This is a genomic window from Bacteroides sp. L008, assembly GCF_040812255.1.
Taxonomy (GTDB): domain Bacteria; phylum Bacteroidota; class Bacteroidia; order Bacteroidales; family Bacteroidaceae; genus Bacteroides; species Bacteroides vicugnae.
The window spans coordinates 1730147-1787817 of the sequence record NZ_JBFNXO010000001.1 but is presented as its reverse complement, the minus strand read 5'-3'; the positions used below and the strand labels follow the sequence as shown (position 1 = coordinate 1787817).

Here is a 57671-nt window from a genome sequence, read left to right as displayed (position 1 = left end):
AATCAGTGTGAAACTGAATGATAACCGTGAATTTAAAGGACGCGTGATTGGTACTGACCCTAGCACCGACCTTGCGCTGGTGAAAATTGAGGGTGATGATTTCCCGACTATTCCGGTGGGAGACTCCGAAGCGTTGAAAGTAGGAGAGTGGGTATTGGCAGTAGGTAACCCGTTCAATTTGAACTCTACTGTAACTGCCGGTATCGTAAGTGCAAAAGCCCGTTCTCTGGGAGTATATAATGGTGGTATAGAATCATTCATCCAGACGGATGCTGCCATCAACCAGGGTAACAGTGGTGGTGCACTGGTAAATGCCAAAGGTGAATTGGTTGGTATCAATTCAGTGCTTTCTTCTCCGACAGGTGCTTATGCAGGATACGGTTTTGCTATCCCGACCAGCATTATGACGAAAGTAATTGCCGACCTGAAACAATACGGAACAGTACAACGTGCATTGCTCGGTATTCGTGGTGGCTCTATCGGTAGCAGTTTGATGGACGACCGTCAACCGATTGACAAATCCGGTAAGACTCTGGCAGATAAAGCTAAAGAACTGGGTGTTGTAGAAGGAGTATGGGTCTCTGAAATCGTAGAGAATGGTTCTGCTGCAGGAGCTGATATCAAAGTCGATGACGTAATTATCGGTGTGGATAATAAGAAAGTGTCCAATATGGCTGACTTGCAGGAAGCACTTGCTAAACATCGTCCGGGTGATAAGGTGAAAGTGAAACTGATGCGCGATAAGAAGGAAAAGACCGTTGAAGTAACGTTGAAGAACGAGCAAGGTACTACCAAGATTGTGAAGGATGCAGGTATGGAAATCCTGGGAGCTGCTTTCAAAGAGTTGCCGGATGACTTGAAGAAGCAATTGAATCTGGGCTACGGTCTGCAAGTGACAGGAGTTTCCTCCGGTAAGATGTCGGATGCGGGAGTTCGTAAAGGCTTCATTATCCTGAAAGCTAATGACCAGCCGATGCGCAAAGTCAGCGATCTGGAAGAAGTGATGAAAGCTGCTGTTAAGTCTCCGAATCAGGTATTGTTCCTGACTGGTGTGTTCCCATCTGGTAAACGTGGATATTTCGCTGTCGATCTGACTCAAGAGTAATATATAAAATAAGGTAAGAAGATCACAGGATAAGCTAATGAAATAGAAAAAGGATGCCGCCAATCAACTTGTCGGCATCTCTTTTTGTTTTATTAGATGAAAAATATAGTGTAAAAGTTACTTAATTTTGTATGTTAACAAATTATTTGTCGTAACTTTGCACTCCAAATCTGTTTTTAAAGAATGAGACAACTAAAGATTACCAAAAGTATCACTAACAGAGAGAGCGCTTCTCTTGATAAGTATTTGCAGGAAATCGGCCGTGAAGACCTGATTACTGTCGAGGAAGAAGTGGAACTCGCTCAACGCATTCGTAAGGGTGACCGTGTAGCATTGGAAAAATTGACACGTGCCAATCTTCGTTTCGTCGTATCTGTGGCTAAACAGTACCAAAACCAAGGTTTGAGTTTGCCTGACTTGATTAATGAAGGCAATTTAGGACTGATTAAGGCTGCCGAGAAATTTGATGAAACACGTGGATTTAAGTTCATTAGCTACGCTGTATGGTGGATTCGCCAGTCTATTCTGCAAGCATTGGCAGAGCAGTCGCGTATTGTTCGTCTCCCGTTGAATCAGGTAGGTTCGCTGAATAAGATCAGCAAAGCCTTCTCGAAGTTTGAACAGGAAAACGAGCGGCGCCCGTCTCCCGAGGAGTTGGCAGACGAACTGGAAATTCCGGTTGATAAAATCTCTGATACGCTGAAGGTATCCGGCCGTCATATTTCGGTGGATGCGCCTTTTGTGGAAGGGGAGGACAACAGCCTGTTGGATGTGTTGGTTAACGATGATTCGCCAATGGCGGACCGCTCTCTGGTTAATGAGTCTCTTGCGAGGGAAATTGATAGAGCTCTTTCTACGTTAACCGATAGAGAAAAAGAAATCATTCAGATGTTTTTCGGTATCGGACAGCAAGAAATGACATTGGAAGAAATCGGCGATAAATTTGGCCTCACACGTGAGCGCGTTCGTCAGATTAAAGAAAAAGCAATTAGAAGACTTAGACAAAGTAATCGTAGTAAATTGCTCAAATCTTACTTGGGATAAGTAAGGAATATCAGTTTCTGAAAGAAAAAAGAATTTGAGTCGCATAAGTCGCACTTTTCATATAGAAGAATGTACTTATGCGACTTTTTACATAAGCCCCATTCTATGATTCAATCTTATACTATGCGAGTTTTATGAAAAGGTCAGTTTTAATATCATTGGTTCTTATTGCTTTGGGAGCTGGGATGGTGGCATATGCAAAATGTGCGGCATCCTCTTCTGATTCGGTGCCTGCTAAAGTAGAGCAGCGTTTGCGGGAGAAAGCACAGGCGGGAAAGGCTTATTGTGATAAGAACGGATATAATACGAATTATTGCTTTCTGGTAGATTTCAGTATTCATTCTGGTAAGAGGCGTTTCTTTGTATGGGACTTCAAGGGAGATTCCGTGAAATATGCCAGTCTCTGTGCTCATGGATATGGGAAAAATAGCACTGTGTCCAAGCCTGTATTCAGCAATGTGGAAGGTAGCTATTGCTCTTCGTTGGGGAAATACAAGGTGGGTATCCGGTCGTATAGCAAGTGGGGAATCAATATTCATTATAAATTACATGGATTGGAAGCGACGAATAATAATGCTTTCAAGCGGTATATCGTGTTGCATTCTTATACTCCATTGCCGGAAACAGAGGTATATCCTTTGCATCTTCCGTTAGGAATCAGTCAGGGGTGTCCTGTAATATCTGATGAAGTGATGAGGAAAGTTGACGGGTTGCTCAAAGCGGAGAAGAAACCACTCCTGTTATGGGTCTATGACTAAGAAATGCTATTTATTTGAGATAAATAGAGGTAATCTCCTCTTTTTTGTTACCTTTGCAAGGTTAAAAATTATATGATATGAAATACGTAAAAATACTATTTGCAATTGCACTTGTGTTTACCATGTGCTCCGCTTTTTCCTTGAAAAAAGACCACTCTAAACCAGTTTATGCTTTTGGAATTTCTGCTTCATTTACGGATACAGTAGTCTATTTCACGGACATTCAGATATTAGATAGTGCGAAGGTCAGCAAGGAAGGTTTCTTGTCTCACCGTGAGTTATATAGTTATCAGTTGAAGAATTATCTGGAGGATAATCAGTTGCAGCAGAATAGTACATGTATGATTTACTTCTCGGAAAACAAGAAGAAATTAGAAAAAGAAGCAACGAAGATTCTGAATAAATACAAGAAGAATAATAGAATGACGGTGTCGCGGATTGATTCCGATAAATTCCATTTTACGAAACCGGAAGAGTAATAAGCAATAGTTGAATTGTTAATATAATAAGAGATGCAGTTTTGCATCTCTTATTTTTTTATCTTTGCCTCGTCATTAATAAAAAATATTATGAGAAAGATTAAAATATTATCCCTTTTGTTCTGTGTTGCAATGTTGGTGGCAGCTTGTCACGATGATGAAGAAGGTCCTATTACACCTCAACCACGTGAACAGGTGGGGCGTACTGTGTTGATATATATTGTAGGTGATAATGGGAACAACGAACTGTCTACTCTCTTTAAAAATAATTTTAGAGACATGAAAAAGGGGATGGAAGAGGTTGACTATTCCAAATGCAACTTAGTGGTTTATAGCGAAATGGTTGATGATGTTCCCCATCTTATTTCATTAAAAAATCAGAATGGTGAAGTAGTGGCAGATACCCTTTTTACTTATGCTGAGCAAAATCCTTTAGATAAGAATGTGATGTCTGCTGTTATTTCTCAAACAGTTAGTTACTTCCCTGCAGATAGTTATGGCTTTGTTTTTCTATCTCATAGTTCTTCATGGGTGCCGGCTACTAAAGATGCAAACTCTCGCTCAATCGGATATTATCGTCTAACCCAAATGAATATCCCGGATTTTCATGAAGTGTTATTGTCTTCTTTTCCTAAACCTCTGAAATTTATTTTATTTGATTCGTGTTCTATGCAGGCTGTTGAAGTAGCTTATGAGTTACGCGATTGTGCAGAATATTTTATTGGTTCACCTACTGAAATACCAGGGCCTGGAGCACCTTATAGTGCGGTTGTTCCGGAAATGTTTACTGAAAATAATTTACCCATTAATATCGCAAATGCTTATTTTGATTATTATGAAAGATATTATACAGGTGAAATACCATGGAGTGATGCTAACTGGACAGGTGGAGTTGCTATTTCTGTGATTAATAGTACTGCTTTAGATAATTTCGCTATGGTTACTAAAACTATTATTCCTAAGTATATCAAAGATGAAAGCGTGGTAGATCGTAATGGTATATTGCTTTATGATTTTAATAATCATGCCAATTATGATTTTGATAATTTAATTCAGACTTTGACGGGAGGAAAAGATAATACAGATTATCAGTTATGGCGTCAATCCTTCGTTGAGACTGTTATATATTCTAAGACTACCTCAAAAAATTATTCGGGAATAACCAAGAATATGTTTTCTATGGAAAAAGCAGAAGGACTTTCTACATACATTCCTAATGGAACGCATAGTTCTGCAATGAATAATTTTTATCGAACATTACAATGGTATTCCGCTGCCGGATGGAATGAAACTGGTTGGTAAATGCGAGAGGGAGTTTTCCAAATACCAACGCACGCAGGAGCCACCCTTGCAAAAATAAAGTCATGAATAGTGGAGCAGGTACAAAGGGGACAGTGGGGACACTGCATAATATTCTCACACACACATGCGCGCATATAATAAGGTAGAAAATAATGAAACGATGGGGGAAGAAGGGGATGGCGATGAAGAATGAGTGTTACCGGGTAGTGAACCGCAATACCTCATTGTTTTTTTCTCCGAAGCTGACTGGCTGAACTGGTGAGCGTCTTATGAACCACGGAAGTCCTGTAAATGTCCGCAAATAGAGTGATCTTTATTTTGAGGAATAATATCCACAGGTGTTCTGCAAACATCGACGTTAACGGAATAGGGCTTATCTGTAAAGCCGGAGCGGACACTTCTACTGCCCATGTCACGCATATTCTGCCGTTCCTTCTTCCTGTAGACATTAGTTATCGTATGAATGTTGATGAGAATTTCTTCTTTGACAAGTAGAGAGCAGAATTGGTCTGTACATAGGTATGGTAGCTGGTGGCTGCCATGAGGTGAAGGAAGATATGTACCCCTCCTGACTTCTGACCCAATGCGGAATGTTTATCAATGTAGCTAGTCAGGGAGCATATATATGTACGCGTGTGTGTGATGGTGCCTCGAAAAAGTGTCCCTACTGTCCCCGCTTGTTATTAACAATGCGGTGATTTGGCAATGCTAAAGCGGCGCTTTACGAGTGCTAAAGCATAGCTTTAGCACTCGTAAAACATAGCTCTTCTAAGGCTTTCCTAATGCATCTGGTATTACTCTCATTTCCTCGTCTATTTCTACGCCCTTCTAATCCTATCAAAAAAAATATGTTCTACAACATCGTTATGCATCAGCACTTTAGCAAATGTATTCAAAAATAATTAGAAAAAATCGTTTGATATATTTGGATTGTATACCAAAAGGGGCTACTTTTGCACCCGCTTTCCAAGAGAAGAAAGCCTTGAAAAATTGACTTAGTGAAAAAGCGGAATCCCCCTTAAAGAAAAGAACAAAAAACTTCCGAAAAAGTTTGGATAATACTGAATAAAGTTCTTATCTTTGCAGTCCGATTCGCAAAGAAAACCGGCGAGTTCTTCTTTCATACATTCTTTCCCTTTCGCATAGAGAGCCAGAGAAATTGAGTAAAAAGAAAAACTGAAAAAAAACTTCCAAAAAAGTTTGGTAGTTAAAAATAAAGCCCTTACCTTTGCACCCGCTTTTAAAACGAAAGCAACAAGTTCTTTGAAATATTGATAAACAATACAAGTAGTACAAGTAAAAATAGAACCGTCAATACTTGTCTTATGAAGTAGCGATACAATTAAGGCTAACAGGTATTTGAATAAGGTCAATAAAATTACGGCGTCCTGAACAGAGCAAAAAGGTCATCTTAACTGATGATAAAAAATACTTTTACAATGAAGAGTTTGATCCTGGCTCAGGATGAACGCTAGCTACAGGCTTAACACATGCAAGTCGAGGGGCAGCATTTCATTTTGCTTGCAAAGTGAAGATGGCGACCGGCGCACGGGTGAGTAACACGTATCCAACCTGCCGATAACTCGGGGATAGCCTTTCGAAAGAAAGATTAATATCCGATAGCATATCAATCCCGCATGAGATTGATATTAAAGAATTTCGGTTATCGATGGGGATGCGTTCCATTAGTTTGTTGGCGGGGTAACGGCCCACCAAGACTACGATGGATAGGGGTTCTGAGAGGAAGGTCCCCCACATTGGAACTGAGACACGGTCCAAACTCCTACGGGAGGCAGCAGTGAGGAATATTGGTCAATGGACGTAAGTCTGAACCAGCCAAGTAGCGTGAAGGATGACTGCCCTATGGGTTGTAAACTTCTTTTATATGGGAATAAAGTATTCCACGTGTGGGATTTTGTATGTACCATATGAATAAGGATCGGCTAACTCCGTGCCAGCAGCCGCGGTAATACGGAGGATCCGAGCGTTATCCGGATTTATTGGGTTTAAAGGGAGCGTAGGTGGATTGTTAAGTCAGTTGTGAAAGTTTGCGGCTCAACCGTAAAATTGCAGTTGAAACTGGCAGTCTTGAGTACAGTAGAGGTGGGCGGAATTCGTGGTGTAGCGGTGAAATGCTTAGATATCACGAAGAACTCCGATTGCGAAGGCAGCTCACTAGACTGTCACTGACACTGATGCTCGAAAGTGTGGGTATCAAACAGGATTAGATACCCTGGTAGTCCACACAGTAAACGATGAATACTCGCTGTTTGCGATATACAGTAAGCGGCCAAGCGAAAGCATTAAGTATTCCACCTGGGGAGTACGCCGGCAACGGTGAAACTCAAAGGAATTGACGGGGGCCCGCACAAGCGGAGGAACATGTGGTTTAATTCGATGATACGCGAGGAACCTTACCCGGGCTTAAATTGCATTTGAATATGTAGGAAACTATATAGCCGCAAGGCAAATGTGAAGGTGCTGCATGGTTGTCGTCAGCTCGTGCCGTGAGGTGTCGGCTTAAGTGCCATAACGAGCGCAACCCTTATCTTCAGTTACTAACAGGTCATGCTGAGGACTCTGGAGAGACTGCCGTCGTAAGATGTGAGGAAGGTGGGGATGACGTCAAATCAGCACGGCCCTTACGTCCGGGGCTACACACGTGTTACAATGGGGGGTACAGAAGGCAGCTACCTGGTGACAGGATGCTAATCCCAAAAACCTCTCTCAGTTCGGATCGAAGTCTGCAACCCGACTTCGTGAAGCTGGATTCGCTAGTAATCGCGCATCAGCCATGGCGCGGTGAATACGTTCCCGGGCCTTGTACACACCGCCCGTCAAGCCATGAAAGCCGGGGGTACCTGAAGTACGTAACCGCAAGGAGCGTCCTAGGGTAAAACTGGTAATTGGGGCTAAGTCGTAACAAGGTAGCCGTACCGGAAGGTGCGGCTGGAACACCTCCTTTCTGGAGTGATGCCGTAAACGATGTAATTCTGCATGAATAATGTAAAATACGACATCGTAAAAAAAGTGACTTTAAAGGTTCTGTTTTTGTACTACTGGTACTTGTTTATTTATAATATATAGATCAACCATCTATAGAAGTATAGATAGAGATAAACAAGAGAAAAAAGAAGCCGAGTCTAACATACAGGTAGACAAGGTTGAATTATCGAGCAAGAGAGAGCAGAAGCGATGCTTGCATCGATTATGCCGAAAGCAGCCGATAATGCGTAGAACATAGTCCTATAGCTCAGTTGGTTAGAGCGCTACACTGATAATGTAGAGGTCGGCAGTTCAACTCTGCCTGGGACTACCAAGCTCAAGAACGAGGAAATGCCGCGTAAGCGGAATACAGTAATTCTTGATAACCTCTTGGGGGATTAGCTCAGCTGGCTAGAGCATCTGCCTTGCACGCAGAGGGTCAACGGTTCGAATCCGTTATTCTCCACGATCTCTGAAAAGAGAAACGATCTTTGACATGATGTACAAAAAGTAAAATTTTAGTAAGAGCTAAAAGTATATATCAAACCGTACGTGATTGATATTGTCATTGAGTATTATTTTTTAATTCTCAATTCTCAATTTTCAATTTAAGAAGTTTGAAAGAAAGTAAGCAAGGGCGCATGGCGGATGCCTTGGCTCTCGGAGGCGATGAAGGACGTGATAAGCTGCGATAAGCTTCGGGCAGGTGCAAATAACCTTTGATCCGAAGATTTCCGAATGGGACAACCCGGCATTCTGAAGGAATGTCATCCATCCTAGATGGAAGCTAACGCAGGGAACTGAAACATCTTAGTACCTGTAGGAAAAGAAAATAATAATGATTCCCCTAGTAGTGGCGAGCGAACGGGGATTAGCCCAAACCAATGTTGTTACGGCAATATTGGGGTTGTAGGACCACGACATCGCAAGACATTTCATGAGTAGAACCCTTTGGAAAATGGGACCATAGACGGTGATAGTCCGGTATACGAAGTGAAACGAAGCGTAGTGGTATCCTGAGTAGCGCGGGACACGAGAAATCTTGCGTGAATCTGCCGGGACCATCCGGTAAGGCTAAATACTCCCGAGAGACCGATAGCGAACCAGTACTGTGAAGGAAAGGTGAAAAGCACTTCGAATAGAAGAGTGAAATAGTCCCTGAAACCGTGCGCCTACAAGCGGTCGGAGCTGCGTAAGCAGTGACGGCGTGCCTTTTGCATAATGAACCTACGAGTTACTTTTTCCGGCAAGGTTAAGTGTCTCAAGACATGAAGCCGAAGCGAAAGCGAGTCTGAACAGGGCGATTAGTCGGAAGGAGTAGACGCGAAACCAAGTGATCTACCCTTGGTCAGGTTGAAGGTTAGGTAACACTAACTGGAGGACCGAACCGATAAGCGTTGAAAAGCTTCCGGATGAACTGAGGGTGGGGGTGAAAGGCTAATCAAACTTGGAGATAGCTCGTACTCCCCGAAATGCATTTAGGTGCAGCCTTGGGAATTACTACTGTGAGGTAGAGCGACTGATAAGATGCGAGGGCTTCACCGCCTATCAAGTCTTGATAAACTCCGAATGCGCAGTAGTTCGATCCCAGGAGTGAGGGCATGGGTGCTAAGGTCCATGTCCTAAAGGAGAAGAATCCAGACCATCAGCTAAGGTCCCGAAATAATTGCTAAGTTGAACTAACGAAGTCAGATTGCTAAGACAGCTAGGATGTTGGCTTGGAAGCAGCCATTCATTTAAAGAGTGCGTAACAGCTCACTAGTCGAGGAGTTTGGCGTGGATAATAATCGGGCATTAAGCAATTTACCGAAGCTATGGGATCAGTAATGATCGGTAGGGGAGCATTCCACTCTGCGTCGAAGGTGAAGCGTGAGCTTTGCTGGAGCGTGTGGAAAAGCAAATGTAGGTATAAGTAACGATAAAGGGGGTGAGAAACCCCCTCGCCGAAAGACTAAGGTTTCCTGATCAACGCTAATCGGATCAGGGTTAGTCGGGTCCTAAGGCTCAGCCGAACGGTGAGGCCGATGGCAGAACAGGTTAATATTCCTGTACTACCTTAAAGAGTGACGTGGAGACGGAGGAGTGACAGCGCCGCGGACTGACGGAATAGTCCGTTGAAGGGTGTAGATGTTGATTGCGGCAGGCAAATCCACCGCAAGAGTCGAACCTGATAGTATACCGAATTCTTCGGAATGAGGTAATAGTGCGTGTAAACATACTCCCAAGAAAATCCGCTAAACTTAATCTTTAAGGTACCCGTACCGCAAACGGACACACGTAGTCGGGTTGAATATACTAAGGCGCTTGAGTGATTCACGGTTAAGGAACTAGGCAAATTGACCCTGTAACTTCGGGATAAAGGGTCCCAACGAGAGTTGGGCGCAGAGAATAGGTCCAGGCAACTGTTTAACAAAAACACAGGGCTGTGCCAAATTGAAAGATAACGTATACAGCCTGACACCTGCCCGGTGCTGGAAGGTTAAGAGGAGATGTCATCGCAAGAGAAGCATTGAATTGAAGCCCCAGTAAACGGCGGCCGTAACTATAACGGTCCTAAGGTAGCGAAATTCCTTGTCGGGTAAGTTCCGACCTGCACGAATGGTGTAATGATCTGGACACTGTCTCAACCGTGAGCTCAGTGAAATTGTAGTATCGGTGAAGATGCCGATTACCCGCGATGGGACGAAAAGACCCCGTGAACCTTTACTATAGCTTAACATTGAATTTGGGTAATTGATGTGTAGGATAGGCCGGAGACTTTGAAGCAGGTACGCCAGTATTTGTGGAGTCGCTGTTGAAATACGGCCCTTTGATTATTTGAGTTCTAACTCGTAGATACGAGGACACTGTTTGGTGGGTAGTTTGACTGGGGTGGTCGCCTCCAAAAGTGTAACGGAGGCTTCTAAAGGTGCCCTCAGGACGATTGGTAACCGTCCGTAGAGTGTAATGGCATAAGGGCGCTTGACTGGGAGACAGACAAGTCGATCAGGTAGGAAACTAGAGCATAGTGATCCGGTGTTTCCGTATGGAAGGGACATCGCTCAAAGGATAAAAGGTACTCCGGGGATAACAGGCTGATCCCTCCCAAGAGCTCATATCGACGGAGGGGTTTGGCACCTCGATGTCGGCTCGTCACATCCTGGGGCTGGAGAAGGTCCCAAGGGTTGGGCTGTTCGCCCATTAAAGTGGCACGCGAGCTGGGTTCAGAACGTCGTGAGACAGTTCGGTCTCTATCTATCGTGGGCGTATGAAATTTGCGTGGCTCTGACACTAGTACGAGAGGACCGTGTTGGACTGACCGCTGGTTTACCAGTTGTGCCGCCAGGTGCATTGCTGGGTATCTAAGTCGGGATTGGATAAGTGCTGAAAGCATCTAAGTACGAAGCCAGCCACAAGATTAGATTTCTTAGGGTCGTCAAAGACGATGACGTTGATAGGATGCAGGTGTAAAGGTGGTAACATCAAAGCCGAGCATTACTAATTGCCCGTTCACTTTCTTTCGAACATGTACCGGTTGGGTATATACGTTTAGCTTTCTAGACACTGAATTTTTACTTTTCATCATGTCATAACCTTATTCAGGTGGTTATAGCACGAGGGTTCCACCTCTTCCCATTCCGAACAGAGAAGTTAAGCCTCGTCACGCCGATGGTACTGCGTAACAGTGGGAGAGTAGGTAGCCGCCGTTTTAAAGAAGCCCCTTGATTCATTTTGAGTCAAGGGGCTTTCTGTGTTTTATTACTTCTGTTTTTATCAATATTCAACTTCCGTCAGCTTGGTTTTCTGTTTTTTAAGAATTTGGTGAAATACCGATAGCTTTTGTTATTTAATCTTGTATTAATATCCCATTTGCCGTTTTAAGTATCTACATGTTTCCAAATGTCTTTTGGATTTCTTATATTTGTTTTCCGGCTTGAAAAATCCGGTAAATGTGTCATTTAGTAATAAGAAAAGGGCTAAATCGGAACAAAATAGGTGTAGGACTGTAATTTTTTCGCAAATGGTTCTTTTTCTTTTCTTCTTTCTCTTTTTTATCAAATTGATTTTTGTAAATTTGGCGAGAATCTGATAAAGGACACACAGTTAAGTTAATATAGTAATAATACTAAATTCTCCTGTTAATATGGAAAACAAAATTCAAGAGTTGACCGATAAGATTTATCGTGAAGGCGTGGAAAAAGGAAACGAAGAAGCGCAGAGACTTATCGCGAATGCTCAGGAAGAAGCTAAGAAAATCATTGAGGATGCCCGCAAGGAGGCAGAATCAATTGTAAACTCCTCTCGTAAATCTGCTGATGAGTTAGCAGAGAATACTAAATCAGAGTTAAAACTATTTGCCGGTCAGGCTGTGAATGCACTCAAATCTGAGGTGGCTACAATGGTAACTGACAAGTTGATAACCGCTTCCGTGAAAGATTTCGCCCAGGATAAAGATTATCTGAATGCGTTTATCGTAGCATTGGCATCCAAATGGAGTGTAGACGAACCTATCGTTATCTCAACAGCCGATGCGGAATCACTGAAAAAGTATTTTGCAGCTCATGCAAAAGCCTTATTAGACAAGGGAGTGACTATCCAGCAAGTAAATGGTATCAAAACTCTGTTCACAGTTTCTCCGGCGGACGGTTCGTATAAGGTGAACTTCGGAGAAGAAGAATTCATGAATTACTTCAAAGCGTTCTTGCGTCCTCAATTAGTAGAAATGCTATTTTAAAAGAAGCGACTATGAGTAGTAAGTACTATTACTTGGTAGCAGGTTTGCCGGAACTTTCGCTGGAAGACAGCAAACTGAGCTATACAGTAGCCGATTTTAAAACTGAAATCTACAATGGATTGTCTGTTTCAGACCAGAAGTTGATTGACTTGTTTTATCTGAAGTTTGATAATGCAAATGTGCTGAAACTTCTCAAAGATAAAGAAGCGGAAATCGACAAACGGGGAAACTACTCTGCTGAAGAACTCTCTGAATATATTTCTATTCTGAGAGAAGGCGGAGAAATCAGTCCAAAAGAATTCCCAGTCTATCTATCCACTTTTATAACTGATTATTTGAATACTCCGGCTGAAAGTACGGTTTTGCACGAGGATCATCTGGCTGCTCTATATTATGAGTATGCGATGAACTGTGGGAATAAGTTTGTTGCTGCCTGGTTTGAATTCAACCTGAACATCAATAATATTCTTGTCGCATTTACTAGCCGTAAATTCAAATGGGATATTGCTTCCAACGTTGTGGGAAATACGGAAGTATGCGAAGCATTGCGTACATCGAGTGCCCGCGATTTCGGACTGTCCGGTGAAGTGGATGTGTTTGAATCGTTAGTGAAAATCAGTGAGATTACAGAATTGGTGGAGCGTGAGAAGAAGTTGGATGCCCTGCGGTGGAATTGGATGGAGGATGCTATTTTCTTCGACTATTTCACTATCGAACGTATTTTCGCTTTCCTGCTGAAGTTGGAAATGATTGAACGGTGGATTTCACTGGATAAGGAAAGAGGTAATCAGTTGTTCAGAAGCATTATCGAATCGCTGAAGAATGAAGTGCAGATTCCTGCAGAATTCAGATAATAAAATAAAAAAAATATATGGCAACAAAAGGAACTGTTAGTGGCGTTATTGCCAACATGGTGACCCTCGTCGTTGACGGACCGGTAGCTCAGAATGAGATTTGTTATATCTCGACCGGTGGCGATAAGTTGATGGCGGAGGTGATTAAGGTTGTAGGTTCACACGTATATGTCCAGGTGTTTGAAAGCACACGTGGACTGAAAGTGGGTGCTGAAGCCGAATTTACAGGACACATGCTTGAGGTGACATTAGGCCCGGGTATGTTATCGAAAAACTATGATGGTCTGCAAAATGACCTCGACAAGATGGATGGTGTCTTCCTGAAAAGAGGACAATATACATATCCGTTGGATAAAGAACGTGTATGGCACTTCATACCCTTGGCGAATGTAGGTGACAAAGTGCAGGCTTCTGCATGGTTGGGACAGGTGGATGAAAACTTCCAGCCACTTAAAATTATGGCTCCGTTCACTATGAAAGGAACGGCTACCGTAAAAACAATCATGCCGGAAGGTGATTATAAGATAGAAGATACAATTGCTATCCTGACAGACGAAGAAGGAAATGATATTCCTGTGACTATGATTCAGAGATGGCCTGTGAAACGTGCGATGACGAATTATAAGGAGAAACCGCGTCCTTTCAAATTGTTGGAAACTGGTGTACGTGTGATTGATACGCTGAATCCGATTGTGGAAGGTGGTACGGGATTTATCCCCGGTCCGTTCGGTACTGGTAAAACGGTGCTTCAGCACGCTATCTCTAAACAGGCGGAAGCGGATATCGTTATCATTGCGGCTTGTGGTGAACGTGCCAATGAGGTGGTGGAAATTTTTACCGAGTTCCCCGAACTGGTAGACCCGCATACGGGACGTAAGTTGATGGAACGTACTATCATCATTGCGAATACTTCCAACATGCCGGTAGCTGCCCGTGAAGCATCTGTATATACAGCAATGACACTGGCGGAATATTACCGTTCCATGGGATTGAAAGTCTTGTTGATGGCGGATTCTACTTCCCGTTGGGCACAGGCTTTGCGTGAGATGTCCAACCGTATGGAAGAATTGCCTGGGCCGGATGCTTTCCCGATGGATATTTCGGCTATTATCTCCAACTTTTACGGTCGTGCGGGATATGTAAAACTAAGTAATGACGAAACGGGGTCTATTACGTTTATCGGTACGGTATCCCCTGCGGGTGGTAACTTGAAGGAGCCGGTGACTGAAAATACGAAGAAAGTAGCCCGTTGTTTCTATGCTTTGGAGCAGGATCGTGCCGATAAGAAACGTTATCCGGCAGTGAATCCGATTGATTCTTACTCAAAATATATCGAATACCCGGAATTTGAGGAATATATCAAAAATCATATCAACAGTGAGTGGATTGGAAAGGTAAACGAACTGAAAACCCGTTTGCAGCGCGGTAAGGAAATTGCCGAACAGATCAATATCCTCGGTGATGATGGTGTACCGGTAGAATATCATGTGATCTTCTGGAAATCAGAATTAATTGACTTTGTTATTCTGCAACAGGATGCTTTTGATGAAATTGATGCGGTAACTCCGATGGAACGTCAGGAAGACATTCTGAATATGGTAATCGACATTTGTCATACGGAATTTGATTTTGATAATTTCAACGAAGTAATGGATTACTTCAAGAAGATGATTAATATCTGTAAGCAGATGAACTACTCGAAGTTCAAATCGGAACAGTATGAAGGATTCCAGCAGCAACTGAAGGAATTGATTGAAGAGAGGAAACTTCAATCGTAAATAGTAAATTGTTAAATCGTAAATAAGTAAGATGGCAACAAAAGCTTTTCAAAAGATATATACCAAGATTACTCAGATTACCAAGGCTACTTGTTCGCTGAAAGCGACAGGAGTAGGGTATGACGAGCTTGCCACCGTGGACGGTAAACTGGCACAGGTGGTTAAGATTGCCGGTGACGATGTCACTTTGCAGGTATTTGAAGGTACGGAGGGTATTCCGACTAATGCCGAAGTAGTATTCCTCGGCAAATCGCCTACATTGAAAGTGAGTGAGCAGCTGGCCGGACGTTTCTTCAACGCTTTCGGTGATCCGATTGATGGAGGTCCGGACATTGAAGGACAGGAAGTGGAAATTGGCGGTCCGTCTGTGAACCCGGTTCGACGTAAACAGCCGTCGGAACTGATTGCAACGGGTATTGCCGGTATCGACTTGAACAATACACTGGTATCGGGTCAGAAGATTCCGTTCTTTGCCGACCCCGACCAGCCTTTTAATCAGGTAATGGCAAACGTAGCTTTACGTGCTGAAACGGATAAGATTATCCTCGGAGGTATGGGTATGACGAATGATGACTACCTGTATTTTAAGAATGTGTTCTCTAATGCAGGTGCGCTCGACCGTATCGTGAGTTTCATGAATACAACCGAAAATCCTCCGGTAGAACGTTTGTTGATTCCGGACATGGCATTGACTGCTGCAGAGTATTTTGCAGTAAATAATAATGAGAAAGTGCTGGTACTATTGACGGATATGACGAGCTATGCGGATGCGCTGGCAATCGTATCTAACCGTATGGATCAGATTCCTTCGAAAGACTCTATGCCGGGATCGCTTTATTCGGATTTGGCAAAGATTTACGAAAAGGCGGTGCAGTTCCCTTCCGGCGGTTCAATCACTATTATTGCGGTGACTACTTTGTCTGGTGGAGATATTACGCACGCTGTACCTGATAATACGGGTTACATCACTGAAGGTCAGTTGTTCCTGCGTCGTGATAGTGATATCGGTAAGGTAATTGTTGACCCGTTCCGTTCATTGTCTCGTTTGAAACAGTTGGTAACCGGTAAGAAGACACGTAAGGACCATCCGCAAGTGATGAATGCCGCTGTACGTCTGTATGCCGATGCCGCTAACGCTAAGACGAAGATGGAAAATGGTTTCGACCTGACCAACTACGACGAACGTACGTTGGCTTTTGCGAAGGACTATTCCAATCAGTTATTGGCTATTGATGTCAATCTTGATACTACTGAAATGCTGGACGTTGCCTGGGGCTTGTTCGGTAAATATTTCCGTCCGGAAGAAGTGAATATCAAGAAAGACTTGGTGGATCAATACTGGCCAAAACAAAATAATTAGACGATTAGACGATTTACCATTTACGATTGAAGTTTGTTAATTGTAAATGGTCATAAAAGTAATTTCAGTCGTAAATCGTAAATAGTTAAATAGTAAATAGAACATCGTGGCTATAAAGTTTCAATATAACAAAACCTCTCTTCAGCAGCTCGAAAAGCAACTGAAAGTGCGGGTGCGTACGCTTCCTATTATTAAGAATAAGGAAAGCGCCCTCCGCATGGAAGTGAAACGCTGTAAAACGGAAGCTGCCGATCTGGAGGATAGGCTCGAACAACAAATTCAAGCCTATGAAGCCATGTTCGCCCTTTGGAATGAGTTTGACGCTTCATTAATAAAGGTGAATGATGTTCATCTTGGCGTGAAAAAGATTGCGGGTGTGCGCGTACCGTTGCTCGAAAATGTGGAATTCGAGATACGTCCGTACAGTATGTTTAATGCTCCCAAGTGGTATGCCGACGGTATCCATCTATTGGAAGAGCTGGCTCATACGGCAATTGAACGTGAATTTATGCTCGCCAAGCTGAACTTGTTAGAACATGCAAGGAAAAAGACCACTCAAAAGGTGAACCTTTTTGAGAAGGTACAGATACCGGGCTATCAGGATGCATTGCGAAAGATCAAACGATTCATGGAAGATGAAGAAAACCTGTCGAAATCTTCGCAAAAGATCATGAAGTCCCATCAAGAAAAAAGGAAGGAGGTAGAGGCATGATTACAAAAATGAAGAAACTCACATTCTTGGTTTATCACAAAGAGTATGAAGAATTCCTGAACAGTCTGCGTGAACTTGGGGTAGTCCATATTGTGGAGAAACAACAGGGGGCTGCTGATAACACGGAGTTGCAGGAGAATATTCGTCTTTCCAATCGCTTGGCGGCTACCTTGAAGTTGCTTCAGAATCAGAAGCATGAAAAGAATGCTGTGATTGCTACGGAAGGCGGAACGGCTGCCCGTGGTATGCAAGTGCTGGACGAAGTGGATGCCCTGCAAACAGAGCATGGAAAGCTGTCGCAGCAGTTGCAAAGCTATGCCAAAGAGAAAGAAGCGCTGGAAGCCTGGGGCAACTTTGAACCGGACAATGTTCAGAAGCTGAAAGATGCCGGTTATGTAATCGGTTTTTATAGCTGTTCGGAAGGAAATTACAAGGAAGAGTGGGAAACGGAATACGATGCAATGATTGTGAACCGCATCTCTTCTAAAGTATTCTTCGTGACTCTGACGAAAGGCGGGCAGGAAGTGGATTTGGATGTAGAACAGGCGAAATTACCTGCATACTCTTTGGCACACCTTGAAACGCTTTACAATACGACCGAACAGGCCGTTGAAGAGAATGAAAAGAAGCTGGTTGCACTTTCCGAAACGGAAATTCCTTCCTTGAAGGCTGCCCTGAAAGAGTTGCAAAGTCAGATTGAATTCTCTAAAGTCGTGTTAAGTACCGAGCAGACGGCCGGCGACAAACTGATGTTGATTGAAGGATGGGCACCTGCATTCAGTCAAGTGGAGATAGAGGCTTATCTGAATGACGCACATGTATATTATGAGATTACCGATCCGATGCCGGGTGATAATGTTCCTATTCGATTGAATAATAAGGGATTCTTTGCCTGGTTCGAACCGATCTGTAAGTTGTATATGCTTCCGAAGTATAATGAATTGGACTTGACACCGTTCTTTGCCCCGTTCTTCATGATCTTTTTCGGACTTTGTCTGGGAGATTCCGGATATGGTTTGTTCCTGTTCCTGGGAGCTACTGCCTATCGGTTGATGGCGAAGAAAGTGACCCCGTCGATGAAATCAATCATTTCATTGATACAGGTATTGGCGGTTTCAACATTCTTCTGCGGTTTGCTGACAGGTACGTTCTTCGGAGCGAACATCTACGATTTGAACTGGCCGATTGTTCAACGTCTGAAACATGCTGTCCTGATGGATAACAATGATATGTTCCAATTATCGTTGATATTGGGAGCTATCCAAATTCTATTCGGTATGGTATTGAAGGCGGTGAATCAGACCATTCAGTTTGGTTTCAAATATGCAGTGGCAACGATCGGATGGATCATCCTGCTGGTTTCCATGGCAGTTTCGGCTTTGTTGCCGGAGGTAATGCCGATGGGAAGCACTGTGCATTTGGTTATTCTGGGTGTTTCGGCTGCTATGATTTTCCTTTATAACAGTCCGGGAAAGAATGTTTTCCTGAATATCGGACTGGGATTGTGGGATTCATATAATATGGTTACCGGTTTGCTTGGCGATGTATTGTCTTACGTTCGTCTGTTTGCCCTCGGACTTTCCGGAGGTATTTTGGCGGGAGTATTCAACAGCCTGGCAGTAGGTATGAGTCCGGATAATGTAATAGCAGGTCCGATTGTTATGGTACTGATTTTCGTTATCGGTCATGCCATCAATATCTTTATGAATGTGCTGGGTGCAATGGTTCACCCGATGCGTCTGACGTTCGTTGAGTTCTTCAAGAACTCCGGATACGAAGGAGGCGGTAAAGAGTACAAACCGTTCAGAAATTGAAAATTTGAAGATTAAGAATTAGAAATTGAGAATTAATATTTTAAGAATTAAACAATAAAAAATAGAATAAGATTATGGAAATGAATTTGTTTATCGCCTACATTGGCATCGCGATTATGGTTGGTTTGTCGGGCATTGGTAGTGCTTACGGAGTAACTATTGCAGGTAATGCTGCTATCGGAGCATTGAAGAAGAATGATAGCGCATTCGGTAACTTCCTGGTATTGACAGCTCTTCCGGGTACACAAGGTCTTTATGGTTTTGCCGGTTATTTCATGTTTCAGACGATCTTCGGTATTTTGACTCCTGAAATTACAGCTATCCAAGCATCAGCAGTGCTTGGTGCAGGTATTGCTTTGGGATTGGTTGCTTTATTCTCTGCTATCCGTCAGGGACAAGTTTGTGCAAATGGTATCGCAGCAATCGGACAGGGACACAATGTATTTAGCAATACGTTGATTCTTGCCGTATTCCCAGAACTTTATGCAATCGTTGCTTTGGCTGCAACCTTCTTGATCGGTAGCGCACTCGTTGCATAATTTTTAGCAAGAATATTTCCTATAAAAGACTTTCAATCCCCTTGTACATGCAGCTTCGCATGTGCAAGGGGATATTCTTTTTTCATTGTAAGGCAACGTTTCTTTCTTCTTCTTAACTCATATTTTTTGTATAAAGTATTATTTTTCAAAGAATAATGTGTACTTTTGCACTCGCATACTAAAAAGAGTTTTAATATATTATATGGTAAAAGATTTATTAACCCCCGATTATATCTTCGAGTCCAGCTGGGAAGTATGTAATAAAGTGGGAGGTATATATACCGTCTTGTCGACACGGGCAAATACATTACAGGAAAAATTCCGCGACAGAATTTTTTTCATAGGTCCTGATGTGTGGCAAGGAAAGGAGAACCCTCTATTCATCGAGTCGGATAACCTATGTGCTGCCTGGAAAAAGCATGCGCTTGAGAAAGACGAACTTTGTGTCCGTGTGGGACGATGGAATATCCCCGGTGAGCCCATAGTCATTCTTGTTGATTTCCAACCTTTTTTTGAAAAGAGAGACGATATATACACAGAAATGTGGAATCGTTATCAAGTAGATTCGTTGCACGCCTATGGCGATTATGACGAGGCTTCTATGTTTTCCTATGCCGCAGGAAGAGTGGTGGAGAGTTTCTATCGCTACAACCTGACGGAAACGGATAAGGTGGTATATCAGGCACATGAATGGATGACTGGAATGGGAGCACTTTATGTACAGGAAGCTGTGCCGGAGGTTGCTACTATTTTTACGACCCATGCTACTTCTATCGGCCGTTCCATTGCCGGTAATCATAAGCCGTTATATGATTATCTGTTTGCTTACAATGGCGACCAGATGGCGCAGGAACTGAACATGCAATCGAAACACTCGATTGAGAAACAGACTGCACACTATGTAGACTGTTTTACTACGGTGAGTGAAATAACCAATAATGAATGCAAGGAATTACTGGATAAACCGGCAGATGTTGTTCTGATGAACGGTTTTGAAGATGATTTTGTGCCGAAAGGAAGCACATTTGCCGGCAAGCGTAAACGTGCACGTGCCTTGATGCTGAATGTAGCCAATAAGTTATTGGGAACAAATCTGGGTGATGATACGTTAATTGTCGGAACCAGTGGACGATACGAGTTCAAGAATAAAGGTATTGATGTTTTTCTGGAATCATTAAACCGTTTGAACAGAGATAAGAATTTGCATAAGAATGTTTTGGCATTCATTAATGTACCCGGTTGGGTGGGAGAGCCTCGCGAGGATTTGCAGGCACGTTTGAAGAGCAAAGAAAAGTTTGATACTCCGCTTGAGGTGCCGTTTATCACCCATTGGCTGCATAATATGACTCATGACCAGGTGCTGGATATGTTGAAATATCTGGGAATGGGCAATCGTCCTGAAGATAAGGTGAAGGTGATTTTTGTTCCTTGTTATCTGGATGGACGTGATGGTATCATGAATAAAGAATATTATGATATATTGCTGGGACAGGATTTGAGTGTCTATGCTTCTTATTACGAACCGTGGGGATATACTCCGCTGGAAAGTGTAGCATTCCATGTGCCGACAATCACTACGGATCTGGCTGGGTTCGGACTTTGGGTAAACAGCCTGAAGAACCAGCATGGCATTAATGATGGAGTAGAAGTGTTGCATCGTTCGGACTATAATGATTCGGAAGTGGCGGATGGTATCAAAGATACGATTACGTTATTTGCGGATAAGACAGAGAAAGAAGTGAAGGAAATCCGTAAGCGTGCTGCTGAAGTTGCAGAGCAGGCTTTATGGAAGCACTTTATACAATATTATTATGAAGCTTATGATATCGCTTTGCGTAAGGCAAGGATACGTCAGTTGAGTTAAGAAAGAAATTATTTATCAATAAGTAAACGAAAACATTATGAAAATCAAAGTTAGTAATGTGAATACTCCCAACTGGAAAGAGGTTACTGTGAAATCACGTATACCGGAAGAGTTGGAGAAGTTGTCTGAAATCGCACGCAACATTTGGTGGGCATGGAATTTTGAAGCGACTGAACTGTTTAGAGATCTAGATCCGGAACTTTGGAAAGAATGTGGACAGAATCCAGTACTGTTGTTGGAACGTATGAGCTATGAGAAGCTGGAAGCGCTGGCAAAAGACAAGGTGATTCTAAGAAGAATGAATGAAGTTTATACGAAATTCAGAGATTACATGGATGTGAAGCCGGATGAGCAACGCCCATCTATAGCTTATTTCAGCATGGAATATGGCTTGAGCAGCGTCCTGAAAATATATTCCGGTGGTCTGGGCGTATTGGCTGGTGACTATCTGAAAGAGGCTTCCGACAGCAATGTTGATTTGTGTGCGGTAGGTTTCTTGTATCGTTACGGCTACTTTACTCAAACGTTGTCTATGGATGGACAGCAGATTGCCAACTACGAGGCACAAAACTTCGGTCAACTTCCTATTGAACGCGTAATGGATGCCCACGGTCAGCCGTTGGTGGTAGATGTTCCTTATCTTGATTATTATGTTCATGCAAACGTGTGGCGTGTGAATGTTGGACGTATTTCTTTGTATCTGCTTGACACAGACAATGAAATGAACAGCGAATTCGACCGTCCTATCACTCACCAGCTTTATGGTGGCGACTGGGAAAACCGTTTGAAACAGGAAATCTTGTTGGGTATCGGTGGTATCCTGACTCTGAAAGCTCTGGGTATCAAGAAAGATGTTTATCACTGTAATGAAGGACATGCTGCATTGATTAATGTTCAGCGTATCTGCGACTATGTAGCTACTGGATTGACTTTCGATCAGGCTATTGAGTTGGTTCGCGCTTCTTCTCTTTATACTGTTCATACTCCGGTGCCCGCAGGTCACGATTATTTTGACGAAGGTTTGTTTGGCAAATATATGGGTGGTTATCCTTCCAAAATGGGTATCTCATGGGATGACTTGATGGACCTTGGACGTAACAATCCGGGCGACAAGGGCGAACGTTTCTGTATGTCTGTTTTTGCTTGCAACACTTCACAGGAAGTGAACGGTGTAAGCTGGTTGCACGGAAAAGTTTCTCAAGAAATGTTCTCTTCTATCTGGAAAGGTTATTTCCCGGAAGAAAGCCACGTAGGATATGTAACGAATGGTGTTCACTTCCCAACTTGGAGTGCAACAGAATGGAAAGAATTATACTTTAAATATTTCAACGAAAACTTCTGGTTCGATCAGTCTAATCCTAAGATTTGGGAAGCTATCTACAATGTGCCCGATGAAGAGATTTGGAAGACTCGTATGACTATGAAGAATAAGTTGGTTGACTATATCCGTAAGTCATTCCGCGATACATGGTTGAAGAACCAGGGAGATCCTTCTCGTATCGTTTCACTGATGGATAAGATCAATCCGAATGCATTGCTGATTGGTTTCGGTCGTCGTTTTGCTACTTACAAACGTGCACACTTGTTGTTCACCGACTTGGATCGTCTTTCTAAGATCGTGAACAATCCTGATTATCCGGTACAATTCCTGTTTACAGGGAAAGCTCACCCGCACGATGGAGCAGGTCAGGGCTTGATTAAGCGTATCATTGAAATCTCTCGCCGTCCGGAATTCCTGGGTAAGATTATCTTCCTCGAGAATTACGATATGCAACTGGCTCGTCGTCTGGTTTCCGGCGTTGATATCTGGTTGAATACTCCGACTCGTCCGTTGGAAGCATCCGGTACGTCTGGTGAAAAAGCTTTGATGAACGGTGTTGTCAACTTCTCTGTATTAGATGGATGGTGGCTGGAAGGTTATCGTGAAGGTGCAGGTTGGGCGTTGACCGAAAAACGTACTTACCAGAATCAGGAACATCAGGATCAGTTGGATGCTGCTACTATTTACAGTATTCTCGAAACTGAAATCATGCCTTTGTATTATGCACGTAATAAGAAAGGATATTCTGAAGGCTGGATCAAAGTGGTGAAGAATTCTATCGCACAGATTGCTCCTCATTATACCATGAAGCGTCAGCTGGATGATTACTATAGCAAGTTCTATTGCAAACTGGCAAAACGTTTCCAGACTTTGGCTGCTAACGATAATGCGAAAGCAAAAGAAATCGCAGCTTGGAAAGAAGAGGTTGTTGCTAAATGGGATTCTATTGAAATCGTGTCCTGCGATACTGTGGAAGAACTGAAGAATGGTGATATCGAGAGCGGAAAAGAATATACTATTACTTACGTTATCGATGAGAAAGGTTTGAATGATGCAGTGGGTCTTGAATTGGTTACTACCTATACAACGGCAGACGGAAAACAACATGTTTACTCTGTAGAACCGTTCAGTGTAATCAAGAAAGAAGGTGACTTGTATACATTCCAAGTTAAACACAGCTTGTCAAATGCAGGTAGTTTCAAGGTGGCTTACCGTATGTTCCCGAAAAATCCGGAACTTCCACACCGTCAGGACTTCTGCTACGTACGTTGGTTTATCTAATAGCTTAAATGGTGGAGGTAGGGAAGTGCTACTTCCTTACCTCTCTGTAGTATAATAAAGATAGCCCCTGCAATCGATCGAATTGCAGGGGCTATTTCATGATGTGCAGGATAAAATTAAGGAAGTTGTACTAGAAGCAGTTGGACTTATATCACAATCAACTACGTTAACGGAAATAGGATACGATTTTAAGAACTGTGCCACCTTATTGTCACAACTGTGCCATCAGTGTGGCACAACTGTGACAATGGAGTGTCACAACTATAACTACTCTGTCAAGTGCAGAACCTTCTCTTTAACCTTTGGGGCTTACTTTACAGCTTCTGCAATTTTAGCTTGAAGTTCTTCTCCGTGCAGACCGCGGGCAATAATCTTGCCGCTACCATCGATCAATACAGTGTGAGGAATGCTGTTTACAGCATAAAGCTGTGCACCTTCACTTTGCCAGAATTTCAGGTCGGACATTTGCGGCCAAGTCATGTCTAGCTTCTTGATTGCTTCTTTCCATGCAGCACCATCCTGATCGAGAGATACACCTACGATTTCGAAGTTTTTGCCTTTGTACTTAGCGTATGTTTCTACCAGGTTAGGCATTTCGCGACGGCAAGGACCGCACCAGCTAGCCCAGAAGTCAACCAATACCACTTTTCCCTTACCTACATAATCAGACAACTTCACGCTCTTTCCTTCCGGAGTCTGCATTTCGAAATCAACAAATTGAGTGCCTACAGCAGTCTTTTTCTGTTTGTCAGTCATCTCTTTGATTCTTACGATTGTTTCGTCATTCTGGAAATTTGCAGGAATTTGTTGCAACAAAGCTTCGTTTTCGTCCGTAGAGTTATTGTAGAAAGTTTGTTTAAACAAGAATACTCCAACCGGGTTGGTGATATTCTTCTGTACACCTTCTTTGATTGCTTTGTCGTATTGTTCTTCCAGCTGGGCACCTTCTTTTTGTTTGGCCTCTTTCTGCTCATCACTTAAAGATGTGTCGCCCATTGCTTCATAAATGGCATTCATTTTTTTGCTGATGTCATTGATTTGAGCTCTGATTTCCTGGTATGCATCGTTGTTGGGAGTACCGGTAACAGCATCATTGTCCTTGGTCAGGGCAACATTGATTTTTCCGTTTTCCAGGAAGAAGTCGATCATCAATGGCTCTCCGTTCACTTCACAAGTGACATAACGGCTAACCACAGAATCTTGTGTGCCTTCAAAGGTAAAAGTGCCTTTGGTGATAACAGCTGTATCTAGTTTGGTCAGATTTCTACCATTGGCTTCTTGAAGATAGACGGTGTCACCATCGCTTGCACCTTCTACTGTGCCTGTGATAGTATATCCGGCTTTGTTTCCGCCAGTACAAGCTATCATGCTTAACGCTGCCGTTGCGATAATTAAATAAGTAAACTTTTTCATGCTTTTGTAAAATTGGTGAATAAATATTTATGCAAAGATAGATTTTTTTTCTGTCGGGCATCGAAAAACACTGTTATATTAGATTAACACGTAGGTAGAAACCGCAGAAATGTGTACCTTTGCAGCCCAAACTTTAGTATGAATATGCAAGAAGATAAATCCATCATTGAGGTGAGCCATGTATCGAAGTACTTTGGCGATAAAACAGCATTGGATGATGTGACTCTGAACGTGAAAAAGGGCGAGTTTGTGACTATACTTGGTCCTTCCGGTTGCGGTAAAACCACGTTGTTGCGTCTCATTGCTGGTTTTCAGACAGCTTCGGAAGGCGAAATCCGAATTTCGGGGATGGAAATAACACAAACCCCTCCCCATAAGCGTCCGGTGAATACGGTATTCCAGAAATATGCCCTATTCCCGCATTTGAATGTGTATGATAACATCGCTTTCGGCCTGAAACTGAAGAAAACACCGAAACAGACCATTGAGAAGAAAGTGAAAGCTGCTTTGAAAATGGTAGGTATGACGGATTATGAATACCGTGATGTGGATTCTCTTTCCGGTGGTCAGCAACAACGTGTAGCCATTGCCCGCGCCATTGTGAATGAGCCGGAAGTATTGCTGTTGGATGAACCGCTGGCAGCACTCGACCTGAAAATGCGTAAGGATATGCAAATGGAGCTCAAAGAAATGCATAAATCTTTGGGAATTACGTTTGTTTATGTCACTCACGACCAGGAAGAGGCACTTACGCTAAGTGATACGATTGTCGTGATGAGTGAGGGAAAGATTCAGCAGATCGGTACGCCGATTGATATTTATAATGAACCTATCAATGCTTTTGTAGCAGACTTTATCGGAGAAAGTAATATCCTCAACGGTACCATGATTCATGATAAACTCGTACGTTTCTGCGGTACGGAGTTTGAATGTGTGGATGAAGGATTTGGCGAGAATGTTCCCGTAGACGTAGTCATCCGTCCGGAGGATCTTTATATTTTCCCTGTTTCGGAAATGGCACAGTTGGTAGGAGTGGTGGAGACTTCTATTTTTAAAGGGGTGCATTATGAAATGACGGTGATGTGCGGTGGATATGAATTTCTGGTGCAGGATTACCACCATTTTGAAGTAGGGGCGGAAGTCGGTCTGTTAGTAAAGCCTTTCGATATCCATATCATGAAGAAAGAGCGTGTTTGCAATACGTTCGAAGGAAAATTGCTGGATGCTACTCATGTGGAATTCCTGGGTTGTAACTTTGAATGTGTTCCGGTGGAAGGAATCGCTTTCGATACGAATGTCAAAGTGGAAGTAGACTTTGAAAAAGTGATTCTTCAGGATAATGAAGAAGACGGAACGCTGACGGGTGAGGTGAAATTCATCCTTTATAAGGGCGACCATTATCATCTGACTGTATTGTCAGACTGGGACGAGAATGTATTTGTAGATACGAACGATGTATGGGATGACGGTGACCGTGTAGGTATTACCATCCCTCCAGATGCTATTCGTATAGTTAAAATAACCGATTAACAGGAAAGGAAGTGAATAAGAGGTTTATAGTCTTTTTGTCATCACGTAAGAGTTGGACTCTCCCTTACATTATTTTTTCGGCGATCTTTGTGATCATACCGTTGTTCTTAATTGTCGTATATGCCTTTACTGATGATAGCGGTCATTTGACACTCGCCAATTTCCAGAAGTTCTTCGAACATCCCGAAGCAATCAATACCTTTGTCTATTCGATTGGTATTGCCATTATTACCACCCTTGTTTGTATTTTGCTGGGTTATCCTGCTGCCTGGATCTTGAGCAACAGCAAGCTGAACCGTTCTAAAACGATGGTTGTACTGTTTATCCTGCCGATGTGGGTGAATATTCTGGTGCGTACCCTTGCCACTGTTGCCTTATTCGACTTTTTCAGTGTGCCGTTGGGCGAGGGAGCCTTGATATTCGGTATGGTGTACAACTTTATTCCCTTTATGATTTATCCTATCTACAACACTTTGCAGAAGATGGATCATAGTTATATCGAGGCTGCGCAAGACTTGGGAGCCAATCCTGTGCAAGTTTTTCTGAAAGCAGTCCTTCCGCTTTCCATGCCGGGGGTGATGAGTGGTATCATGATGGTGTTCATGCCGACCATATCGACATTTGCCATTGCCGAGTTGCTGACGATGAATAACATCAAACTCTTTGGTACGACGATTCAGGAAAATATCAATAACAGTATGTGGAACTATGGAGCGGCACTTTCGCTCATTATGTTGCTATTGATAGCTGCTACTTCCCTGTTCAGCACCGATGATAAGGAAAACTCAAATGAAGGAGGCGGGCTATGGTAAAGAAGATATTTGCACAGACTTATTTGTGGATATTGCTACTCTTGCTTTATTCTCCGATCGTGATTATTGTGATCTACTCATTTACAGAGGCGAAAGTGTTGGGTAACTGGACGGGATTTTCTACCAAACTTTATTCTTCGTTATTCACTACCGGTGCTCATCATTCTTTGATGAATGCATTGATTAATACAATCACTATCGCTCTATTGGCTGCAACGGCATCTACATTGTTAGGAAGCATCGCTGCTATCGGTATATTCAATCTGAAAGCCCGTTCCCGCAAAGCGGTCGGATTTGTGAATAGTATTCCTATTTTGAATGGTGATATTATCACTGGTATATCACTCTTTCTCTTGTTTGTATCATTGGGAATCACACAAGGCTACACAACCGTAGTGCTTGCTCATATTACTTTTTGTACCCCATACGTTGTTTTGAGTGTGTTGCCTCGTTTGAAGCAGATGAATCCGAATATTTATGAAGCTGCCCTTGACTTGGGAGCTACTCCTATGCAGGCCTTGTGGAAAGTCATTATTCCGGAGATTCGTCCGGGAATGATTAGCGGTTTTATGCTTGCACTGACATTATCCATTGATGATTTTGCCGTAACTGTCTTTACTATCGGTAATCAAGGTTTGGAAACGCTCTCTACCTATATCTACGCCGATGCCCGCAAGGGAGGTTTGACCCCGGAACTTCGTCCGCTTTCGGCTATCATTTTTGTCGTGGTACTGGCGTTATTGGTTGTAATCAATTACCGGGCAGGAAAAACGAAGAAAAAAGATTAATAGACTATCAAATGTGCTACTACGTAAATAATATGAAAAGAATAATTCCTGCTATCCTGCTCTTATTGGCTTTGACCGGGTGTTATAATTCCGGTGAACCTCGTGAGCGGGTTCTTAAAATCTACAACTGGGCGGATTACATCGGTGAAGGTGTACTTGAGGATTTCCAGGCATATTATAAAGAACAGACCGGTGAGAATATCCGTATCGTTTACCAGACATTCGATATCAACGAAATCATGTTGACGAAGATTGAAAAGGGGCATGAAGATTTTGATGTGGTTTGTCCTTCGGAATACATCATCGAGCGTATGCTGAAGAAGCATTTGTTGCTACCCATCGATACGAATTTTGCCCATTCTCCCAATTACATGAATAATGTGGCTCCATTTATTCGTAAGCAGATTAATAAATTGAGTCAGCCGGGTGAGAAGGCAAGCCGCTATGCTGTATGTTATATGTGGGGAACGGCTGGTATTTTGTATAACCGGGCTTATGTGCCCGATTCGGTAGCTTTATCCTGGGATTGCCTTTGGAATAAAAAGTATGCCGGAAAGATCCTGATGAAGGATAGTTATCGTGATGCTTACGGAACAGCTGTGATCTATGCACATGCAAAGGAACTGAAGGAGGGAACAGTGACAGTGGAAGAGCTGATGAATGACTACTCTCCACGTGCGATGGAGTTGGCTGAAAAATATTTGAAAGCTTTGAAACCGAATATTGCCGGTTGGGAAGCGGATTTCGGCAAGGAGATGATGACGAAAAATAAAGCCTGGCTGAATATGACTTGGAGCGGTGATGCGATTTGGGCGATTGAAGAGGCTGATGCGGTAGGAGTGGATCTGGATTATGAAGTTCCGGAGGAAGGAAGTAATATCTGGTATGACGGTTGGGTGATCCCGAAGTATGCCAAGAATCCGGAAGCAGCCAGTTATTTTATCAACTTTATGTGCCGTTCGGATATTGCCTTGAGGAATATGGATTTTTGCGGATATGTAAGTTCCATAGCCACTCCTGAAATACTGGAAGAAAAGGTAGACACTACACTTCAATATTATTCCGATTTAAGTTACTTTTTCGGACCGGGTGCAGATAGCATACAAATTGACAAAATACAATATCCGGATCGCAAAGTGGTGGAACGATGCGCCATGATTCGCGATTTTGGCGATAAGACAAAAGAAGTTCTTGATATTTGGTCGCGTATTAAAGGAGATAATTTGGGAGTGGGTATCACTATTCTTATTTTTGTTGTCGTTGCGTTGATGAGTGGTTGGATGATTTATAAAAGATGGCAGCGTTATAGCCGTCAGAAACAACAGAGACGCAGAAGCAGAAGGAAAAAGGTCAGGAGGAATTAGTTTTTCTCCGGATTACAAACATAAATAAATGACGCAAAAATAAAAGCGGTATCTACAGAAAGGAATAAGAAGCACGGTGAACGGAATGCTGATGGCAGGATGTTTACCGTGCTTTGTTTTTATCGTCTTTTCATTTTCCGGAGAATGTCCTTGGTATCCTTATCTACCCGGAATGACTCGATTGTTTTTTGCAGTGCCTTGTTGTAAGTCCAGTTATCCAATGCGCTATGTTTCAGATACTCCATTGTCTTTTGGGAAAATTTGATAAAACACAGTGATATCATCCATGCCATAGCCATGCGTGCATAATAGGCATCGTGATTGAATGAGTCGGCATATTTCAGTAACGAATCAATATGTGCGTCATCTACATAATGGAAAAGCATCACAATTCCGAAACGTATTTCAAATTCTTTAGAGGATTTCAGATAGGGTTGGATAAATTGCCATACGTTTTCTTTTCCTTTTTTCACGGCAGTTTTCAGTTCACTGCAGAATATGTCGCATACAGCCCAATTATCTATGCGGGGAATGAACATCGTTACGTATTTCATTTGTTCTTCAAGTTCCATTTTTGCTAGTCCGATAATCATTCCCTGAAGCATTGTTTCTTCATAATAGTTAGTCTCGGTTGATTCGACAAATGTGCGCCAGTCTTCTTTCTTTATAATTTCTTTGGCCATTGTTCGCAGTTGGGGGATGCGTACGCCGAGAATGTTGTTAGCTCCCGGGAGGAGGGAAGAGTGAAATTCCTGATATTGGGAATCTACTAACGCCTGTAATTCTTTCCGGATGTTTTCAGTTATAGTCATTTTTCATATCGTTGGTTATTTCACAAAGGTATAAAAAAAGAGTATGCGTACTGTGGCAGGCATACTCTTTTTTGAGACAATTCCCATCATAATGAAAATACTTTGGGAAAGCTTGTCCGATCGGTTACTTCTTGACCATGTCGAAACTGAATGTGGTAATCGGGAAGTCTTTCAACGGCACTCCTTCTACTTCCACCTGGGTTGCTTTGATCACAAAGGTAAGTTTTTTATCTTTATATGTATATTGACCCTGTTCTTCTGCTTCTATGGTTACTTTTACAGTAATTTGAGGATCTTCTTCTCCATCCGCTTTTACTTGAGTCGGGGGCGTATATTTTATTTCCAAAGGTTCAGGTTTCAATTGAAGTAGAATGGAGCCTTTGCCATCATCATTAAAGGCGGCAGTATAAGGAATGTTGTAATTGATATCGTCCAGATTCTCAATGATAACTTCGGCAGCTTCTTCACCGACGATACTTCTGATCAAATCGTCAACCGGAAGTTTTTTAATCATAATTTGATTGTCTTTTACTTCAGCGGTAACTGTGGCTCCTTGCGGTTGTTCTTCTTTGGAGGAGTAGTTTTGTGGATTGACGGATGGAGCGGTTTCTGTCAACATCTTACCGGAATAGTTTCCATCCACATCTTTAAGTGAATATACGGGAATATCTGAATCGTCATCATTGCTGCATGCTGTGAAAGTGCTTATCAGGCCTGGCAATACTACAAGGAGAACAAAGCGATTAAAACAACGAGTTTTTTTTATTTCAGTTAAAATTTTCATACTGTTTAAAATTAGATTATTAATTTTCAAAATTAAGGTGTACGTACATAGAGTAAATGCCGGTATTTGTGAAATACTGCGTATGGAAATAAAAACAAAATGTTTTTTTGCAGGAATGCTGTTGCAGAGGTCCCATTCATCAGGACCTTTGCAACAGATAGCAGACTTCGTATACTATTGTTTTTTTATAATAGATTCGCTTGGTGTTATTCCGAAATATTCTTTGTATTTATGTCGGAAGTTTTTTAGATTCTTTAATCCTATCATTTCCGGAACCACATTTACAGAGTATTTTCCGCTTTCTAACAGTTCACGGGCTTTTTCCATTCGGATTCGGTATATAAAAAATTTAGGTGCTTCTCCTGTCAGCGATTTCCATTTATTGAAGAAAGTAGTTCTACTCATATATAGTTCGGACGCGACTTCATCAATAGTCAGGTTTTCCTGATCTATATTTTTTAGAATATAGTCTTTCACACGATCGATGAATACGTAATTATCTTCATTCAGGTTTTCGTTCTCTTTTATCTTTAAGAATTGTTCCCCGAATATTTTTTGTAGGAATGATTTTCTAAGGAAACGACTATTTTTGATTAGAACGTTTATTTCTATTTTTAAATCTTCTACATGAAAAGGAGTATGTAAAAAGACATCGGCCAGCGAGGCCTCTCTTGTGTTTTGTTGTTTGCCGTCCAGATATGAACCGTAAAGGATAATAGGTATAATAGAGGTCTCTCCGGACGTTTTCAGTCTTGAAGAGAGTTCGTTTCCATACATCCCATGCAACATCATGTCACAAATCACGATGTCCGGGTATTCTTCTCTGATGTATTTCAGGGCTTCCAGACCGTTGTCGAAGCTTTTTACAATGAAGTGTTCGGATAAGCGTGTTTCCAGATAAGACCTGAAGTCTGCATTACTGTCAGCAAGGAGTACTGTAGGCTTGGCTGACTTTCTTTTATGAGTCTCTTTACAGAACAGAGAGTCAATCTTTTTTTCTTCCTGATTGACTGTGAACTGTATGGGAGTATATTCGGACATATTTTTATGTGTATATTTTAATGGAAATCTTAGTAAAACACTCTGTTGGGAGTGATTGATGAGAATCTTGCCGTTGCACAGTCTTAACAGTTTCTTATAAAATATACTTTTATCGAAACTATATTCAAGTTCTTCTCCCCGTTTGAGTAATTGAAGCTTTTTGTATGTGTAACATTGGGTCAATCTCCTGCTTTTGTAACCGGTTATTCTAATTTGCCAGTGTTGAGGGTTTATAGAAATAGCCAAGATAATTGTTTGCTTTTGTCCGGCGTGGTCTATGGCGTTTCTTATGAATTTATCAATGATTGGAGATACCTTACTTTGGTCGAACCAAGTACTGGCATACTTGAATTCTGTCTTTATTTCCAGTTTTATTTGATTGTTGATGGCATGTTCTCTTAAAGAGTCGACTTTGTTCCTGATAAACTTTCCGAGTTCATATTCTGCAATATCCACACTTCCGGAATGGGTGAATAACTGTTTCAAATTCATCAGTCCGGTTAAATGTTCGTTGAGACAATCGATCTTTCGGATTGCCAGTAATAACTCCGTTTTGGCATTTTCGGGACAATGATCATTGTATATTGTTTTTAATGGAGTATGAATCGATGTGATCGGGGTACGAATATTCCCGAAGGAGTCCATTAAATATTGAATCCCTTCTTTTAATAAATTCTTTTCTTTTTGTATAAATATGAAAGACCAAATCCAATAAATTGAAATTCCGCCTGCAATAAACAGTGGGACAAGGTATAATTGATAAATAAGAAGTATAGTTATGACAACGGGAACGAGAGGTGATGTTGTTATTGAGTATTTCATTTTAATTTGTTTTAATGGTGCCACTTAGATGGGATACACCTATTTCCTACGTTTGAGATAAAAGAGTAAATTCACTGTAACTATAATCTCACAGTTATGTATTCATAAACTCAAAATATAAATATTTATGGATTTATATTTTGAGAGGTGATAGTTGAAAGTAAAATTTATATGAGGAGCTTGAATCCTAACAATTTGAATCATTCTTTGAGAAATGGTGGATTTCCTCCTGGCAACAATGATAAATAGATCTATTTTTGTTTATTGAATGTTTTTATTTACCGTGTGGTAATACTGATGAGGGGGGGGAACGTATTGCATATTCGGTACTATCGATACATATCCCGATAAGTACCACTTTGGATTTTCTCATATAAAGATAGAAAGGAAGTACGATTTATTCCTGCGAAGTAAAAATAATGATAAGTTGTAACAAGTGGATGATGATATGAATATTGGATGACAGTTTATTGTCGTTTGGTGTGTTTGTTGTGAAAGATGGTGAATTATAATTGTGATTTTTTAACCAACTGTCTGTCGTCGACAGAGTAAGGTTCCGTTTTCGTATTCAACTCATATAAAAAGTTGTATCATTAGATGGGCAGGACTATAGAAAGGTGCGGCGATGTTGAGAAAACCATATTTCACTTCTTCGTTGTCGAATCTCAACATATAGGTATGAAAACGTTGGTCGTATGACTTTATCGCTAAGTAGCCGCTTTGATAAATCATCGGAACAGGATTACTGATGTTCGCTCTGTTATCACTCAATGAGGCGGAAGAGACTTCAATGCCATCCAGTTGGCGAAAGTCGAAGTCCTTCTTTTTAAGTATTTCTATCAAGAATGTTGGTGTTCCGCTGGCAAACCAATAATCGCCGAAACGTGACTTGGAAAGGGCACTACATATTCAATATAACAGTACTATATACAAAGGTAACAAACATTTGTATATTACGTAATGAACATTAGTAATAATAAATTCAGGCTTCCTGTTAGCTATTTTATATGGATGTTTTAATCTTGCTGTTGGGTAACTGTAGGGAATGCATAACTGAGTCAGGCTTATTGCATAAGTCTGTCCATATAAATGCACAAGTGTAATTTCATTGTTGTTTTATTATCTGATAAGCCATGTCGTAAAAAGTGCAGTTCTCTTCTGATAAAATGTGGCAGCATTTAAAGTTTAAAAAATTTCGGTTGCTACTACTCTTATTTTTGCTCGAAACTTTCCCTCCAGTTAATTCTATGAGCATTGGAAGAGTTAGTAGCTTCCGAAGGATAATTGTTTGAATAGGGGAAGACCGGACACTGTTCTGTAATAGAACAGTGTCCGGAATCTTCCTACTTGGTTATTCTTTATTTTTCTGAGTCACCTCGATACCTGCAGGCCACAATACTGCTTTATTATGGGCTTTTGCATCATTCCCGTGGCCGGAGAAATCTTTGGCTATATCGCCTTCGCCTTCGTTGAACTTCCAGTAGGCGCATAGACCCGGGGCATTTTCTGGGTCTTCTATATTATACATGTTTTTGTAGATTTCCTCTTGAGTGCGGGCTGTGTTCCATATGCGTACTTCGCAGATTTCGCCGTCAAGTTGTCGACTCATGTCGTCAGGCTCACCATAAGAGTGGCCTATTTTGAACATGAATTGTTTACCACGCTCTTGCATACCGAGGTTGATGGGTAAGCCGTTTCCGTAGTCTTCGGCGCGGCTTTGTTCACGTCCATCAAGGTAGATGGAGGCGGTACGCGCTTCAGTGTCATAAACTACGGCTACGTGGTACCATTCATTGGGAAGTAGTAGTTTACTGTTGTCAGCGTTGGGTATTTTGTTTTCGTTGGCGGCGAATTGTAGTTGTTGTAAGGGGAATCCTGTATCGCCAAGGCGCAACAGACAATATTGCTCAATGCCCATGATGGTACAGATGTTTTTCGTTTTGGCGCCGTATTTGAAGTCATTCACACGAATGATGGCTTCGTAGGTGAGTTGCTTCAGATCGTTGACGATGTCGGCAGTGGGGCTGTTTTTGTCGAAGCCGGGCACTTCGAAGTAATTATCTTTCAAATTGACAGCGGTGGTGATGGCACTGGAACGTCGGATGATATAGCAGATGGTTTTCGAACCGTCGAGAATGCCGATTCCTCCTGTTGCCTGACTGATGGTGACGGGGAGTAGATAGCCGGCGTCGATAGTGAGTTCGGTGAGGGCGTCGAAGTCAATGGTGACAGGCGCTGAGATGGTTTTACCTTGCGGAATAACGGCTTGCTCGGTGGAGAGAGTGTAGTATTTGGGGTCGAGCAGGGTGTAGTCTGTTTCCAGGCGGGCGTTGTAGGTGTTTACCAAGGTAGGATCTACTTTAATGCTGACGTTGACGTCGCTTCCCGTCGGCTGTGAGAGCTGAGCGGCGATTGTTTGTTGACCGGTTTCGATGAGGCGGTTGAAGGTGAAGCTCGTCACGTCCTTCTGTTGGGCGACATCGAGGTAGACTACGCTGTCGAATGGGGAGGCGTTGCTATAGTCCTTGTTGTCGCAGGCGGCTAGTGACAGTAGCATAGCTGCGGTGAGGCTTGAGAGAGAGGCTGTGCATAGGATGCTTCGGAAGATTTTTGTTGTTTTCATGGCATTTGAATTTTTTGTTTCTTTACGGGATTGATAGATATATGTTGTTTCGAATTTCTTCGTTGATATTCTGTTTTTGTTAGCGTCCGTCCGTCGGGTGTTGCCGATGGGGGGGGACGTTGCTGATGCTTCTTTTTACGGGGAAGCATTGTTATAAGGATTAGCGTTGTTCATAGCTGCTGGCTCTGGTTTCGAAATGAGAGAAGCCGGGAGTGCTGCTTGTGGAAGCATAGCTTTCGGAACAGTCTACTTTCGTGCGGACACTCCCGGTCTTTTCTTTTTTTAATTTGCTTTGTTTAGCGCAATGCTTACTTTTCAGCAGCCGTTGCAAAAAATTTAGCTATGAAGGCCATGACCCTACTAGTAGTTTTTAGGATATGAAGTACCGGTATAGCTAACTGTTTTTCCACCCCATACTCGTGAAGCAAAATTGTTCATTGTTCCGGAAGCATCATAATTACGTACATTAAACATCATGATTGCACCATAATCGCCATAGTTTTGCGCAGCACTTTGGATTTGTCTTGCACTAGGATAACCGTCGGTGTATTGTATTGACATACTTGCCCATTTGCTGTTTGAAAATCCGGAAGGAGCACCATATCCGTAACCGAAGTTAGGCCACATATAATTCATAGCGTTCAGAGCATTCTGATTGAAATATTGGGCATAGCCGTAATGGAAAGCAGTAATTAACTTACCAGACATTTTCGGATTCGCGCGTAAGGCTGTAATCAACGAACTGAAGTTAGTACCGCTGGGTGACGGGGTACCTGATATTTTTCCGTATTCAGCATATTCGTCATCAAAGTCTACACCATCAAGTCCATTAACTTCAATACAATCAGCCACTTGGTTAGCGAATGAAGTTATTTGCGCACTGGTTAGATTAGCAAATCCCACACCTGTATGATCACCCAGCAAACCGAGCAATACTTTGATACCCTTGTCCTGCAATGGTTTCACCAATGTATTTCTGTTGTTCAGAATGTAAGTCTGATTCGGGTTGTGATATAACTCTACAGTCGAAACTGTGCCGCGAATGTTCGATGCGAACAATATCACGTGATCCACTACATAGTCTTTGTCCGCTTCTGTACCGGTGAAGTAGTATTCACCCATATTTAACGGATTGATATCGTTTGTCTCGATATACGTTGTCAGTTTCGGTGTTTTAACGGATACACCACGGGTCGCTACCGACTGGGCATCTTGAGATGCTACTACCAAGTCTTCATTGTTGCTGCAACTTGTAACGAACAATACCATAATTAATGTAACTAGAGTAAAAAATAAATTCTTCATGATTTTTTGATTTAAAAGTTAATAACTAATTGTGAATGGGAATTTTTTCACATATAAACACCTCCTTTTTTCTTTTAATTCTTATTATCTGATTATCATTTTTTATCTTGGTTTCTTTTGGTCAGATTATGATTGATCTTTATTTACCAGTCTTTCCTATAAGGATTGTTTTCAGGACCTCCATTTATCCTATTGTCCAAAGCTTTTCCATCATACAATACATCTCCCCATATTACTTCGTCTCTATTAAAATCCCAACTATCACCGTCATCCATGAATGGAAGAAGGCTATATGTGCCTAACATTATACCAACTGCTGTTTCATAGCCACCATACTCATTACCGATGAGATCATTTCCATAAACTATAATATTGCTTTTTTTATATCCTGCGGATTTCCATTTAGCTATTGTCTCTGCTGCCTGGTCTCTATGTTTTATATCAGTGCTAGAATACAGAGGTACATTTACACTACCGTAACATTTTTCATCCAATCCGGCAATGGGTTTTCGCGTGTATTTACTATAAACCTGTGTACCTTCCGGGTTGGGAGTGATGGCTTGCAAGTCTTCCGTTGGCGAAACGTAGCCGTGCCATGCATAATCAATGTGTTTGCCTACTTCGATGCCTCCACATTTGTTGATGTCGTAGAAATATTCCGTAGCGTCTCCTTTATCTACCAATGTGAGCAATTTGCCGGGTAAGGCTTCACGCAATGTCTTGATCAGCATGGGGTATGAAGTGGTGTTCATTGCCGGTGTTCCTGCTTTGCCGTATTTACTGTCATCATCCAATAGGTTTACGCCATCTAGTTGATAACGATTTACCGTAGCTTTCACTTGACTGACGAAATCGGTTATCTGTGTGTTGGTCATGCTGCAAAAGCCTATTCCTTTGCCACCATTTTCAATACAAATGCATACTTTGTGGTCATACTCCTGGAGATGGCGGATGTATTTATCTCTATGTTCCAATACGTAAGACAGGTCGCTACCCAAGCTGAACAAAGCACGTCCACTGGTAGCGTCATAGTCTATTGTTGCTTTTTTGAGGTTTACAATATTCCCCATGTTATATATTGGTGCAGGCATGGTTGAACCTTCCGCTTTGACACTCCATGCGTTGGCGATCAAAGGCTGATACGTTTCTGTATTTACATAAAATACTGAAGTCAGACCGGGCATCATCGGTGGGATTGGTATTGGTTCGTAGCCAGGTGTGCATGTCGTTATCTTTTCCCGGAAGCTTATTCTGTAATAAATCACTTGTTTGGCAGCTTGCACTTCTATACCTGCAAAGTCCCGTTCGAGCGTAATTGCCAACAGGTAGAGCGTTCCAGCTTCCAGTCCTTCGGGAGAAAGGGTGACACTAATATTTTCGGATACTTTCTTTCCAGTGGGTATGGTGAGTGAACCGCCGTCCTCAAAGGTCACATTGGTGACAGGAAATTCTTTCATTTCGGTGCTGTTGTCACTGTTGTATTTCGCTACGAGTTCCGGTGATGGAACAACTTTTACTGTAACGGTCGTTGTAGCGGGCTTGGTTAGTGCGTAAACTATTTCTTCGGTGGCTGCGCCATCGTCTTCATACATGCCCACGGTAATCATGTGGGAAAGAGTCTTTCCACTGTATAGCTGTCCTCCCATGCTATTCATAGGTGTTTCGTCAGGCAGCACACCTCCGATTTGTGTGATATCTCCTGCGGTGCATCCCGTCAATGCTACCAACAACATGGAAAGGGCGAAGTATTTGAATGAGTTATTCATAAGATTGATTTTATAGTATTTATGCATTGTTTTTTATCATTAGTTTCGGTTTCCTGCAAACTAATATTCCATAATTTCCATCCTCTTACTTTCGTCTACATGGATGGATTCATCGTCTGTATAGCCGTCCGGCAAGTATGGTAATTCTTTTCAGGTTGATAATAATCTTCACCTATGGAGTATATTGCCATTCCTCCCAAAGGACCCAAGCCAACTACACGGTTAGGTATTTCGAGCACGGCGTTATGCCATGTTCCGTTTTCGTCCGCTAACTTGCCGTTCATCTTGGTGGCTAGTATCAGTTGCTTTTTTGATAGCGTTGTATGCGTCTCCAGTGTATTTGCCACAAGCAGTTTCAATGCCACGGCTCTCTCTATGTCGGCGGTGTTGAGCACTACGTAGTTCAGTTTCTCCATGTCGGCAGCGTCTACAAAGGTGGGATCCCCTTCAAAAACGAGTGCTTTTCCTGTGGCGGATAGTTTGGAGACAATTAACCGTGCGGACGCTTTGCGTGCAGCCTGTTCAGTATCCGTACCACCATAAAGTGGTATGCCGCTGAAAGCGAAACCATCCATGTTTAACTCTGCAACAGTGGCTACCGCTTTGTCCAACCATGCGCCCAAAGCGGCGTCATCGGGAAGTTCCGTCATTTTCTTGGCATAATCTACGTGGTAGAGCACGCGGGTACTTTTCTCTTGTAGTCCGGGGATATCCTCACGGTCGGCAGCGGTGATGTTCTCAGAGTTTGCCAACGTAACAAAGTCCAGTGAATCGGGCAGGGAACGGAGATAGTTGCCTTCGTTCTTTGAAGGCTCAACGCCGTTGTTGAAGCTCGCGTATGTGATGTAGTGTTCGCGTTCGAGCTTGTAGATGCGAAGCGATTCCATATAACGTGCCCAGAGTTCGGGATTTTGCTTGTCCGGGCCTTGGATGGTGTAGTCCACCTCTTCCGGATCTGTCCAGTCTTCACAAGACGTAAACAGATATCCTCCGGCTATTGCGATTGTCAGGAGACAAGCCATTAAATTGGATCTCAAATAGCTGTGTTTCATATCTTTTTGTTTTTCAAGGTTTTACTTTTATTAATTATTCGGTTTGCAATCCCACCAGAGGCGAATATTTATTTGGTCTCCTCCCAGCATCTGTGAGGCTTCTTCCACGTGTCCTCCGTTGAGGCTGTATTCACTGGCAGGGTATTGCAGGCGACGTATTCCGATGTTAGTAAGTTCGGAATATGAGCTCTTATTGTCAACGATGGGGAGCATTTTGGGATAACCCGTGCGGCGGCGTTCACTCCATGCTTCGATGCCCAGCGGGTAAATGGCAATCCACTTCTGGGTGATGATACGTTCGAGATTCTCTTCGAAATGATCTTCCTTGCTGTCCGTGTTCCACGCGATTTTGATGTTGGATGGGGCACTGGTGTCGTATTTGCCCAGCGGATCGGCATAGGCTGCTGGCACCATGCTGTTGTCGGCAGCGTAAGCTTCGGCTCCCGATGCTCCGTGTTGGGCAAAGGAGAGGGCTATGCCTTGCTCATAGAGGTCTTTGGCCTCTCCACCCATTGCCCATCCCCGCAATGCGCCTTCGGCACGGAGGAATGCCACTTCGGCGGCGGTCATCCAGGTGTAAGGGTCGGTGGCGGTCATGAGGCGGTTGGAGTAGACGCTTTTCAGTTGGTCGTCGGTCACGCCTGTCGGTAGTGTGCCGATGCGGATACCGTAATAGCCTTCTTTACTGCCGGCGGTGCCGTCTGTTTTGCCGTTGCCTTTACCCATGGTGAAGTATTTTTCGCGGCGAGAATCCTGATAACCGTTCATGTAGCATAGAATGTCGGCACCAATCCGATAGTCGTTCCAAGTGTTGAAACAGAGGGCAGAACGGTTTTCGGCTACGTGAAATAGGGCGTTGTCGGCATTGTCAGTAATCACACCCGCCTTCACTGCCGCTTCGGCTATCCGTTGCACTTCTTCTTTCATCTCTGGCACGTAGCAGAGACGCATCGCCATGCGAAGTTGCAGAGAATGGAGGTATTTGCGCCATTGCTCCACGTTTCCGTAATAGACGTCGTCAAGCTTCTTCAGGGCATCGGGGTCGAGTGTGAGGTTGTCCTCAAATGCTTGGTCGGCTTCATCCAGTTCCTTGAACATCTGCTTGTAGATAACATCCTGCGAGTCGTAGGGAGCACTCAATGCAGCGGCTTCTCCTTCCACCACTATCTTGCTGTAGGGGATGGGTCCGAACATGTCGGTAGTGCGTTGCATGATCGCCACTCGCAGCACTTTGGCGATGGCTTGCGGAACGGGCACGTCATTCAGTTTCATCAGATTGCGGTAGTTAGGATAGGTGTTGGTGAAGATGGTGGAAAAGGCTCCTTCCAACCAATCCGACTTGGGATTATATGTTGAAAATTTTTCAATCCATCCGGTGTGCGTGTCACTAAAATATCCACCATAAGCACCACCGCACATGGCTTCCATAAATTGATACAAATGTTCCTGCGTGGGGATCACCTGACCTTCAAGTGTTTTTAATTTGGAACCTACGTTATAGTTGTCTCTCCCCATCTCTTCCTCAGTGGTTTCAAAAGGGTTTCGATTGATATCATTGTCCATGCAACTACTAAAAATAAGCAGCGTGGCAATTGATATCATTGTCAGATTGAACTGTTTTATGTATTTCATGCTATTCATCGTTTTTAGAAGTTAAGCTTAATGTTGAACCCGATGTTGCGGCTGCTCGGCATCATGAAGTAGTCGATACCCTGGTAGAAGTTGCCGGTAGAGGCTACGCTTTCGGGGTCGAACGGCGCTTTATTGTATATCATCCAAAGATTGCGGCCTACAAGTGATACATTGATGTCGCATACGTTGCCTATCCAGCGGCGGGGGATGGTATAACCGATGCGCGCTTCCTGAAGGCGGACATTCGTTGCGCTGTATGTATAGTACTGTGGCAATCCGCTGGAACCGGCGATGACCTCAAACCACTTTTGTGCGTCTACCATCGTACGGCCGTTGACGAGCACTCCACCGGCATCACGGGCGGCAGCGGTTCTTTCGGAAACTCCGTACTCATCCATAGCGGCCTGTGTAGCTGAATATGCGATACCACCGATGCGGGCGGAAATAAGGAATCCCACGTTAATGCCTTTGTAAGAGAAGGAGTTGTTCCATGCCAGATTAGCTTTCGGGAATACGCTTCCCAGTTTGATGTCGTTCAGGTTACCCACTTTGGAGACGTTGCCGGTGGCGTCTATCTGGACTTTTCCCTTGTCGTCGCGCACCACGTCGGAGCGGGTGTAAAGGTCGCCTAGCGAACCACCTTCTTTCAAGATGAACTCAGCCTGTGCCAATCCGCGTCCGTCAGACGTCTTCAGCGGAAGCCGGTCTTTGTTGATGATTTCTCCGGTTTCGGGATGCACGTAGTTTCTTACCAGTTCGGTCAGCGTGTTCTGGTTGCTGGAAATGGTGAAGCTGGTGTCCCAGTTGAAGCCGCTCCAAGTGTGTGCATAGCCTAACATAGCTTCCACGCCCACATTGCGCACGGAACCGGTCTGCACATACAGCTTGTCGTAACCGGAAGATACCGTAATCTGCGGGTCGAACGTTTGGTTGTGCGTGTTGGCGTAATAGAAGGAAGCGCTTATTTTGAAGTCACGGAACAGCGTTGCGTCCAAGCCTACTTCCCAAGAATTGGTGCGTTCGGGATAAAGTGTGCCGATGGGGTAGATGGATTTCTCTTTCCACTGTTGCAGTGTGGCGTCATACGGAAAAGTCGGTATGGTCAGGTAGCGGGGGTAAGGAGAACCCACAGAACTGTATGAACCGCGCACTTTCAGGTAGCTGACCCATTCGGGCAATTTCACCATTTCGGTGATTACTGCCGACAGACCTACCGATGGATAGAAGAAGGAAGGGTCTGTGGTGCCGTGAATTTGTGAAGCCCAGTCGTTACGTCCTGTCAGGGTGAGGTAGAGCATACTTTTCCAACCTACTTCCACGTTGGCGAAGATGGAATACGTTACGTCTCTCCACGCTTCCTGAACGGCACGTTTTTTCACATTGTCGAGGTCGAACACGTTGAATACGTTCGGGATTCCGTTCTCTTGTATCGGTCCACCGTAACTAAAGGTACTGCTGGCATTGTTGCTCAAACTGGTACCGATGTTGGCTACGAGGGTGAAGTCTTTGATACGTTTGTTGATATTCACCAAAAAGTCGGCGTACGTTTGGCTCGTTTCATTCTTAGCAATTGTATAATGCCCCTGGTTGCCGTCGGTCAGCGTGGCGATGGTTCCGGCATAAAGTTTCTGCTCGTATGTATTATTGGAGTTGTCGATACGGATACGCCCCGACAGGTTCAGCCAATCCAGTACATCGTAAGTCAGTCCGGCGGACATCATATAACGCTTCTTGTTGTTCTCGTGGAGATTGCGGTATGAAATCCAATACGGATTCTGCATACGGAGGTTACCTTCGCCCTGTGGCCAGTAAGGTAAGTTGATCTTGCGCGCGTCGCTCCAGCGTTCAAAAATCTTCACCAATGAGAAGTCATCGCTTCGAGGGAACAGGTAAGTCGATACCAAAGGGTTGGAGTATACACCCTGATTAACCATGTTGCGGTCATTCTGGATGATGTAACTGGCTCCTACATCGAGCTTCATCTTGTCGTTAAGGAAACTGGTCGTGTTGCGGAAAGTAAAATTATATCTGTTATACCTATTGTTGGGAACCATTCCGTCGGAATTAGTCGCTGCTGCGGAGAAGAAGGTCTGGTTCTTTTCCGTTCCGGCAGACAAGTTGACGGAGTTGGAATATACTGCTCCCGTCTCGAAAAAATCAGTGGGTTCGTACCCCATACGGCTCGCTTCGTTCAGCTTCGGTCCCCAACTGAGAGTTGTAGAGCCGTTTGCTTTGCCATAGCTTCCTGTTCCGTAGCGATTCTGGAATTTAGGCATTACGAATGGATTCATCCAGTCGATGCCGGTGGACACGCTTGCCTGTAGCTTTCCTACTTTTCCTTTTTTGGTGGTAACAACAATAGCTCCATTGGCTGCGTTGCTACCGTAGAGGGCTGCCGCTGCCGCACCTGTCAGTACGGAAATGCTTTCGATGTCTTCGGGATTGATGTCGGCGATACCTTCCGTAGCACCTTTTGAATCGAATTCCGTACCGCCACCACCGCCGAAATTAAACATCGGGATACCGTCGATCACATACAGTGCATTGCTGCTCTGCTCAATGGACTTCGTTCCACGCATCACCACTTTACTGGCACCACCCACACCGGATGAACTTGAATTGATTGTGACACCCGCTACTTTACCGTTCAGGCTATTAACGAAGTTCGCGTCTTTGATTTGAGTTAATTCGTCTGATTTTACCTGCTGTACATTATAACTTAATGCCTTCTGTTCGCGCTTGATGCCGAGGGCTGTTACTACTACTTCACTTAATTGCTTGGTGTCGCTCAGTAATTTTACGTCATAGATGTTTCTATCTGTTATTTTCACATTTTGAGATGCATATCCTATATAAGTGAAACTTAATGTACTGCCTGGAGAAGCGGTAATTGTGAAATTACCATCTATATCGGTGATAGCTCCTTCGGAACTTCCTTCCACCTTGATGTTTACTCCGATCAAAGGTTCATTGCTCTCGTCAACGACTTTTCCTGTTACTTTCTTTGCAGGAATTTCTTTAGGCTTGTTGTCCGGAATAATCATAATATATTTCCCCTTGAACAGGTAAGTGAATCCGCTCCCTTTAAGGATTTGTGAAAGGGCGTTCTCTAATGTGACAGCTCTTAGGTTAAGATTTAAGACGGGCTTGTCTTTCAACTGGGAATCATTGTATCCGACAGACAAGTCGGATTGTCTTTCAACTTCTTTAAGTGCCTCAATAATAGATATATTTTTCTTTTGAATGGTAATTTTGGCACTGTTTTGCGCAAAGGAGGGGGTCTGCATCAATAACATGCAGAAAAAAAGAATAAAACTTCTTCCCTTTGCTGTTTGGTTTACTATAAATTCATAAATTTGTAGCATTTTCTTAGTATTAGGTTATTAACTAATTTATTTCACGGTAATTAAGAGTAGAACTCTAATATTGAGAATCTTGATTTCATATCCGGGATAGAGTTCGGGCTCTGTTCCGGATACTTTTTTGCATGTCTGTAAAGGGTTAAAAAGGTTTGTTCTATATTGTATATTTTTACTGTTTGCTGTTTTTTCAGGTCATCTGTTACTTGGGAATCAAATAACAGCGTTTTCCTTTTATTTTATAGTCCATTTGACCGACAACATTTACTATAACGTCCATCACTTCTGATAATGTGGCCTGTTCTTTGAACCGGAAACTATATTTGTCTTCTTTTATATTTTTGAGCTGGTACTCGAATGTGTACGGATATTTGCGTTCGAGTATCGTTATTATGTCTTGGATATTCATTTCTCTGAATACTAGCTCACCACGTTGCCAGGCTGTCACATCCATCATGTCGGGGTTGTTCAGACAATGGAAGCGTGTATGCCTGTTGTACGCCAATTGCTCGTTAGGGCTTAAAATGACTTGTGAGTTCAGATTATTATATTCCACAAGTACGCTTCCCGAAATCAGGGTTGCAGCGGTTATCGCATTTTCCGGATAAGCTGACACATTAAACTCTGTACCTAATGCTGTAACTTGAAAGTCATTGGATTTGACGATAAACGGGTGTTTTTTGTCAGGCTTGACTTTGAAATTGGCTTCACCAAGAAGAAATACACTACGGTCTTTGCCTGTGAATTCCTGCGGATATAAGAGCGTACTTTGTGAGTTCAGTTGCACTTCGGTTCCATCGGGCAGGATAAGAGTCCGTGTTTCTGCTGTCGGGATGTATTGTTGCAGCAAGTCAGGGGTTGCATCTTTTCCTATTGTAGAGAGATAGATGGAAGAAGCTGCCAAAAGGAAAAAGACGGCGGCGACTGCCTGCCAGATATGAACCGGACGAATCCTGCGTTCTTTCCGTATGGAAGGAATATTCGCATTCTTTCTTAATTGCTCGTATGATTGGTGTGTATTAGATACAATCTTTTGTTGAAGAGCTTCCTGCCAGAGAGTAAGTAATGCATCTTCTTTTTCGGAAGTATGTTCTTTGTCTACCAACCATCTGTAAAATTCTTGTTGAGTAGATTTCGGATATTCGCTTCTAGTGAATAAGGTCAATATTTTCTGGAAATAATTTTTCATTTATGCTATTTATTATTGGTGTTATATAAATAGCACACTTGAAGCGGATGAACTACTTACACGAAATAGAAAAAAAATGCAATAAAAATAATCTTTTTTAATTCCAGCATGGTTCGGTAGATTTGATGTTCTACTGTGCGGACGGAAATATTCAGTTTTTCGGCAATCTCTTGATTGCTCATATTTCTAAGACGGCTTAGTACGAAGATTTCTCTACGACGTTCCGGAAGACGGCTCAGAACCAGACGTACCAATAGCTCTGCTTCTTTATAATAGATAGGTTCGAGTGTGTTATCTGTTTGGAAAAGTTCTTCGATGAGGCTTTTTTCGATCACGCTTTCCTGATATTCTTCTACTATTCTTTTATGTTTGATGAAGTTGATAGTGATGTGTTTGGTCATGGCAAAGATATAATTGGATATCTCTGTGCTATCCCGATCCGACCATATTTGAGGTTGCGTCCATAATTTGGTGAAAACATCTTGGGTGATGTCTTCCGCATCCGCTTCGGATTTTAGTAGCATGAAGGCGAAATATTTCACCGCTGAATAATATCCGGTAAATATCGTCTCAAATTCGTGTGCTAGGAGTATGTCATCTCGGCTTTCGGTCATCGAATTAACAAATTGTTGGAAATTGATTGACAAATTTAAACAAATAAATTAAGATACGAAGAAAAAAAGAATTCTTTATAAAAAAAGAAAATAAAATAGTGACGCTATCCGGGTGGGATGGTGTCACTATAAGTGTTGGATAGTGACGGTATCTTATCGGGATAGCGTCACTATTTTTTAGTCTGTATTTTACCAGTTTCTTTTCACTGTACGGTAGCCATAGCCGATAATTACAAGGAAGCAAATAAACGGAAGAACGAATGAAGCGTTGACAGCGGGCAACCAGCCGACTTCTTTCAGATCAATAATGCTTGCTTGTAGCGGAGGGAGAATGGAACCACCCAGAATAGCCATGATGAGACCGGCGGCTCCGAACTTGGCGTCGTCTCCCATGCCTTTCAGTGCGATGCCATAAATGGTGGGGAACATCAACGACATGCATGCTGAAACTGCCACAAGGCAATATAAACCGAGGATATTCTGCAGGAAGATGGTACCTAATGTAAAAATACCTCCGAAGATAGCAAGAATCATCAGTAACTTTCCGGCATTGAGATAGCGCAGGATAAAGGTACAGATAAAGCGGCTGATACAAAAAATAACCATTGCCACGATATTATATTGTTGTGATAACACTTCTGCACTTTTTTCGTCCATGCCTTGTGACATAAACAGTCGTGTTCCATACTGAATGATGAACGTCCAGCACATGATTTGTGCTCCCACATAAAAGAACTGGGCTATCACACCTTCACGATAACGTGTTTCCTTGAAAATGCGTTTGAGTGTAGGGAAGAAGTCTATTTTGTGATTCTGATCTCCGTTTTTAGGCATTTTGACGAATCGTATCAATAGCAGCATCGCTACGATAACCAGTCCGATGATGAGATAAGGAGCGATCAGGACACTAAGGTCACTCTCTTTGATCGCCTGAAATTCGCTGTCGTTAAGCAATGCGCGGTCTTCGGTACACATCGGATGCAATTTCGCTTGAATGAACTGCATGGCTACATACATTCCGAGAAGCGACCCCATCGGGTTGAAAGACTGTGCAAGATTCAAACGCCGGGTAGCCGTTTCTTCCGTTCCCATGGAAAGGATATACGGATTACAGCTTGTTTCGAGGAAAGACAATCCGCAGGTCAGAATGAAATAAGCAATCAGAAACGGATAATACTCACCCGTCATTTTGGCGGGGAAGAATAAGAATGCTCCGAAAGCATACATACCCAGTCCTAACAAAACACCTGCTTTGTAGGAATATTTGCGGATGAAGATGGCAGCCGGAAAAGCCATTGCAAAGTACCCTCCATAGAAGGCAACTTGTACCAATGCTCCATCGGTGGCACTCATCCGGAAGATTTTAGAGAATGCCTTTACCATCGGATTGGTAATGTCATTGGCAAATCCCCATAACGCAAAACAGGAGGTAATGAGAATAAAAGGTATAAGATAACTGATGCCATCTTTCGAAAGGATGGACTGCTTGGTGTGTTTCATGGTTGTTTCTGGTATTTTTTTAAGTATTATACAAATGGAACATTCTTTCCATCGGTTTCCATTTCTCTGCGGAACTCATTCCGGGTGCGGCTTGTTGGAAGATAGCCATATATTCTTCCCACTCCTGTTGGCGGGGAAGGGTGTTCAGGCGTTCCATAGCTGTGTCCCAGTCAAAATCAAGGGGAGTTTCGACAATCATAAACAGTCGTGTTCCCAGAATATAAATTTCCATTTCCAGGATGCCAACTTCCCGGATACCGGCAAGGATTTCCGGCCATGCTTCCGCTTGGCTATGTCTTTTCCGATATTCGGCGATTAGTTCCGGAGAATTGCGTAAATCAAGGGTTTGGCAATATCGTTTGACGGGAACGTCATAAGATTGAACCTGATAACCGGTTTTGGATGTTTCCATATACTTTTATTTTTTAGGGTAATATACTTGTGGTGTAACGCTGCGAGTGACAATTTCTCGCAATTCACGAAGATCGGCAATTTCTCCTTTAGCCATTGCCTGCGTCAGAATGTTTCCCATTGCAGTAGCTTCCACCGGACCTGCATAAACAGGAATGCCGAGTTCGTCAGCTGTCAGTTGGTTGAGTAACTTATTTTGTGACCCTCCGCCGATGATATTTAACTGACGGATCGGAGCGGGGAGACAACGGTTGAGCTGTTCCACAGCCTGACGATATTTGAAAGCTAATGACTGGAGTACACATCGTACAGTCTCTGCTTTGCTTTGGGGAACTTGCAAAGCATGACTCCGGCAATAATGAATAAGCGCGTTTTCCATATTTTCCGGATTCATGAATGTGGCGTCGTCTACAGGGATGATTGTATCAATCTTGGCTTTGGCAGCCTGCGGGATGATTATATTATAATCTTGTTCCTCACCACATACTTTCCACTCATTCATCAAGCGTTGCAGAATCCATAATCCTGTTATATTCTGGAGGAAACGGATCTTGCCGTCAACACCTCCTTCATTGGTGAATTGAGCTTTTCTTGCTTCTTCCGTCAGTATAGGTTCGTCCACTTCAACTCCCAGTAGCGACCAAGTGCCGGAACTAAGGAAAGCGATGGGGCTTTCTGTGGCAGGAACTGCGGCTACGGCACTGGCTGTATCGTGTGAACCTACGGCAATAACGTCTACGGCACCCAGTCCGGTTTCGCGTGCGATATCCTCTTTTAGTGTGCCCCTGATTGTTCCGGGAAGAATAATCTCGCCGAACAGATGTTCGGGAAGACCTAAGGCGTGTATGGTATTGAGTGACCAGTTCCGTGATTTGGCGTCCAGTAATTCGGAGGTGGAAGCGATGCAATATTCATTATTGGCTACTCCTGTCAGGAAGTAACTGAAGAGATCGGGCATGAATAGAAGTTGCCGGGCGACTTCCAACTGTATATCTTGATTCTGTTTCATGCTGTAAAGTTGAAACAGTGTATTGATAGGCATCACCTGGATACCGGTCTCGGCATAATGTCGGTGTTCATCTATAAACTTGAATACTTCTGCCGGCATTCCCTCTGTTCTCGCATCCCGGTAACAGACAGGATTTCCTAACAGGTTTCCATGCTTGTCAATCAGTCCGAAATCCACTCCCCAAGTATCAATACCAATACCTCTTACGGCATATCCTTTTTGTGCAGCCAGTTTTAGTCCGGTTTTCATATCTTCGAATAGAGACGGGAAGTCCCAGTAAACATGATTGCCAAGTTTGACCTGCCGGTTGGAGAAGCGGTATACCTCTTCCAATTCCAACTTACCGTTGAAAAGGAAGCCGGCGATGATCCGTCCGCTGCCGCCTCCGAAGTCTGCTGCTAAATAAGTGTGTTTGATGGTATCTTTCATGGTAATGTGCCCGGATGCTAGTTGCTTTTCTTTCCTAATACGTAAATTTCCAAATCTTCAATTTCTGCCGGTGTGAGCACAGAATAATCACCACCGGATTGAACGATGATGCGGCAAGCCATTTCGAAGAAGGTAGCCCGTTCGTATACTTGATCGAAATCTTTTCCGCATACCACTTGCCCGTGGTTAGTCAGTAAAACCGAGTTATGCTTTTGCATGGCTTCTACTACGGCTTTCGCCAGTTCCGGTGAGCCGGGACGATAATATGGAATCACCGGTATTTCCGAACCTACATGGCAAGGAATTTCTGCTGTTACGTTGAAGTTTGCCGGCTTGTTTTTCATGCAGGAGACAGCAGTGGCATATTCCGATTGGAAATGGAGAACGACATTGACGTCCGGACGTTCGCGGAGAATACCTAAATGGAATGTGCTTTCCATAGAAGGTTTTACGCCATTGGAAGGAGTGCCGCTGGCAATATTGCAGATCGAAACTTTTTCTTTGCCAAGTGTGGGAACCCAAGAACCCGTACCGGAAATCAATGCTTCTTCACCGATTCTCCAAGAAAGGTTACCGCTGCTGCAAAGCATTAATTTTGCATCCCCGTAACGGTGTGCTTGTGCAATGAATTGTTCAATATGTTCGTTAGTAATCATAGTGTTCTTATTTAAGTCGTTGTAGGGGAGAGGCTGTTCCGATATTTATTGGGTATACCAGAAGAAGGTAGCCCGCCCCCTACGAACGGCAAAGTTAAAATATTTATTTATACAGGACGAAAAAAACTTGTTTATTTATAGATCGGGCCGTAAGTTGCACAAGCTCTGTAGTCTGCTCCTTCTTTGTCCATGCCGAAGGCATTCCAAGCGGCCGGGCGGAACATCCGGTCTTCTTCCACATTATGCATACATACCGGGATGCGGAGCATGGAAGCAAGCGTGATTAAGTCTTGACCGATATGGCCGTAGCTGATGGCTCCATGATTGGCTCCCCAGTTATTCATAACTGAATATACATCTTTGAAAGCCGGTTTATCGCACAGGCGGGGTACAAACCAAGTGGTAGGCCATGTCGGGTCTGTACGCATATTGAGTTTCTGATGGATTTCCGGATCGATTTCAACTGTCCATCCTTCTGCAATTTGCAGGACAGGGCCTAAGCCTTTAATCAGGTTCAGACGCATCATGGTTACAGGCATTCCACCTTTTGACAGGAAGTTGGACGAGAAACCACCACCACGGAAGTAATCACGGTCTGCCGGATACCAGGTTGTTGCTTTGAGACAGTTCTCTACATCAGCGTCCGTCAGGTTCCAGGGTTCTTTCATAACCGGATTACCTTCTGCGTCTACTGATTGGCCGGAACCGTCGAGAGTTGTTGCACCTGAATTGATAAGGTGGATGATACCATTGGCTGCCAGACCACTCAATTCTTTGCCGGTTACACGTTTTACAGCTTCAGGACTCCAGTATGTACGTACGTCGGAGAATATTTGTGCACGGTTGGTCAGCAGATGTCCGAACAGCATGGCTACACCGTTGCAAGCGTCATTTTCGGTAGCTACCACAAATGCTTCACGGATGCCGTTCCAGTCGAAAGAAGTATTGAGTAAAGCTTCCGGATAGTCACCGTTAGGATAAAAGTCTGTCCATTGGCGTTGTCCTTGGAAACCGGCTGCAATGGCATTGTGTCCCAAAGCTTCTTCCTTGAATCCCATTTCTTTCAGTTTGGGATTTCCGGTCATCAGGTCGCGCATGATAATTGTCATTTTTACGATGAACTCCCAGTCTGCATCTTTCTGCTCACGGGTTTTACGCTTTTCAGGACGGTTCTTGAAGTCTTCACCTTCGTTGGTCTTGCAATGTTTTTCAGTCCACTCCATTGCTTTGGCGTATTCTTCGTGGTCATAGATACCTTCATCCATCCGGCGGATGATTTCTGTGAGGTCTATTGATTCATTGCGCATTCCCAGATATTCCTGGAAGAAATCAGGATTGACGATAGAACCGGCGATACCCATGGATACACTACCCATTGACAGGTAAGATTTGCCTCTCATGGTAGCTACTGCCTGTGCAGCGCGTGCAAAACGAAGAATCTTTTCCGATACATCTTCAGGGATTGTATTATCGTCCAGATCCTGAACATCACGTCCGTAGATACCGAATGCAGGAAGTCCTTTTTGTGCATGTCCTGCCAATACCGCTGCCAAATATACAGCTCCCGGACGTTCTGTACCGTTAAATCCCCAAACAGCTTTCGGATAATGAGGATTCATGTCCATTGTTTCCGCACCATAGCACCAGCAGGAAGTGACGGTAATGGTAGAGCCTACTCCTTCTCTTTCAAACTTTTCCGCACAGGCGGCACTTTCGGCTACGCGTCCGATAGTGCTATCGGCAATAACACATTCTACCGGGCTGCCGTCGCCGTTTTTCAGATTACTGCTGATTAATTCGGCTACTGCCTTTGCCAGATTCATTGTTTTTTCTTCAAGACTTTCGCGAACGCCACCTTGGCGACCGTCGATTGTGGGACGAATCCCGATTTTCGGATACTTTTTCATGGTTTCTATCTATTAAAGGATTAATTAATATCTGTGCTGAACTGTGCTGATTATATTGCAAAAAAAATTAAAGCGACTTTCGAAGTCTTACTTCTGTCGGCAAGAACTTTTGTACCGTTACATTATTAAGAACGAAATTAGCAGCTTCGTTTCCCATCATTTCCCAGTCAATACTCAATGAGGTTATTCCTTCGTCAATCACTTCGTAAGAAGGAATATCATTGTATGCCAACAAGCCGAAATCTTTTCCGCATTTCAGCCCTTCCAATCTGCCTTGTTTCACTACCTTTACCACATCTTGTTGCTTGATAGCAATGTAGGCAACTCCCTTGCATATTGTCAGATTCTCGATGTCCTCCTGAACCTCACAGAGGAATCCCTCTTCCTGACAGAAACGGGTGAAATATTCCTTGCTGCTTTGAGGGTGCTTCAGGCTTTTCGGAAACAGAAAAACAAGTTGGTGATAGTTTTTCAGCCTTTCCCTGAGCAAATGCAATGCCTGATAGAAAGATTCGTCGAAATCTTGACAGATATATGAATACTTCTCTTTTTCGAACTTGCCGAAATCAAGAAGTAGCAATTTGGTGGGATTAATTTTATTGAGAGCTGTGCTGAATTTCTCGTTATCGAAATTCATCACGATGTATTTGTTGTATTTTCCTATGGATTCCCGGATGATGGTGTTAAATAACCGTTCGTTGTATTGATGAAACAATAAATCTACCTTATAATTAATAGGCAGATGCTTGACGAAACTATTGTATAATGCTTCTTTGAAAGGAGTGTATTGGTCGAGCAGTAATAAAACATTGGTCACCTGGCTCGTTACGTAATATCCTTTTCCGGGAGTGGAGTCGATCAACCCTCGTTCGCGTAAATCAAGGAAAGCTTTGAAAACGGTGTCGCGTGATACTCCGTATTGAGCACTCAACTGATTGATGGAAGGCAAAGAATCTCCTTCAAGAAATTCTTTCCTGGAGATTGCCTGGCTAAGTGCGTCCGCTAGTTGCGTAACCTTGCTCGACTGTTGTCCGAATGTTGCCTTTTTATCAGTTCGTTTCATGCTGTAAAAATAAGTAATACTGTGCTGAACTATGCTGATGCAAAGAAAGACATTTTATTCTGAAAGAGAATAATTATTTGCTATGTTTTATAGCATAAAGTAATAAAAAAATCCCCTCCGGCGAACCGGAGAGGATTATAGCTTTTTCCTAATTTCTTATTCGGAATCTGCTGAAATTTATTCAGCAGCAGCTTCTGTTGCAGGAGCTTCTTCAGCCGGAGCTGCAGCTTCTTCTGCAGGTGCTTCAGCAGCAGCCTTTTCAGCAGCTTCAGCAGCTTTCTTTTCAGCGAGTGCTTTTGCTTTCACTTCGTTGATTTTCTTTTCTGCTTCCAGACGTGCTTTCGCTTCCGCTTTCTTAGCCTCGTCCTGTTTAGCTTTCAAAGTAGCCAAACCTGACTGTTTGTTGTTTTTCCAAGCTTCGAATTTAGCTTCAGCTTCTGCTTCTCCGAATGCGCCTTTTGCTACACCGCCCAGAAGATGTTTCTTCATGTAAACTCCTTCACGAGAAAGGATGTTACGTACAGTGTCACTTGGTTGTGCACCTTTCAGTACCCATGCCAATGCAGCGTCGAAATTCAAATCTACTGTAGCAGGATTGGTATTTGGGTTGTAAGTACCAATCTTCTCAATAAATTTACCATCACGTGGTGCTCTGCTGTCTGCAATTACAATTGAATAGAACGCGTAACTTTTACGTCCGTGTCTCTGCAATCTGATTCTAGTTGCCATTTTTAATAATTGTTTTTAATGATTGATTTGAATTATGCTATTATCTCGTAATAGCGGGCACAAAGATACGGCTTTTCTTTTGATTGACAAACATTTCGCCTCTTTTTTACGAATACCGTTTCGGATAGCGGAACAAGATTGCGAGCAGGGCGCATGCTCCCATTGTAAATGGATAATAGAGATTGCCGATGATACTGATAGGGGAGATGCTGGCAAGTCCTGCTGCAATCAGCATCTGTGCTCCATAAGGGATAATTCCTTGTATCAGGCAGGAGAAAGTATCGAGGATACTGGCTGTTTTTCTCCGGTCGAGATGGAATTTTATGGCAATATCTTTGGCAATCGGTCCGGTTGTGATAATGGCAATCGTGTTGTTGGCAGTGCATAAATTGGCAATGCTCACCAGGGCGGCAATGCTTAGTTCGGCACCCCTCTTGCCATTGACATGGCGGGTGAGTTTCCGGATGATGAAATCAATACCACCGTTATAACGGATGGTTTCGAGCATACCTCCGGCCAGCAGAGTGATGATAATCAATTCTCCCATGCCTGTAATTCCTGTCCCCATGGCGCCAAACCAGTCGAATATACCGAAGCTACTGGTAGCGATGCCGATGATACCAGTAGTCAATATACCTATTATAAGTACGAGCATTACATTAATTCCGGCAATGGCTGTTCCTAATACTATTATATAAGGTATCACTTTGAGCCATTCAATGGTTTGTGTTTGAGTGGGAGCGGTAATGGACAATCCTTGGAATATATAAATACCCAGCACGATGATGGCTGCCGGTACCACTATCATCGAGTTTACCCGGAATTTGTCGCGCATTACACATTCCTGGGTTTTGGTAGAGGCAATGGTGGTGTCTGAAATAAACGACAGATTATCTCCGAAAAAAGAACCACCGACTACGACAGCCACCATAAAAGGGAGTGCTATCTCCGTCTTTTCTGCCAGTCCTACAGCAACGGGAGTGAGGGCGACAATAGTTCCCACGCTGGTTCCGATGGATAAAGAGATGAAACAGGCAGCAATAAAGATGCCGGCCAGCAGCAGATTATCCGGGAGAATATGTAGTGTCAGATTGACGGTGGCATCGATTGCGCCCATTTGCTTGGCGCTTTGTGCAAAAGCTCCGGCAAGAATGAATATCCATATCATCAGGAGGATGTTCTTATTGGCAGCTCCTACTGAGAATTGGTAGATACGCTGGTCCAGTTTCAAGCCGGGGGTAATGGCGATGGCATAACAAGAAGAGACGAGAAAGGCCACAGTGATAGGCACTTTATAAAAGTCGTTGACGAGGATGGACGTCACCAGATAGAGGCAGAGGAATACGAGTAACGGACTCAATGCCCACCAGTTTCCGGGACGGTTTTTATGTATTTTTTCTTCAGTCATAAATGGACGTTGTGGTATTTATTTTATTCTAAATATTTGAAATAGCGGTGCAAAAGTAGTGTTTTTCGCAGGAAGTGGCAAAAAAGAATAGCTAAAGTAACATATTTATAACAAGCCCGAATATGTTATTGTTTCTAAAGAGAGTGGCTTGAATATATCATCTCCTATTTCATGGTTTTCACGGTCTTAAATAAAATAGGAGATGATATATTTCTTTTACAGTAAGATGATGCGCTTTTGTACGATGTCTATTAATTGGGCTTTTAACTGTTGTGCATTAATAGGCTTAGGCATATAACCGTCGAACCCACTTTCTATCACCTTCTGCTCATCTGAAGCATAGGCAAAGGCGGTAATGGCAATAATTGGCACTTTAGCCGAGTATTTCCGGATTTCTTTGGTTGCTTCGTAGCCGTCCATAACAGGCATATTGATGTCCATTAGTATGATTTGCGGATTATACTTATTGAACATTTCTACTGCTTCTTGTCCATCCCAAGCATGAATCAATTGATATTCTCCCTTTAATATGGATGCAAATAATTTGTAGTTGCTGTCATTATCTTCTGCAATCAGAATGCTAAGTTTGTTTTTCTCTATGGTTATTGGTTGGAGCTCTGTCTTTGCAGTGTCTTCATCTACAGCCACTGCGGCTTTATATGGTAGTGTAAACCAGAATGTGGAACCTTTTCCTTCTTCCGAATTTACTCCGATAGATCCTCCCATGTGCTCTACTAATGTCTGGCAAATAGAAAGTCCTAACCCTGTACCTTGTTCAAAGCTGTTTAGTTTGACAAAACGTCCGAAAATGCTCTTCTGTTTGTCTTTGGGTATACCGCAACCTGTATCGCTGACATAAAAATAAATTTCTTTGTCGCGAAGTTCATAGCCAAAACGAATATACCCCTCGGTTGTAAATTTGATAGCATTGCTTATCAAATTGATGAGTAACTGCGATAGACGGTTCTTTTCAGTATGGATAAAGCAGGTTTCCATTGTCGGATGACAGCTTAGCTGTACTTTATCCGATTTAATTTTTAGCTGTAATGAGCTTGTTAACTCATTCATCACCTTATTCAAATCAATGTTGGAATACTGAAATTCCAATGTTCCGGCTTCAATCTTTGATAAATCCAGAATATCGCTGATTAATTGTAATAACAGCGTGTTATTATTTTCAATGATGCTCACATACTCCTGCTTTTCTTCTTTTTCGTCTGTTGATGCTAATATACTGGAGAAACCGACAATAGCATTGAGAGGAGTACGGATTTCATGACTCATGTTTGCGAGGAAAGCTGATTTGAGACGATTGGATTCTTCTGCCCGGTCTCTGGCTGTCATCAATTCCATTTCCATCTTTTTTCGTTTGGTGATGATTAAAGAGGAGCCGACCAGAGACAGTGGCTTTCCGTTTTTATCACGAGTCTCTACAGCAGCTTGCGCTTCTACCCATTCTATTCGATGGATGTGATTCTGTATGTTGACTACCCGATATTCTTCCCTAACCTTATCCGAACGTCCTTTTAGCAGATCTTCGTAGGCTTTTTCTACACGTTTGCGGTCTTCTTTGAATATTTTAGAGAAATATTGAGAGTCGGGTACTGCTAATTGTTCTTCACTTATATCTTTTTCATTTGTACTGAGTTCGATGGGTTTGTTGATGTCGCAAAGTATAGTTTTGCTTAATAAATCCCATTTCCAGGGCACAATATTGGCTACGTCCAGTGCCATTGCAAGCTT

40 protein-coding genes, 2 tRNA genes, 3 rRNA genes and 1 pseudogene (2 of these 46 running past the window's edge) are annotated in these 57671 nt (G+C 43.0%); 24 read left to right on the top strand and 22 right to left on the bottom strand.

Annotated elements, in window-relative coordinates; translation table 11 throughout:
* The 20 genes from AB3G73_RS07240 to AB3G73_RS07145 all read left to right on the top strand — a co-directional run.
* Positions 1-1105: the 3' portion of a trypsin-like peptidase domain-containing protein gene (locus AB3G73_RS07240; protein ID WP_148367908.1), read on the top strand. 431 nt of this gene lie to the left of the window's left edge; the window shows 1105 of its 1536 coding nt (coding positions 432-1536); its start codon lies beyond the left edge, outside the window; it ends in the stop codon at positions 1103-1105.
* 183 nt (positions 1106-1288) lie between these two features.
* Positions 1289-2149, top strand: a complete 861-nt coding sequence (locus AB3G73_RS07235; protein ID WP_002561589.1) for an RNA polymerase sigma factor RpoD/SigA — start codon at positions 1289-1291, stop codon at positions 2147-2149.
* A 134-nt stretch (positions 2150-2283) separates the two neighbouring features.
* Positions 2284-2907, top strand: a complete 624-nt coding sequence (locus AB3G73_RS07230; RefSeq protein WP_320975247.1) for a murein L,D-transpeptidase catalytic domain-containing protein — start codon at positions 2284-2286, stop codon at positions 2905-2907.
* A 77-nt stretch (positions 2908-2984) separates the two neighbouring features.
* Positions 2985-3386, top strand: coding sequence for a hypothetical protein (locus AB3G73_RS07225; RefSeq protein WP_004296669.1), 402 nt, complete (start codon positions 2985-2987; stop codon positions 3384-3386).
* A 90-nt stretch (positions 3387-3476) separates the two neighbouring features.
* Entirely contained in the window at positions 3477-4688 is a 1212-nt protein-coding gene (locus AB3G73_RS07220; RefSeq protein ID WP_148367910.1) for a clostripain-related cysteine peptidase, read from the top strand.
* Positions 4689-5006: 318 nt separating this feature from the next.
* Positions 5007-5183 carry a hypothetical protein gene (locus AB3G73_RS07215; RefSeq protein WP_297284944.1) on the top strand — a complete coding sequence of 59 codons (177 nt, stop codon included), beginning with the start codon at positions 5007-5009 and terminating at the stop codon, positions 5181-5183.
* Positions 5184-6124: 941 nt separating this feature from the next.
* Positions 6125-7653 (top strand): 16S ribosomal RNA (locus AB3G73_RS07210).
* A gap of 277 nt (positions 7654-7930) precedes the next feature.
* Positions 7931-8007, top strand: a tRNA-Ile gene (locus tag AB3G73_RS07205).
* A 58-nt stretch (positions 8008-8065) separates the two neighbouring features.
* Positions 8066-8139, top strand: a tRNA-Ala gene (locus AB3G73_RS07200).
* 155 nt (positions 8140-8294) lie between these two features.
* Positions 8295-11174 (top strand): 23S ribosomal RNA (locus AB3G73_RS07195).
* 77 nt (positions 11175-11251) lie between these two features.
* Positions 11252-11362 (top strand): 5S ribosomal RNA (rrf, locus tag AB3G73_RS07190).
* Together the 16S, 23S and 5S rRNA genes with 2 tRNA genes alongside form the textbook arrangement of a ribosomal RNA operon.
* 434 nt (positions 11363-11796) lie before the next feature.
* Positions 11797-12387, top strand: coding sequence for a V-type ATP synthase subunit E family protein (locus AB3G73_RS07185; RefSeq protein ID WP_008999644.1), 591 nt, complete (start codon positions 11797-11799; stop codon positions 12385-12387).
* Between the two features lie 11 nt (positions 12388-12398).
* A complete protein-coding gene (locus AB3G73_RS07180) occupies positions 12399-13241 on the top strand; it encodes a DUF2764 domain-containing protein (RefSeq protein ID WP_148367583.1) in 843 nt (280 codons plus the stop codon).
* Positions 13242-13258: 17 nt separating this feature from the next.
* Positions 13259-15019, top strand: a complete 1761-nt coding sequence (locus AB3G73_RS07175; RefSeq protein ID WP_074559273.1) for a V-type ATP synthase subunit A — start codon at positions 13259-13261, stop codon at positions 15017-15019.
* A gap of 31 nt (positions 15020-15050) precedes the next feature.
* Positions 15051-16379 (top strand): V-type ATP synthase subunit B, encoded by a 1329-nt coding sequence (locus AB3G73_RS07170; RefSeq protein WP_004297639.1) that lies wholly within the window; start codon positions 15051-15053, stop codon positions 16377-16379.
* Between the two features lie 106 nt (positions 16380-16485).
* Positions 16486-17091, top strand: a complete 606-nt coding sequence (locus AB3G73_RS07165) for a V-type ATP synthase subunit D (RefSeq protein WP_004297640.1) — start codon at positions 16486-16488, stop codon at positions 17089-17091.
* Positions 17088-18905, top strand: a complete 1818-nt coding sequence (locus AB3G73_RS07160; RefSeq protein ID WP_320974776.1) for a V-type ATPase 116kDa subunit family protein — start codon at positions 17088-17090, stop codon at positions 18903-18905. The genes AB3G73_RS07165 and AB3G73_RS07160 overlap by 4 nt, the downstream gene beginning before the upstream one ends.
* Positions 18906-18979: 74 nt before the next feature.
* A complete protein-coding gene (locus AB3G73_RS07155; protein WP_004316776.1) occupies positions 18980-19444 on the top strand; it encodes a V-type ATP synthase subunit K in 465 nt (154 codons plus the stop codon).
* A 202-nt stretch (positions 19445-19646) separates the two neighbouring features.
* Positions 19647-21308 (top strand): glycogen/starch synthase, encoded by a 1662-nt coding sequence (locus tag AB3G73_RS07150; RefSeq protein ID WP_148367587.1) that lies wholly within the window; start codon positions 19647-19649, stop codon positions 21306-21308.
* A gap of 37 nt (positions 21309-21345) precedes the next feature.
* Positions 21346-23910 carry a glycosyltransferase family 1 protein gene (locus AB3G73_RS07145; RefSeq protein ID WP_259023146.1) on the top strand — a complete coding sequence of 855 codons (2565 nt, stop codon included), beginning with the start codon at positions 21346-21348 and terminating at the stop codon, positions 23908-23910.
* 309 nt (positions 23911-24219) lie between these two features.
* On the opposite strand, the gene AB3G73_RS07140 is transcribed toward AB3G73_RS07145, so the two are convergent.
* On the bottom strand, positions 24220-25323 hold the full coding sequence (locus tag AB3G73_RS07140) for a DUF4369 domain-containing protein (RefSeq protein WP_148367590.1): 1104 nt from the start codon (positions 25321-25323) through the stop codon (positions 24220-24222).
* 138 nt (positions 25324-25461) lie between these two features.
* On the opposite strand from AB3G73_RS07140, the gene potA reads away from it, so the two are divergent.
* From potA to AB3G73_RS07120, 4 genes are read left to right on the top strand one after another with little or no spacing between them, the layout of a single operon-like run.
* A complete protein-coding gene (potA, locus tag AB3G73_RS07135; protein ID WP_099147245.1) occupies positions 25462-26853 on the top strand; it encodes a polyamine ABC transporter ATP-binding protein in 1392 nt (463 codons plus the stop codon).
* A gap of 11 nt (positions 26854-26864) precedes the next feature.
* The gene (locus AB3G73_RS07130; RefSeq protein ID WP_004308090.1) at positions 26865-27665 is read left to right on the top strand and encodes an ABC transporter permease; all 801 of its coding nucleotides are present in this window, start codon (positions 26865-26867) and stop codon (positions 27663-27665) included.
* Positions 27659-28453, top strand: coding sequence for an ABC transporter permease (locus AB3G73_RS07125; RefSeq protein ID WP_148367591.1), 795 nt, complete (start codon positions 27659-27661; stop codon positions 28451-28453). The genes AB3G73_RS07130 and AB3G73_RS07125 overlap by 7 nt, the downstream gene beginning before the upstream one ends.
* Positions 28454-28485: 32 nt before the next feature.
* Positions 28486-29817: an ABC transporter substrate-binding protein gene (locus AB3G73_RS07120; protein ID WP_148367592.1), complete on the top strand. Its 1332-nt coding sequence runs from the start codon at positions 28486-28488 to the stop codon at positions 29815-29817.
* 119 nt (positions 29818-29936) lie between these two features.
* On the opposite strand, the gene AB3G73_RS07115 is transcribed toward AB3G73_RS07120, so the two are convergent.
* The 21 genes and pseudogenes from AB3G73_RS07115 to AB3G73_RS07015 all read right to left on the bottom strand — a co-directional run.
* Positions 29937-30629, bottom strand: coding sequence for a DNA alkylation repair protein (locus AB3G73_RS07115; RefSeq protein WP_148367593.1), 693 nt, complete (start codon positions 30627-30629; stop codon positions 29937-29939).
* A 124-nt stretch (positions 30630-30753) separates the two neighbouring features.
* Entirely contained in the window at positions 30754-31413 is a 660-nt protein-coding gene (locus AB3G73_RS07110; RefSeq protein WP_004303851.1) for a DUF4840 domain-containing protein, read from the bottom strand.
* 174 nt (positions 31414-31587) lie between these two features.
* Positions 31588-33276, bottom strand: a complete 1689-nt coding sequence (locus AB3G73_RS07105; protein WP_148367595.1) for a response regulator transcription factor — start codon at positions 33274-33276, stop codon at positions 31588-31590.
* A gap of 574 nt (positions 33277-33850) precedes the next feature.
* A pseudogene (locus AB3G73_RS07100) lies at positions 33851-34191 on the bottom strand (AAA family ATPase); the annotation flags it as partial.
* A 436-nt stretch (positions 34192-34627) separates the two neighbouring features.
* Positions 34628-35899 carry a DUF1735 and LamG domain-containing protein gene (locus AB3G73_RS07095; protein WP_195650492.1) on the bottom strand — a complete coding sequence of 424 codons (1272 nt, stop codon included), beginning with the start codon at positions 35897-35899 and terminating at the stop codon, positions 34628-34630.
* A gap of 360 nt (positions 35900-36259) precedes the next feature.
* Positions 36260-37204, bottom strand: coding sequence for a glycosyl hydrolase family 18 protein (locus AB3G73_RS07090; protein ID WP_367744067.1), 945 nt, complete (start codon positions 37202-37204; stop codon positions 36260-36262).
* Between the two features lie 143 nt (positions 37205-37347).
* Positions 37348-38970 (bottom strand): DUF1735 domain-containing protein, encoded by a 1623-nt coding sequence (locus AB3G73_RS07085; RefSeq protein WP_229128695.1) that lies wholly within the window; start codon positions 38968-38970, stop codon positions 37348-37350.
* Between the two features lie 95 nt (positions 38971-39065).
* A complete protein-coding gene (locus AB3G73_RS07080) occupies positions 39066-40022 on the bottom strand; it encodes a glycoside hydrolase family 18 (protein ID WP_229128694.1) in 957 nt (318 codons plus the stop codon).
* Between the two features lie 30 nt (positions 40023-40052).
* Positions 40053-41654, bottom strand: a complete 1602-nt coding sequence (locus AB3G73_RS07075) for a RagB/SusD family nutrient uptake outer membrane protein (RefSeq protein ID WP_367744059.1) — start codon at positions 41652-41654, stop codon at positions 40053-40055.
* A gap of 14 nt (positions 41655-41668) precedes the next feature.
* The gene (locus AB3G73_RS07070; RefSeq protein WP_234133648.1) at positions 41669-45019 is read right to left on the bottom strand and encodes a SusC/RagA family TonB-linked outer membrane protein; all 3351 of its coding nucleotides are present in this window, start codon (positions 45017-45019) and stop codon (positions 41669-41671) included.
* Positions 45020-45215: 196 nt separating this feature from the next.
* Positions 45216-46202 carry a FecR family protein gene (locus AB3G73_RS07065; protein ID WP_195650487.1) on the bottom strand — a complete coding sequence of 329 codons (987 nt, stop codon included), beginning with the start codon at positions 46200-46202 and terminating at the stop codon, positions 45216-45218.
* 56 nt (positions 46203-46258) lie between these two features.
* Positions 46259-46816, bottom strand: coding sequence for an RNA polymerase sigma-70 factor (locus tag AB3G73_RS07060; RefSeq protein WP_195650486.1), 558 nt, complete (start codon positions 46814-46816; stop codon positions 46259-46261).
* A 189-nt stretch (positions 46817-47005) separates the two neighbouring features.
* Positions 47006-48316, bottom strand: coding sequence for an L-fucose:H+ symporter permease (fucP, locus tag AB3G73_RS07055; RefSeq protein ID WP_195650485.1), 1311 nt, complete (start codon positions 48314-48316; stop codon positions 47006-47008).
* A gap of 19 nt (positions 48317-48335) precedes the next feature.
* Positions 48336-48728: an L-rhamnose mutarotase gene (locus AB3G73_RS07050; RefSeq protein ID WP_004303848.1), complete on the bottom strand. Its 393-nt coding sequence runs from the start codon at positions 48726-48728 to the stop codon at positions 48336-48338.
* A 6-nt stretch (positions 48729-48734) separates the two neighbouring features.
* Positions 48735-50165, bottom strand: a complete 1431-nt coding sequence (locus AB3G73_RS07045; protein WP_148367597.1) for a rhamnulokinase family protein — start codon at positions 50163-50165, stop codon at positions 48735-48737.
* 17 nt (positions 50166-50182) lie between these two features.
* Complete coding sequence (locus AB3G73_RS07040) at positions 50183-50821, bottom strand: class II aldolase/adducin family protein (RefSeq protein WP_148367598.1); 639 nt, start codon at positions 50819-50821, stop codon at positions 50183-50185.
* 131 nt (positions 50822-50952) lie between these two features.
* Complete coding sequence (gene fucI / locus AB3G73_RS07035) at positions 50953-52728, bottom strand: L-fucose isomerase (protein ID WP_148367599.1); 1776 nt, start codon at positions 52726-52728, stop codon at positions 50953-50955.
* A gap of 67 nt (positions 52729-52795) precedes the next feature.
* Positions 52796-53791: a GntR family transcriptional regulator gene (locus AB3G73_RS07030; protein WP_367744036.1), complete on the bottom strand. Its 996-nt coding sequence runs from the start codon at positions 53789-53791 to the stop codon at positions 52796-52798.
* Between the two features lie 177 nt (positions 53792-53968).
* Entirely contained in the window at positions 53969-54520 is a 552-nt protein-coding gene (locus tag AB3G73_RS07025; RefSeq protein ID WP_004325681.1) for a 30S ribosomal protein S16, read from the bottom strand.
* Between the two features lie 106 nt (positions 54521-54626).
* Positions 54627-55928: a Na+/H+ antiporter NhaC family protein gene (locus AB3G73_RS07020; protein ID WP_148367602.1), complete on the bottom strand. Its 1302-nt coding sequence runs from the start codon at positions 55926-55928 to the stop codon at positions 54627-54629.
* Positions 55929-56144: 216 nt separating this feature from the next.
* Positions 56145-57671, bottom strand: the 3' end of a protein-coding gene (locus tag AB3G73_RS07015; RefSeq protein WP_367744019.1) for an ATP-binding protein. It continues 1629 nt past the right edge of the window; only the last 1527 of its 3156 coding nucleotides appear in the window; the start codon falls outside the window, past its right edge; the stop codon is at positions 56145-56147.

What these genes read in the sequence shown, in the direction of transcription:
- AB3G73_RS07235 (WP_002561589.1), top strand. Translation starts at nt 1,289, where the DNA reads ATGAGACAACTAAAGATTACCAAAAGTATCACTAACAGAGAGAGCGCT.
- AB3G73_RS07230 (WP_320975247.1), top strand. Translation starts at nt 2,284, where the DNA reads ATGAAAAGGTCAGTTTTAATATCATTGGTTCTTATTGCTTTGGGAGCT.
- AB3G73_RS07225 (WP_004296669.1), top strand. Translation starts at nt 2,985, where the DNA reads ATGAAATACGTAAAAATACTATTTGCAATTGCACTTGTGTTTACCATG.
- AB3G73_RS07220 (WP_148367910.1), top strand. Translation starts at nt 3,477, where the DNA reads ATGAGAAAGATTAAAATATTATCCCTTTTGTTCTGTGTTGCAATGTTG.
- AB3G73_RS07185 (WP_008999644.1), top strand. Translation starts at nt 11,797, where the DNA reads ATGGAAAACAAAATTCAAGAGTTGACCGATAAGATTTATCGTGAAGGC.
- AB3G73_RS07180 (WP_148367583.1), top strand. Translation starts at nt 12,399, where the DNA reads ATGAGTAGTAAGTACTATTACTTGGTAGCAGGTTTGCCGGAACTTTCG.
- AB3G73_RS07175 (WP_074559273.1), top strand. Translation starts at nt 13,259, where the DNA reads ATGGCAACAAAAGGAACTGTTAGTGGCGTTATTGCCAACATGGTGACC.
- AB3G73_RS07170 (WP_004297639.1), top strand. Translation starts at nt 15,051, where the DNA reads ATGGCAACAAAAGCTTTTCAAAAGATATATACCAAGATTACTCAGATT.
- AB3G73_RS07160 (WP_320974776.1), top strand. Translation starts at nt 17,088, where the DNA reads ATGATTACAAAAATGAAGAAACTCACATTCTTGGTTTATCACAAAGAG.
- AB3G73_RS07155 (WP_004316776.1), top strand. Translation starts at nt 18,980, where the DNA reads ATGGAAATGAATTTGTTTATCGCCTACATTGGCATCGCGATTATGGTT.
- AB3G73_RS07150 (WP_148367587.1), top strand. Translation starts at nt 19,647, where the DNA reads ATGGTAAAAGATTTATTAACCCCCGATTATATCTTCGAGTCCAGCTGG.
- AB3G73_RS07145 (WP_259023146.1), top strand. Translation starts at nt 21,346, where the DNA reads ATGAAAATCAAAGTTAGTAATGTGAATACTCCCAACTGGAAAGAGGTT.
- AB3G73_RS07140 (WP_148367590.1), bottom strand. Translation starts at nt 25,323, where the DNA reads ATGAAAAAGTTTACTTATTTAATTATCGCAACGGCAGCGTTAAGCATG.
- potA (WP_099147245.1), top strand. Translation starts at nt 25,462, where the DNA reads ATGAATATGCAAGAAGATAAATCCATCATTGAGGTGAGCCATGTATCG.
- AB3G73_RS07125 (WP_148367591.1), top strand. Translation starts at nt 27,659, where the DNA reads ATGGTAAAGAAGATATTTGCACAGACTTATTTGTGGATATTGCTACTC.
- AB3G73_RS07120 (WP_148367592.1), top strand. Translation starts at nt 28,486, where the DNA reads ATGAAAAGAATAATTCCTGCTATCCTGCTCTTATTGGCTTTGACCGGG.
- AB3G73_RS07115 (WP_148367593.1), bottom strand. Translation starts at nt 30,629, where the DNA reads ATGACTATAACTGAAAACATCCGGAAAGAATTACAGGCGTTAGTAGAT.
- AB3G73_RS07110 (WP_004303851.1), bottom strand. Translation starts at nt 31,413, where the DNA reads ATGAAAATTTTAACTGAAATAAAAAAAACTCGTTGTTTTAATCGCTTT.
- AB3G73_RS07105 (WP_148367595.1), bottom strand. Translation starts at nt 33,276, where the DNA reads ATGAAATACTCAATAACAACATCACCTCTCGTTCCCGTTGTCATAACT.
- AB3G73_RS07095 (WP_195650492.1), bottom strand. Translation starts at nt 35,899, where the DNA reads ATGAAAACAACAAAAATCTTCCGAAGCATCCTATGCACAGCCTCTCTC.
- AB3G73_RS07090 (WP_367744067.1), bottom strand. Translation starts at nt 37,204, where the DNA reads ATGAAGAATTTATTTTTTACTCTAGTTACATTAATTATGGTATTGTTC.
- AB3G73_RS07085 (WP_229128695.1), bottom strand. Translation starts at nt 38,970, where the DNA reads ATGAATAACTCATTCAAATACTTCGCCCTTTCCATGTTGTTGGTAGCA.
- AB3G73_RS07080 (WP_229128694.1), bottom strand. Translation starts at nt 40,022, where the DNA reads ATGAAACACAGCTATTTGAGATCCAATTTAATGGCTTGTCTCCTGACA.
- AB3G73_RS07075 (WP_367744059.1), bottom strand. Translation starts at nt 41,654, where the DNA reads ATGAAATACATAAAACAGTTCAATCTGACAATGATATCAATTGCCACG.
- AB3G73_RS07070 (WP_234133648.1), bottom strand. Translation starts at nt 45,019, where the DNA reads ATGCTACAAATTTATGAATTTATAGTAAACCAAACAGCAAAGGGAAGA.
- AB3G73_RS07065 (WP_195650487.1), bottom strand. Translation starts at nt 46,202, where the DNA reads ATGAAAAATTATTTCCAGAAAATATTGACCTTATTCACTAGAAGCGAA.
- AB3G73_RS07060 (WP_195650486.1), bottom strand. Translation starts at nt 46,816, where the DNA reads ATGACCGAAAGCCGAGATGACATACTCCTAGCACACGAATTTGAGACG.
- fucP (WP_195650485.1), bottom strand. Translation starts at nt 48,316, where the DNA reads ATGAAACACACCAAGCAGTCCATCCTTTCGAAAGATGGCATCAGTTAT.
- AB3G73_RS07050 (WP_004303848.1), bottom strand. Translation starts at nt 48,728, where the DNA reads ATGGAAACATCCAAAACCGGTTATCAGGTTCAATCTTATGACGTTCCC.
- AB3G73_RS07045 (WP_148367597.1), bottom strand. Translation starts at nt 50,165, where the DNA reads ATGAAAGATACCATCAAACACACTTATTTAGCAGCAGACTTCGGAGGC.
- AB3G73_RS07040 (WP_148367598.1), bottom strand. Translation starts at nt 50,821, where the DNA reads ATGATTACTAACGAACATATTGAACAATTCATTGCACAAGCACACCGT.
- fucI (WP_148367599.1), bottom strand. Translation starts at nt 52,728, where the DNA reads ATGAAAAAGTATCCGAAAATCGGGATTCGTCCCACAATCGACGGTCGC.
- AB3G73_RS07030 (WP_367744036.1), bottom strand. Translation starts at nt 53,791, where the DNA reads ATGAAACGAACTGATAAAAAGGCAACATTCGGACAACAGTCGAGCAAG.
- AB3G73_RS07025 (WP_004325681.1), bottom strand. Translation starts at nt 54,520, where the DNA reads ATGGCAACTAGAATCAGATTGCAGAGACACGGACGTAAAAGTTACGCG.
- AB3G73_RS07020 (WP_148367602.1), bottom strand. Translation starts at nt 55,928, where the DNA reads ATGACTGAAGAAAAAATACATAAAAACCGTCCCGGAAACTGGTGGGCA.